The sequence below is a fragment of the Sphingobium sp. SG1 genome, from assembly GCF_057063145.1.
This window is the reverse complement of record NZ_JBVVOJ010000001.1, coordinates 115343-170720: the sequence shown is the minus strand read 5'-3', so window position 1 is coordinate 170720 and position 55378 is coordinate 115343. Positions and strand designations below refer to the sequence as shown.

57 protein-coding genes (2 of these 57 cut by a window edge) are annotated in these 55378 nt (G+C 64.0%); 29 read left to right on the top strand and 28 right to left on the bottom strand.

Features of this window, described 5'->3' with window-relative positions:
• From AC0KVN_RS00750 to AC0KVN_RS00740, 3 genes are all read left to right on the top strand, one after another.
• On the top strand, positions 1–51 hold the final stretch of the coding sequence (locus AC0KVN_RS00750) for a hypothetical protein (protein WP_483655228.1). Its footprint begins 213 nt before the window's first position; the window shows 51 of its 264 coding nt (coding positions 214–264); the start codon falls outside the window, past its left edge; its stop codon occupies positions 49–51.
• A 409-nt stretch (positions 52–460) separates the two neighbouring features.
• The gene (locus AC0KVN_RS00745) at positions 461–739 is read left to right on the top strand and encodes a hypothetical protein (protein WP_483655227.1); all 279 of its coding nucleotides are present in this window, start codon (positions 461–463) and stop codon (positions 737–739) included.
• 83 nt (positions 740–822) lie between these two features.
• The gene (locus AC0KVN_RS00740) at positions 823–1185 is read left to right on the top strand and encodes a hypothetical protein (protein ID WP_483655226.1); all 363 of its coding nucleotides are present in this window, start codon (positions 823–825) and stop codon (positions 1183–1185) included.
• Here AC0KVN_RS00740 and AC0KVN_RS00735 read toward each other — a convergent pair.
• The 3 genes from AC0KVN_RS00735 to AC0KVN_RS00725 form a co-directional block, all read right to left on the bottom strand.
• The gene (locus AC0KVN_RS00735) at positions 1182–1346 is read right to left on the bottom strand and encodes a hypothetical protein (RefSeq protein ID WP_483655225.1); all 165 of its coding nucleotides are present in this window, start codon (positions 1344–1346) and stop codon (positions 1182–1184) included. The genes AC0KVN_RS00740 and AC0KVN_RS00735 overlap by 4 nt on opposite strands.
• A 154-nt stretch (positions 1347–1500) precedes the next feature.
• Positions 1501–1776, bottom strand: a complete 276-nt coding sequence (locus AC0KVN_RS00730) for a hypothetical protein (RefSeq protein WP_483655224.1) — start codon at positions 1774–1776, stop codon at positions 1501–1503.
• Positions 1773–2597: a hypothetical protein gene (locus AC0KVN_RS00725; protein WP_483655223.1), complete on the bottom strand. Its 825-nt coding sequence runs from the start codon at positions 2595–2597 to the stop codon at positions 1773–1775. The genes AC0KVN_RS00730 and AC0KVN_RS00725 overlap by 4 nt, the downstream gene beginning before the upstream one ends.
• 387 nt (positions 2598–2984) lie before the next feature.
• Here AC0KVN_RS00725 and AC0KVN_RS00720 point away from each other — a divergent pair, with 387 nt between their 5' ends.
• Positions 2985–3284, top strand: a complete 300-nt coding sequence (locus AC0KVN_RS00720; RefSeq protein WP_483655222.1) for a hypothetical protein — start codon at positions 2985–2987, stop codon at positions 3282–3284.
• A 403-nt stretch (positions 3285–3687) separates the two neighbouring features.
• Here the strand turns inward: AC0KVN_RS00720 and AC0KVN_RS00715 are convergent, their stop codons facing one another.
• The 10 genes from AC0KVN_RS00715 to AC0KVN_RS00670 form a co-directional block, all read right to left on the bottom strand.
• On the bottom strand, positions 3688–5136 hold the full coding sequence (locus tag AC0KVN_RS00715; RefSeq protein ID WP_483655221.1) for a cobyric acid synthase: 1449 nt from the start codon (positions 5134–5136) through the stop codon (positions 3688–3690).
• A 47-nt stretch (positions 5137–5183) separates the two neighbouring features.
• Positions 5184–6827: a TadG family pilus assembly protein gene (locus AC0KVN_RS00710; protein WP_435567470.1), complete on the bottom strand. Its 1644-nt coding sequence runs from the start codon at positions 6825–6827 to the stop codon at positions 5184–5186.
• Positions 6824–7270 carry a TadE/TadG family type IV pilus assembly protein gene (locus AC0KVN_RS00705; protein ID WP_037506839.1) on the bottom strand — a complete coding sequence of 149 codons (447 nt, stop codon included), beginning with the start codon at positions 7268–7270 and terminating at the stop codon, positions 6824–6826. The genes AC0KVN_RS00710 and AC0KVN_RS00705 overlap by 4 nt, the downstream gene beginning before the upstream one ends.
• A 166-nt stretch (positions 7271–7436) precedes the next feature.
• A complete protein-coding gene (locus tag AC0KVN_RS00700) occupies positions 7437–8345 on the bottom strand; it encodes a histidine kinase (RefSeq protein WP_069336973.1) in 909 nt (302 codons plus the stop codon).
• A gap of 123 nt (positions 8346–8468) precedes the next feature.
• Positions 8469–8690, bottom strand: a complete 222-nt coding sequence (locus AC0KVN_RS00695) for a hypothetical protein (RefSeq protein ID WP_029547748.1) — start codon at positions 8688–8690, stop codon at positions 8469–8471.
• 29 nt (positions 8691–8719) lie between these two features.
• The gene (locus AC0KVN_RS00690; protein WP_435567471.1) at positions 8720–9979 is read right to left on the bottom strand and encodes an N-succinylarginine dihydrolase; all 1260 of its coding nucleotides are present in this window, start codon (positions 9977–9979) and stop codon (positions 8720–8722) included.
• Entirely contained in the window at positions 9976–10995 is a 1020-nt protein-coding gene (locus AC0KVN_RS00685; RefSeq protein WP_037506629.1) for an arginine N-succinyltransferase, read from the bottom strand. Before AC0KVN_RS00685 ends, AC0KVN_RS00690 begins: the two co-directional genes overlap by 4 nt.
• Positions 10996–11011: 16 nt before the next feature.
• Positions 11012–12229: a hydrolase gene (locus AC0KVN_RS00680; protein WP_483655220.1), complete on the bottom strand. Its 1218-nt coding sequence runs from the start codon at positions 12227–12229 to the stop codon at positions 11012–11014.
• Between the two features lie 41 nt (positions 12230–12270).
• Positions 12271–13170, bottom strand: a complete 900-nt coding sequence (locus AC0KVN_RS00675) for a DUF481 domain-containing protein (protein ID WP_010337856.1) — start codon at positions 13168–13170, stop codon at positions 12271–12273.
• Positions 13171–13211: 41 nt separating this feature from the next.
• A complete protein-coding gene (locus AC0KVN_RS00670) occupies positions 13212–13697 on the bottom strand; it encodes an RNA pyrophosphohydrolase (protein ID WP_069337025.1) in 486 nt (161 codons plus the stop codon).
• 189 nt (positions 13698–13886) lie between these two features.
• Here AC0KVN_RS00670 and AC0KVN_RS00665 point away from each other — a divergent pair, with 189 nt between their 5' ends.
• The gene (locus AC0KVN_RS00665) at positions 13887–15263 is read left to right on the top strand and encodes a cryptochrome/photolyase family protein (protein ID WP_435567473.1); all 1377 of its coding nucleotides are present in this window, start codon (positions 13887–13889) and stop codon (positions 15261–15263) included.
• 37 nt (positions 15264–15300) lie between these two features.
• Positions 15301–16569, top strand: a complete 1269-nt coding sequence (locus tag AC0KVN_RS00660) for a class I SAM-dependent methyltransferase (protein WP_483655219.1) — start codon at positions 15301–15303, stop codon at positions 16567–16569.
• Here the strand turns inward: AC0KVN_RS00660 and AC0KVN_RS00655 are convergent.
• Entirely contained in the window at positions 16566–17282 is a 717-nt protein-coding gene (locus AC0KVN_RS00655; protein WP_313394687.1) for an SDR family NAD(P)-dependent oxidoreductase, read from the bottom strand. The two genes, AC0KVN_RS00660 and AC0KVN_RS00655, sit on opposite strands and share 4 nt — an antisense overlap.
• Positions 17283–17378: 96 nt before the next feature.
• Positions 17379–18839, bottom strand: coding sequence for an amidophosphoribosyltransferase (purF, locus tag AC0KVN_RS00650; RefSeq protein WP_017499557.1), 1461 nt, complete (start codon positions 18837–18839; stop codon positions 17379–17381).
• Between the two features lie 202 nt (positions 18840–19041).
• Here purF and ccmC point away from each other — a divergent pair, with 202 nt between their 5' ends.
• The 8 genes from ccmC to AC0KVN_RS00610 all read left to right on the top strand — a co-directional run bounded on the left by ccmC (position 19042) and on the right by AC0KVN_RS00610 (position 25894).
• A complete protein-coding gene (gene ccmC / locus AC0KVN_RS00645; protein ID WP_037519926.1) occupies positions 19042–19764 on the top strand; it encodes a heme ABC transporter permease CcmC in 723 nt (240 codons plus the stop codon).
• Positions 19765–19766: 2 nt separating this feature from the next.
• Entirely contained in the window at positions 19767–19898 is a 132-nt protein-coding gene (gene ccmD, locus AC0KVN_RS00640; protein WP_004207286.1) for a heme exporter protein CcmD, read from the top strand.
• Positions 19895–20341 carry a cytochrome c maturation protein CcmE gene (gene ccmE / locus AC0KVN_RS00635; RefSeq protein WP_037519924.1) on the top strand — a complete coding sequence of 149 codons (447 nt, stop codon included), beginning with the start codon at positions 19895–19897 and terminating at the stop codon, positions 20339–20341. The genes ccmD and ccmE overlap by 4 nt, the downstream gene beginning before the upstream one ends.
• Positions 20338–22266 carry a heme lyase CcmF/NrfE family subunit gene (locus AC0KVN_RS00630; protein WP_278986730.1) on the top strand — a complete coding sequence of 643 codons (1929 nt, stop codon included), beginning with the start codon at positions 20338–20340 and terminating at the stop codon, positions 22264–22266. The genes ccmE and AC0KVN_RS00630 overlap by 4 nt, the downstream gene beginning before the upstream one ends.
• Positions 22263–22790, top strand: coding sequence for a redoxin family protein (locus AC0KVN_RS00625; protein ID WP_235682084.1), 528 nt, complete (start codon positions 22263–22265; stop codon positions 22788–22790). Before AC0KVN_RS00630 ends, AC0KVN_RS00625 begins: the two co-directional genes overlap by 4 nt.
• Positions 22790–23200 carry a cytochrome c-type biogenesis protein gene (locus tag AC0KVN_RS00620; protein ID WP_161730678.1) on the top strand — a complete coding sequence of 137 codons (411 nt, stop codon included), beginning with the start codon at positions 22790–22792 and terminating at the stop codon, positions 23198–23200. The genes AC0KVN_RS00625 and AC0KVN_RS00620 overlap by 1 nt, the downstream gene beginning before the upstream one ends.
• Positions 23197–23838 carry a tetratricopeptide repeat protein gene (locus tag AC0KVN_RS00615; protein WP_483655218.1) on the top strand — a complete coding sequence of 214 codons (642 nt, stop codon included), beginning with the start codon at positions 23197–23199 and terminating at the stop codon, positions 23836–23838. Before AC0KVN_RS00620 ends, AC0KVN_RS00615 begins: the two co-directional genes overlap by 4 nt.
• Before the next feature lie 133 nt (positions 23839–23971).
• A complete protein-coding gene (locus AC0KVN_RS00610; RefSeq protein WP_004207279.1) occupies positions 23972–25894 on the top strand; it encodes a potassium transporter Kup in 1923 nt (640 codons plus the stop codon).
• Positions 25895–25901: 7 nt separating this feature from the next.
• Here AC0KVN_RS00610 and AC0KVN_RS00605 read toward each other — a convergent pair whose 3' ends face one another.
• The gene (locus AC0KVN_RS00605; RefSeq protein ID WP_435567474.1) at positions 25902–26969 is read right to left on the bottom strand and encodes a PA0069 family radical SAM protein; all 1068 of its coding nucleotides are present in this window, start codon (positions 26967–26969) and stop codon (positions 25902–25904) included.
• Positions 26970–27055: 86 nt separating this feature from the next.
• Here AC0KVN_RS00605 and AC0KVN_RS00600 point away from each other — a divergent pair, with 86 nt between their 5' ends.
• Positions 27056–27568 carry a YbjN domain-containing protein gene (locus AC0KVN_RS00600; RefSeq protein ID WP_435567475.1) on the top strand — a complete coding sequence of 171 codons (513 nt, stop codon included), beginning with the start codon at positions 27056–27058 and terminating at the stop codon, positions 27566–27568.
• A 6-nt stretch (positions 27569–27574) separates the two neighbouring features.
• Here AC0KVN_RS00600 and moaB read toward each other — a convergent pair whose 3' ends face one another.
• The 3 genes from moaB to AC0KVN_RS00585 are packed head-to-tail and all read right to left on the bottom strand — an operon-like array spanning position 27575 to position 30668.
• Positions 27575–28102 (bottom strand): molybdenum cofactor biosynthesis protein B, encoded by a 528-nt coding sequence (gene moaB, locus AC0KVN_RS00595; RefSeq protein ID WP_435567476.1) that lies wholly within the window; start codon positions 28100–28102, stop codon positions 27575–27577.
• A complete protein-coding gene (locus tag AC0KVN_RS00590; protein ID WP_483655217.1) occupies positions 28102–29889 on the bottom strand; it encodes a lytic transglycosylase domain-containing protein in 1788 nt (595 codons plus the stop codon). Before AC0KVN_RS00590 ends, moaB begins: the two co-directional genes overlap by 1 nt.
• Positions 29886–30668, bottom strand: a complete 783-nt coding sequence (locus AC0KVN_RS00585) for a uracil-DNA glycosylase family protein (protein WP_097383385.1) — start codon at positions 30666–30668, stop codon at positions 29886–29888. Before AC0KVN_RS00585 ends, AC0KVN_RS00590 begins: the two co-directional genes overlap by 4 nt.
• A gap of 81 nt (positions 30669–30749) precedes the next feature.
• On the opposite strand from AC0KVN_RS00585, the gene AC0KVN_RS00580 reads away from it, so the two are divergent.
• Genes AC0KVN_RS00580 through AC0KVN_RS00550 form a run of 7 tightly spaced genes read left to right on the top strand, consistent with a single transcriptional unit; the run spans position 30750 to position 38636 of the window.
• Positions 30750–32402: an electron transfer flavoprotein-ubiquinone oxidoreductase gene (locus AC0KVN_RS00580; protein ID WP_435567478.1), complete on the top strand. Its 1653-nt coding sequence runs from the start codon at positions 30750–30752 to the stop codon at positions 32400–32402.
• 25 nt (positions 32403–32427) lie between these two features.
• Positions 32428–34044 carry a tetratricopeptide repeat protein gene (locus tag AC0KVN_RS00575; RefSeq protein WP_435567479.1) on the top strand — a complete coding sequence of 539 codons (1617 nt, stop codon included), beginning with the start codon at positions 32428–32430 and terminating at the stop codon, positions 34042–34044.
• A gap of 2 nt (positions 34045–34046) precedes the next feature.
• A complete protein-coding gene (locus AC0KVN_RS00570) occupies positions 34047–34922 on the top strand; it encodes a 4-(cytidine 5'-diphospho)-2-C-methyl-D-erythritol kinase (protein WP_435567480.1) in 876 nt (291 codons plus the stop codon).
• Positions 34919–35635: an N-formylglutamate amidohydrolase gene (locus AC0KVN_RS00565; protein WP_435567481.1), complete on the top strand. Its 717-nt coding sequence runs from the start codon at positions 34919–34921 to the stop codon at positions 35633–35635. The genes AC0KVN_RS00570 and AC0KVN_RS00565 overlap by 4 nt, the downstream gene beginning before the upstream one ends.
• Before the next feature lie 51 nt (positions 35636–35686).
• Positions 35687–36043 (top strand): hypothetical protein, encoded by a 357-nt coding sequence (locus AC0KVN_RS00560; protein WP_375187924.1) that lies wholly within the window; start codon positions 35687–35689, stop codon positions 36041–36043.
• Positions 36043–37434, top strand: a complete 1392-nt coding sequence (locus tag AC0KVN_RS00555; protein WP_435567482.1) for an NAD(P)H-hydrate dehydratase — start codon at positions 36043–36045, stop codon at positions 37432–37434. The genes AC0KVN_RS00560 and AC0KVN_RS00555 overlap by 1 nt, the downstream gene beginning before the upstream one ends.
• Positions 37431–38636, top strand: coding sequence for a class I SAM-dependent RNA methyltransferase (locus AC0KVN_RS00550; RefSeq protein ID WP_483655216.1), 1206 nt, complete (start codon positions 37431–37433; stop codon positions 38634–38636). The genes AC0KVN_RS00555 and AC0KVN_RS00550 overlap by 4 nt, the downstream gene beginning before the upstream one ends.
• A 164-nt stretch (positions 38637–38800) precedes the next feature.
• Here AC0KVN_RS00550 and AC0KVN_RS00545 read toward each other — a convergent pair whose 3' ends face one another.
• From AC0KVN_RS00545 to AC0KVN_RS00515, 7 genes are all read right to left on the bottom strand, one after another.
• Positions 38801–39994 carry a type III PLP-dependent enzyme gene (locus AC0KVN_RS00545; RefSeq protein WP_004207266.1) on the bottom strand — a complete coding sequence of 398 codons (1194 nt, stop codon included), beginning with the start codon at positions 39992–39994 and terminating at the stop codon, positions 38801–38803.
• A 260-nt stretch (positions 39995–40254) separates the two neighbouring features.
• Complete coding sequence (locus tag AC0KVN_RS00540; RefSeq protein WP_435567484.1) at positions 40255–41427, bottom strand: carboxynorspermidine decarboxylase; 1173 nt, start codon at positions 41425–41427, stop codon at positions 40255–40257.
• A 6-nt stretch (positions 41428–41433) separates the two neighbouring features.
• The gene (locus AC0KVN_RS00535; protein ID WP_483655215.1) at positions 41434–42525 is read right to left on the bottom strand and encodes an alpha/beta fold hydrolase; all 1092 of its coding nucleotides are present in this window, start codon (positions 42523–42525) and stop codon (positions 41434–41436) included.
• A 123-nt stretch (positions 42526–42648) separates the two neighbouring features.
• On the bottom strand, positions 42649–43854 hold the full coding sequence (locus AC0KVN_RS00530) for a saccharopine dehydrogenase family protein (RefSeq protein WP_435567486.1): 1206 nt from the start codon (positions 43852–43854) through the stop codon (positions 42649–42651).
• An 82-nt stretch (positions 43855–43936) separates the two neighbouring features.
• Positions 43937–44284 (bottom strand): GFA family protein, encoded by a 348-nt coding sequence (locus AC0KVN_RS00525; RefSeq protein WP_435567487.1) that lies wholly within the window; start codon positions 44282–44284, stop codon positions 43937–43939.
• Between the two features lie 27 nt (positions 44285–44311).
• Positions 44312–45895, bottom strand: a complete 1584-nt coding sequence (locus AC0KVN_RS00520; protein WP_435567488.1) for a cisplatin damage response ATP-dependent DNA ligase — start codon at positions 45893–45895, stop codon at positions 44312–44314.
• A gap of 124 nt (positions 45896–46019) precedes the next feature.
• Complete coding sequence (locus tag AC0KVN_RS00515) at positions 46020–47012, bottom strand: ligase-associated DNA damage response exonuclease (protein WP_435567489.1); 993 nt, start codon at positions 47010–47012, stop codon at positions 46020–46022.
• Between the two features lie 132 nt (positions 47013–47144).
• On the opposite strand from AC0KVN_RS00515, the gene AC0KVN_RS00510 reads away from it, so the two are divergent.
• On the top strand, positions 47145–48368 hold the full coding sequence (locus AC0KVN_RS00510; RefSeq protein WP_037519876.1) for a BtaA family protein: 1224 nt from the start codon (positions 47145–47147) through the stop codon (positions 48366–48368).
• Positions 48365–49009, top strand: coding sequence for a class I SAM-dependent methyltransferase (locus AC0KVN_RS00505; protein WP_435567490.1), 645 nt, complete (start codon positions 48365–48367; stop codon positions 49007–49009). Before AC0KVN_RS00510 ends, AC0KVN_RS00505 begins: the two co-directional genes overlap by 4 nt.
• A gap of 189 nt (positions 49010–49198) precedes the next feature.
• On the opposite strand, the gene hemA is transcribed toward AC0KVN_RS00505, so the two are convergent.
• Together hemA and murI are read right to left on the bottom strand one after the other, a co-directional pair.
• On the bottom strand, positions 49199–50425 hold the full coding sequence (hemA, locus tag AC0KVN_RS00500) for a 5-aminolevulinate synthase (protein ID WP_010337893.1): 1227 nt from the start codon (positions 50423–50425) through the stop codon (positions 49199–49201).
• Between the two features lie 182 nt (positions 50426–50607).
• Positions 50608–51411 (bottom strand): glutamate racemase, encoded by an 804-nt coding sequence (gene murI, locus AC0KVN_RS00495; protein WP_435567553.1) that lies wholly within the window; start codon positions 51409–51411, stop codon positions 50608–50610.
• A 99-nt stretch (positions 51412–51510) separates the two neighbouring features.
• Between murI and AC0KVN_RS00490 the strand changes: the two genes are divergently transcribed.
• From AC0KVN_RS00490 to topA, 5 genes are all read left to right on the top strand, one after another.
• The gene (locus AC0KVN_RS00490) at positions 51511–52053 is read left to right on the top strand and encodes a sugar O-acetyltransferase (RefSeq protein WP_435567491.1); all 543 of its coding nucleotides are present in this window, start codon (positions 51511–51513) and stop codon (positions 52051–52053) included.
• A gap of 168 nt (positions 52054–52221) precedes the next feature.
• On the top strand, positions 52222–52836 hold the full coding sequence (gene plsY / locus AC0KVN_RS00485) for a glycerol-3-phosphate 1-O-acyltransferase PlsY (protein ID WP_435567492.1): 615 nt from the start codon (positions 52222–52224) through the stop codon (positions 52834–52836).
• Positions 52833–53915, top strand: coding sequence for a DNA-processing protein DprA (gene dprA, locus AC0KVN_RS00480; protein WP_435567493.1), 1083 nt, complete (start codon positions 52833–52835; stop codon positions 53913–53915). The genes plsY and dprA overlap by 4 nt, the downstream gene beginning before the upstream one ends.
• Before the next feature lie 16 nt (positions 53916–53931).
• Positions 53932–54576: a YoaK family protein gene (locus AC0KVN_RS00475; protein WP_435567494.1), complete on the top strand. Its 645-nt coding sequence runs from the start codon at positions 53932–53934 to the stop codon at positions 54574–54576.
• Between the two features lie 64 nt (positions 54577–54640).
• Positions 54641–55378: the 5' portion of a type I DNA topoisomerase gene (gene topA / locus AC0KVN_RS00470; protein WP_483655214.1), read on the top strand. Its footprint extends 1845 nt past the window's final position; 738 of the gene's 2583 nt are visible here — the first part of the coding sequence; it begins with the start codon at positions 54641–54643; its stop codon lies beyond the right edge, outside the window.

Below are 55378 nucleotides of genomic sequence, written 5' to 3'. Positions count from 1 at the left end.
TTTGTCGGCAATATCGCCCGCCACTTCAAGTTAGAGAAATTAGGGGATTAAAGGGTCGATCACTACCCAAACCGAACCTCTCAACATCACATTGTCATTCGAGATATCCAGTTCGAAACCAAGCGATGCGACAGCTTTCAGAACGCTTGCGAGTTTCGGTTCGTCGCGTTTGAAATTTTGCGCCGAATTGGCGTGTTCCACCGGCATAGGCACTCGACACAAACCCTGACTGGAACAGCCGGGTCGCCTTGGTGTTTGTCCGCCTGCTCTCCGCATTCGGTCCGATAGCTAGTCGGCAAATGTTTCTCAGAGCAGGCAACTGACATTTTCTACCACCGTTGATGAAATGATCTCAACAACTATTTTTGAAGTGACACGAAGTGAGGAACACTTCGGCCCATAAATAGCTTCTGGTCCGGCCGGAGTTGTGTTATAGCGGCCATTCACTGGAGGACATGAATTGCCCAATCGATACTTTTACAGTGTCAGCCCGGATGAGGAATTCAGTCATGTGATCCGCTGTGAATCGGATCGGGATTACAGCCACGAACGCGGAATAGAGTGGCTTCAGGAAATTCAGGAAGTGATTTCGCTTCTCGGTCTGGTGAAAGATCGAGATTATCAGCAATGGTCGATGACCTTGCTTGCGTTCCCAACGCACGATGCCGCTGAGATATTCTACACCTGCGTGGTCTCTGACATGGGCGCGGTTCATCGGGAACACAAAGCTCTCATGTGACGTTTTGGCTCTCCGTATTGCTCCTATTCATAAAGTGGAGTATATGGAGTTGATTTACCAATAGCGTCATTTGAGGAACCAATATGATCAGCGGAATTGAGCCCCATCTTCGTACCCCGCAGGATGTCGGTGAGCGCTGGCTCAGTTCTGAAGAGGAGGAAATCCTCGCTCTTCTCGATCAGTGGTATCTCTCTCCTGAGGCTCAGGCCATCATTCAGATGGCCATCAAGATCGAGGACACAATCGCCGCACTATCGTCGAGTGACGATAAAGTGGCGCAACTGGTCCGTGGAACGTCGATCGAGTTCCTGAATGGCATCAAGGGTGATTTAGAGGATTTCCGTCAGTCCGCTGAACGGGAGATCGACTTTGAGGTCTTCCCGGCGCTGACGGAATTGTTGACGGTTGACCGGGCGATAGAACTGTCCCGACCAACCGTCCGCTAGTTGCCCCAGATGGGAACGATATCCTTGGTGTTGCGGATGTCGTAATATTCGCCATCATCGCCGCACACAATATAGCCGCATGCTCCGCTCGGTCTGGGGATCACCAAGTCGATGACCCCTTCGACTGCATAGCCTATCCAGCGATCGCGATCGCGTTTCACCAACACCCTAATACCTTTAGGGTGGGGCGCACGCACGCGGCCGGAGCCAACGTTTACTAGACGGTGTTCTCTGGATGCCATGATTCGATGCTACGTAAATTTACGCAGCGTAAAAATCAACCCTGAGGCAAATATCTAGGGAAGGAAACGCAGATCAGTCGTAGGACCGAGGACCATCGACCAAGACGATGTCGACGCTCGCATCGGATTCCTCACGCAATATCTTGGCGCGCCAGTCGATCGCATCCTGAAGAGCCGCGCCCATGCGCCGAAGCTCACGGTCATACGCTGCCATCGCGTCCGTTTTCGGCCCATGCGCAGTGGAAATCATGTCTTGCATCGAGAGTTTCATTCCCCCGGTTCCAGTGAACTCACTGGTCCGATCCCACTGCACGCCGTCCTTTTTGACGAGAAAATGCATGGCGCTCATGTTGCGGCTTCTTTCAATTCGTTCTTCTTGGCGTCGATGGCGCGGAATATACCACGCATTTCGGTTGGGCCGAATACAGCCAATTCGAAACGGCATTCTCGGCGGACAGCATTAAGCTGTTCACGGTCGGGTGCCCCATCGATGCTGATTTTTAATGCCTGAATGCGTCGCGACATTTCGTCACCGAAGCGATCAGCCATGCGTTTTCGGTAGGGGTCAGCTTTGAGCAGCAAGTCATCCTGCATCCCATAGGCGGACCTGAAATCCAGAAGGGCTGTGCGCGCCTCGTCATATGTGCCATTTTCAGACACATCATTCAGCCGGGCTAGCCAGTCTTGGAATTTCCTTCGATATTCCCGTCTCGACCTCTGCATCTCGTAATACAGGCTGAGTTCGCGGTTGACGCTCTCAACGACGTCTGCGGCCCGTCTCTGGGCATAGAGAAGCCGTTCGAGTTTGGCCTCGTCCTCTGCTACCGCCGCGTCATCATCCAGTTCGGGTTCCGTTCCCTGCTGGTTGCGGTCTTTGTGCAAAGGTCCGTATGGAACGATAATCGCTTCCATACGCGCCTCTCGGCGGTTCACCATGGCGATTTCCACGGTCTGGTCACCATCGGGATCGCGCTCGAATTTGAGGTCCACGATCTCCTGAACGATCTCGCGGGTCTCTTCGATGTGCTCTCTCTCGACTTTGGCCCAGCCGCCGTCGCCTTCGACGAATTCATCGAAGAATTTCGACAACCGGTCGAGCAGCAATTCCTGTCGTTGCTTCCGAGCTTCGGTATCCGGCCAAACCTCAGAAGTGCGATCTTGATAACTCATCGATCTATACTCCGTCTGGTGACTACATACCCCAGAATAGTGCCCCCTTGTCAAATTGCAGTTCTTCGCAAGCGCAAATCCACGGAAAACCGGGACTTTCAATGTTGAAGTGAACACTTCAACACCGAAATTGTGCGCCACTTTAACTTTTGCGATGGCGCAGAAGTGATTTCAGGGAGGGTGGCAGCGCCCCGACGGCCGGACGGTATTTGACCGAAAAACCGATTCAAAGCACTGTCCGACGCCAATCACGGTAAGATGCGAAACTTCCACGCAAATGCGGGACGCTGCCGCGTGCGCCCATGAAACACGGCGAAGTGATTCGCAAGCGCGATCTTATTCGTTATAGGGGGCGGTTCATTCTGACAGGGACAATTCGACCGGACAATGGATTACCACAATCAGGCATACGAACTCCTGCTCCAATATCGCGAAACCCCGCGCTTTGACGCCATGGTGAAGCGGGTCGGGGATGCGCTTCACGCGGCGGCCAATCCCGTGTGGAAACCACTCGCTGACGCCAAGCATGACACCACCCCCATCTTGGTGTGGAAGGAGGGGATGGTCCCTCAGCCGATGTTCTGGGACGCCGTATGGAAGCCGGTCGGCCGGGCTTATGCTCCGACCCCGGATGAGGACGAAAACGGCTGGTATTGGATCGATTTGCCCGTCCCGCGCCCGGCCTGATCTTTCCATACATTGTTGATGAAAAAGGCCGGAAATCCGGCCTTTTTTGTGCCTGTATGGGGCGTATGAAGGCGTATGGAGATTGGCATACGCCCATTGGGAGGAAAAATTTCTGTCAGGGGATTGACCCGAGCAATTTTATCGAAATGGGTCTGTTGCCATTCGGGAGGTCAAATCCTATAACCTTCATACGGCTGGCATACGGTTGACCTCTATTCAGGGTAATCGCAGGTAACAGTCGGTAACGGTAAACGGCGTAAAATCTGGAGTTTTTGGGTCTTTGGTAATACCCGGTAACATCAGGAAATCCACGAAATCAGACTACGAATCTGAGGGTCGGACGTTCGAATCGTTCCGGGTGCACCATTTTTTCACAGGAATAAAATGGGCCGGAACTGGGCGCTTAGCCCAGCGCCAAGGCGACGATCGCGTCGATGTCCAGATGCTCTTCCAGCCGGGCGGCGATCGCATCCAGCGCCATGTCGACCGACTTATCATAATCCGCCACGCCGCCATCGATGCCCAGCCGGGCAAGCAGGGCCGCGCGCAGCGGGCTGCTGGCGAGCAGGCCATGGACATAGGTGCCCATCACCCGGCCGTCGGCGCTGATCGCGCCATCTGCATCGCCGCCAAGGTGTGCGAAGGGCCGCTCACTGTCGGGGCCGGTCGTTTCACCGATATGCATCTCATAGCCGCCAAAGGCCGCGCCCAGCGCCACGCCATCGACCCGTTCCAGCCGCTTGCCGGCCGACAGTCGCGTTTCGACGTCGAGCAGCCCCAGGCCGTCGACCGTGCCCGCCGGTCCCTCGATGCCATCAGGATCGGCGATATGGCGCCCCAGCATCTGATATCCGCCGCAAATGCCCAGAATCGCGCCGCCGCGGCGATGATGCGCCAATATGTCGATGTCCCACCCCTGCGCGCGCATGGCCGCCATGTCGGCGATCGTCGCCTTGGAGCCGGGCAGGACGATCAGCGCGGCCTCGGCCGGTATCGGCTGACCGGGCGGCACCATGCGCAATTCCACGCCGGGATCGAGCTTGAACGGGTCGAGATCGTCGAAATTGGAGATGCGCGGCAGAATGGGGCAGGCGATGATGGTGCGCGCGGTTCTGGGCTGTGCTGTCCGCTCCAGCACCACCGCATCCTCGCTGGGCAGACGGGCGGTCGCCTCCAGCCAGGGGACGACGCCAAAGCCGCGCCACCCCGACAGCGCTTCGATCTGGCGATAGCCATCCTCGAACAGCGCGGGGTCGCCGCGGAACTTGTTGATCAGGAAGCCGCGGATCATCGCGGCATCGTCCGGGTCGATGACGGCCCTGGTGCCGACGATCGCCGCGATTACGCCGCCCCGGTCGATATCGCCGACCAGCAGCACCGGTACATCGGCGGCGCGGGCAAAGCCCATGTTCGCAATGTCGCCGGCGCGCAGGTTGATCTCGGCCGGTGATCCGGCGCCTTCGACGACGACGATGTCGCATTGCGCCTTCAGCCGCTCATAGCTTTCCAGCACGGCGCCCAGCAACTGCCCGCGTGCACTGCGGAAATTGCCGCTGCCCAATGTGCCGCGCACCTGGCCATGGACGATCAACTGGGACGTCCGGTCGGCCTGGGGCTTCATCAGTACCGGGTTCATGTCCGTATGCGCCTCGACCCCGCAAGCGATCGCCTGCAGCGCCTGTGCGCGGCCGATCTCGCCGCCGTCCACGGTGACGGCGGCATTGTTCGACATATTCTGTGGCTTGAATGGCCGGACGCGATAACCCCGGCGGAGCAGGGCGCGGCATAGCCCCGCCACCAGCACCGATTTGCCGACGTCCGATCCGGTTCCCTGCAGCATGATTGCGCCCATGGCCTGTTCCTGCAAGCCGGCGGCAATGATGGCAAGCGCTTAGCGCATCAGGCGACCAAGGTGGGCATCCCGCACCGCATCTGGTGGACCTTGACCGTCGCGGTGCCCAACTTCACGCCAAGGATGGCGGTGAGGTTGCTCAGCAAGCCGTCGAGAGTCGGCGCCGTTTCACCCAGAAGGCTCATGACGGGCGACAGCAGCGGGCTAAGCGGCAGTTGCAGGCCGGCGAGCGTCACCGTGACCTTGGTCTGGTTGGCCAGGCTGGAGGCGACGCCTTGGGTCAGATCCTGGGTGCTGACCGTCTTGCTCTGCTGCCCGGAAATGTCGCTGGGCGTGAACAGCACATTCTGCTGGGTCACGCCGCCCAGTGCGATATTGGCATAGGCATGGACCTGGGTCAGCGATCCGAGGACCGACGCCAGAGTCGCGGTACGCGGATTGGCGGGCGTCGAGAAATTGGTGAGCGCGGCTTCATCGACGTCACCGATCACCGCCGTCCCGATCGACGGCTTGACCGCCAGCGTCACGCCATTGTTGATGGCACCCTGATCGCAGACGATATTCGACAATTGCGCTTCGGCCGATGCCAGTTCGACATAGAGCGGGATTCGGATCGTCGCGATCCCGGTCAGCAGGGTGGCGACCCGGCTTTCCAGGAAGATACGGGTCTGCGCCGTGCGCAAAATGAAATTCTTGTCGTTGGTGATGCTGATCAGGGGTGTGCTGGCCTGGCCGGTGCCGGTGACGAGCTTCAGCCGCGTGGTGGTCAGGCCCGGAACGTTCAGGGTCAGGTCCAGTGGCACCGCGATCGAGGATGGCGGGCTCAGCACCATGCGCAGCATCGAGAAGGAGTCTAGCAGCAGGCTGGGCTGGCCGGTCGAACTGCCGGTCCCCTTCATCGGCCCCAGGTCGATGACATCGCTGAGGCGGACGCTCTTGCCCGGCAGCTTGCCGCCGATATTGCGGAGCAGGGCAGCCGTGCCGCTATTGTCCGCAGTGTCGGCAATAGCGCCGATGACGTCGGACAGCGGAATATTGGCGCCGAACAACTCGCCATAGGCGGCATCATTGCGGCCGGTGCGGACCTTGAGCGCATCGGCGAAATGGAGCAGGTCGACGTTCAGGTTGGCCAGCCCCTGATAGTCCATGACCGACAGATTAAGTTCCGTCCCGGCCAGGGCGGACAGGAGCATGTTGGGAAGGCCGCCGCTGAGCGAGGCAAGGCCGGTGCCGATGGAGAAGGCTGCCGCGTCGGAGCGTGCGGCGGTGGCATGGGCGCGCACATCGACGCCATCCTTGCCGACCAGCAAGCGGCCGAAGAACAGGGGGGTACGGCGCTGGACCTGGACCTGGATCGCGCTGGCGCGCGGGTCGCCCGATACGAAGCGATTGCCGACCGCAACTGCGCTATTCTGGTCATAATAGCCGGTCTGGACCGCCACCAGGGACACGCCGGGCACGCCGCTCTTGGTCAGTAAGGCTTCGGCGGCCGATCGCCCGCCACTGCTGGCCGCCAGCGCAGCCGCATCGGCCACGCCCTGCAACTGGCGCTTGGCGAGATAGACCGATCCCAGGTCGACGGCGACCGTGGCGGCGCCGGCGAGCATGAATAGCGATCCCGCCAGCAGGACACTGATGCCGCCGCGCTTGTCGACGAGCAGGTTGCGCAAGCGCTTGTCCGGCTGGTTCATGATGCGATCCGCACGACGGCGCTCCGCTGGATCTGGGCAGCGGGCATCGGGAAGATGGCGGCGGAAAAGAAGGGCGCGTTGCTGAGATTATAGGTCAGGGTGACGGTATAATAGCCGCTATTGGAATTGGCGGCGACGCCGATTGTCTGCGCGCCCGGCAGCGGAAAGGATGGGCGGCTGGCATTGACGCTTTCGTCGACCAGCGCCCGGCGTTCGGTCGCGGTCATGCCGGCCACGGCCGCGCGTGCCGCGTCATTGGCTGCCTGCTGCAGGCTATGGGCGGTCATCAACCAGCCGCCATAGAGCAGGATGCCGAGCAACAGGACGATCATCAGGGGGAGGGCGAAGGCGGCTTCGACAAGCACGCTGCCACGCTCATGACGGGACATGGCCTGGCCCAGTCGGGCGAGGCGAAGCACCGCATGGAGAGGAGGGTTCCGCATGTCACTCCAATAAAGGCGCAACATTCAAAAAGCGGTATGCGAAATTCGCGCACATTTTGTGCGAATTGTGTAAATCCGAAGCCGCGTGTTCGGGGCTTTTCGGACATTTTGGGGTGATACTGAACGGTCGACACGGACAAATCCGCTATGACCGCTGGATTTTACATCATTGGGGTCCGGCTTGGTCGTTTTCGCTCAAGCAGGGCGGGGTCATTACTAGCACGACACCCTCCGTTCCGTAGGTGCCGCGCAGTTGAACGAGGGCGCCCTCCATGGGAAGCAAGGCGCCGCCATTGGTGAGCAGATGGGCCTGGACCCGGCGGTCGCCCTCGCCGCGCAATACCGCTTCCAGCTCCTGACGGAAATGCGGCCGCTGTGGCAGGGCGATGAGGTCGGTCATATAGGCGTTGATCAGGCGGGCTTCGGGGAGCCCGACCAGGGTGCAGATGGTGGCATCGACATATTCGATGAAACCCCGGTTGGAGAGACGGGCATAACCGACGCCGCCATGGATGCCCATCGCCTTGAGAATGGCCGATTTGACGTCGGCCAGCCGATGGCGCTGCACGTCGGACGTGATGTCGCGCAGCAACAGGCCGATCCCGTCTGCGAAGGGAAAGGTTTCGACGTGGAGCCAGCTATCGTCGCGGAAGGGGGAGGGAATATCCGCAGCGCTGATTTCGCCGGACACCTGGCTATGCCGGGCATGCGCCTCGGTCAGCGTGCCGACCAGTTCGGGCAGCGCATCCCACAGCATCTGCCCTTCAAGCCGACGGTCCCAACGCCGTGCCATGGCCAGTGCGACCGGATTGATCAGGTCGATGCGAAAATCGGCGCGGCACAGGATCAGGCCTTGGGCCATGCGCACGGCCAGTTCGCGCAATCGATCCGGATTCTGGTCGAACTCGTCCTGGCTGGCGAGCGCCTTGAACCGGTCCAGCCCCATGAAGACATGGGTTTCGCGGCCATGATGGGTTATCAGCAGGGGGTGTCGCGCGCCGATCTCACGCCAATGGGCGAAGTTGCGGACCAGTTCCGCAGCGGTGACACTCCTGTCGCTTATGTCGTCCGGCATGGTTGACCCTCTCCCAAATCTGGGTGCAGGCACAAAGACCCTCACCAACGGGTGGCGGCTACGTAATATCCCTTATGTGCGGCGAACTGGTGTTGCTTTGCGAGCAATGGTGTTCAGACAGTATCAAGAGCCGTAACTGCGCTGGAGTTCCAGGGCATCGAGCATTTTTCCGCCCGCCATGAAGACGGCACCGGAGCAGGCGAGGGCGAGCAACTGGCCGCCGACGCCGGGATATTGATGCATATAGACGACGCCGCGCTCGCTGGCGCCCAGCGCGAGCGCGTAGATCACGAGGAAAGCCTCGAACTTGGTCTTGATCGTGAAGAGGCGTTTGATCCGTTCCATCAGACTCATCCGAGGCTCTCGTCCATCTTCTAAGGCATTAAGTCGCCCGAAAGTTGCAAATGGTCAACAAGGCTTAACCATGATTGTTCGATCCGGGCAATAAGGCGCGTGTCGGACAGGTCGTCGGGCGCAATGGTTTCGGGCCAATAGTCCGAAACGATGCGGGCGATTTCATCCAGGCGCGGCTCATCGACCAGGAAACGCGGGTCGATATCCTTTGGATCCGCGACCACGCGCAGGCGCAGGCAGGCGGGACCGCCACCATTGGCCATGGACTGACGGACATCGACGGGAATGAGGCGACGGATCGGGCCATTGCCGGCAACCATCTGTTCCAGCCAGGACCATACGGCCGGGACCGCCTGCGCCTCGCTTGGCAGGATCAACGCCATGGTGCCGTCAGGAAGCGTGACGAGCTGCGCGTTGAACAAATAGCTCTTGATCGCATCGGCCAGGCTGACGGCGCTGGCGGGCACTTCGACGATCTCCACCGACGGCAACAGCGTGCGCAGCGAGGCGTAGAAGGCCTGCTTGTCGGCGAAAGCCTGTTCATGGGTGAAGAGAACGCGCTCATTGGCGACGGCGATGACGTCATTGTGGAAGGCGCCGGCAGCGATCGCCTCCTGCGACTGCTGCACGAACAGGGTGCGGGCCGGATCGAGGCCGTGAATACGGGCGACGGCCTTGCTGGCCTCGACATGCTGGCGGGCGGGGAAGGGGCCACCCGACTGGCCATAGACGAAAACCTCGACGCCCGGTGCGCCATGGCTGTCGCACAGGCGCATATGATTGGCCGCGCCTTCGTCGCCAAAGGGCGCGGGGATGGGCCCATGCACGGCAAAGGCGCGGGTGTCGGAAAAGGCGAGGCGCAGTTGCGCCAGGGTCTGGGGCCATTCATGGCTGCGATGCGCCATGGTGACGAGATTGGCGACGGTCAGGTGGGTGCGTCCGTCGGCTGTGTCGGCGGCCGGCGAGACGGTCGCGGCGTTGGCGGCCCACATCGACGAGGCCGACATGGCGGCGGCGCGGATATGCGGATCGGCATTGCTGATGTCGGTACCCAAGGTCGCGAGCCAGGTGCCGTCAGGACGCCATTGCGGCAGGAAAATACCCTGGGCAAGGCCGAGGCGCAGATTGCCGCGCATCTTTTCTATCCCCTGCAGGGCTGCGGCGCGGGGGTGCGACACCGCGCCGGCATTGCGGGATGAGGCCAGATTGCCAAGGCTGAGGCCGGCATAATTATGGCTTGGCCCTACCAGCCCGTCGAAATTGATCTCGCGCACGCTCATGCTCGCCCCGCCATGGTGAATGCCTGTCCGACGTCCAGTTGCAGCAGCGCGGCGCTGGCCGCGTCGAGCGAGATGCTGCCATCCTCGCCCTCCTGCACATAGCCATAGGTGCAGCGATAATCGGCGAGCAGGCCGGTCGACACCAGCATCTTGTCGCCGCCCTTGTCATGGGTCGCCGCCAGCGTCACGTCGCGTGCCTGGGCCACGGTGCGGAGTTGGTCGATCTGACCCACCATGGTCGGGCCGCCGTCGAAAATGTCGACATAGCCGGCGTTCGTGAAGCCCTCGGTCTCCAGCATCCGCATAGCCGCGCGACCATTGGGATGGGGCAGGCCGATGACGGCGCGGGCGCTGTCGGTCAGCATTGCGGTGTAGATCGGCGTCTTGGGCATCAGGTCGGCGATGAACTGGTTGCCGTTGACGGCGTTGAACTCGTCGGCCTCCTGGAAATTCATGCCGAAGAAGCGGCCGGCAAGGCCGTCCCAGAAGGGCGAGCCGCCCGCTTCGTCGATCACGCCGCGCAATTCGGCAATCACCCGGTCGCCGAAGCGATCGCGATGGTTGCGGATATAGAGATAGCGGCTGCGCGCGAGCAGCAGGCCAAGCCCCTCTGCCCGTTCGCGCGGGTGGAGGAAGAGGCCGCCAACCTCGGTCGATCCTTCCAGATCGGTCGTGAGCGAGAGCATTTGTGCGCGGAAGGTGCGGGCCAGTTCGCGGCTGTGCTGGGTCAGCACGCCCAGACGATAGGAATAGAAGGGCCAGCTCTGTCCCACCGTGCTGAAGATCTGACAGGTGCCGCGCACCTGGCCGGTCTGCGCATTGACCAGCACCAGGACGATCAGATCATCCTTGATCCCGCCATCCTGCCGGCTGAGCGCCTGTTCGGTGCGCTCCAGCTTGGCGGTCAGCGCGGCGCGATCGGGCGGCAGGTTGGTGAAGCCACCACCGGTCAGCTTCGCCATTTCATACAGGGTCTGCAGGTCGTCCGCTCGCGCGGTGCGCATGTAGAAACTCAAAAGGCGGTCCTCTCTCTCAATATTGTCCTTGGGCGATCCGCAGCAGCGCCAGCGCGGACAGTTGCGCGCGCTCGGCCAGGCTGTCGCTGATCAGAAATTCGGCGTCGCTGTGGATGCTGCCGCCGCGCACGCCCATGGTGTCGACCACCGGGACGCCGCAGGCCGCGATATTGTTGCCGTCGCACACGCCGCCGGTGTCGCGCCAGCCAATGTCGAGGCCGAGGTCCGCGCCGCAACGTCGGACCAGGCCGAACAGGCGCTCGGCCTTGGCATCCATGGGCTTGGGCGGGCGACCGAAGCCACCATGGAGATGCAGGCTGACGCCATGGTCGCGGGCGACATCGGCCATGGCCCGATCCAGCAGGGCGCGGGCCGCGATTTCATCGTCCGGCGTGCGCGGGCGGAAATTGACTCGCAGCACGGCATGGTCGGGCACGACATTATTGGGACTGCCGCCGTCGATCTTGGCGGGATTGCAGGAAAAGCCGCTGCCGCTGCCGGCCTTCAGGCGCAGCGCGAGATCGGCGGCCGCGAGCAGCGCGTTGCGGCCATCGTCGGGATTGCGGCCGGCATGGGCGCTGAGGCCGGTGACGATGATCGAGAAATTGCCGCTGCCTGCGCGCGCGCCGGCCAGCGTGCCATCGGGCAGGGCTGGTTCATAGGTGAAGGCGGCGCGCTTGCCGGCTGCGGCTTGGCGGAGCAGCGCGGCGGAAGAGGGGCTGCCGACTTCTTCGTCGCTGTTGATCACCACCTGATAGCCAAGCGTCCGGGTCGCCTCGCTATGCTCGATTGCCGTCAGGGCGGCGAGCATGACGGCGATGCCGCCCTTCATGTCGGCGACGCCGGGGCCGTTGAGAATGCCGGGTTCCAGCCAGCGAAGCGTCTGAAACGGGTGGTCGACGGGAAATACCGTGTCCATATGCCCTGTCAGCAGCAACTGGACCGGCGCATCGGGGCGGACGGTCAGGCGAAGATGCTGGCCATGGCGGATCACCGATATGCGGCCGTCGGGCGCCACGGTTTCGACCGGATCGGGTTCGATCAGGTCGATCGCGCCCGGCAGCACCGAAAAGGCATCGGCGAGCGTGGTGGCCATGGCAGCGAGCCCGGTCAGGTTGCGCGATCCGCTGTTGATGCTGGCCCATGCCTCGACCTGTGCCAGCATCGGCGCGGCGGCGGCCTGTTCCAGCAGGGCGGTTTCAGGGGCTGTTACGGGCGGGTGGGTGCCGTTCATCCCGGAGGTCTATCAGAGCGCGGGCGCCTGCTCCACCCCGATCAGAAATCGTAGCTGAGGGTCAGGCGGCTGAGCGTGTCGAAGTCGCGCGCGGACAGCAGGGTCTCCGACTCATACTGCACCGTATAGGACAGGCCAGCGGACAGGCGGGTGCTCACCTTGGTTTGCAACTGTGTCAGAGAATTGACGGAAAATACGTCAGTTTCTGCGTAACCTGCAGCGGTCTGCTTGAAGGTGACATTGGGCGCCAGACGCCAGGCCAGGTCCATAGATGCACGCGCGCCGAGCTTGGTTTCGCGCGGCCCGATCACATATTTGGCATGACGGACGGACGGGCCCAAGTCTAGCGACAGGTCGATCGGCTTGCTGACGATCACCTTGTAACCGATACCGGCCGAGGCGGTGTAGCGCTCGTCATAGCCGATCGAGGGATCGCGTTCGAACTGGGTCAGGCCATAGGCGAAACCGCGCGGGTCGAACTGATAGCGCGGTTCATAGCTGGCGGTGTAGCGTTCGCGCGAGGTGACGCCATTGGCACGGCGATAATCGACCGTGGCGCTGAGCTTATGGCTCCATTCCAGCCCTTCGCGCTTGACCTGCGCCGCGGCGCTGATGCCGATTTCGCTGGTCGAACCGGTCGAGCGGAAGCCGCCGGCTTCCAGCTTGCCGGTCCATAATTCGGTGAAGCGCGCCTCGCGAATCACCGTGTCATGGGTCGCCTTGGTCCGTTCCTTCCAGCTGTTGACCATCTGCTGGATCTGGTCAGCCGATTGCGGATTGGTCTGCTTGGCGATCTTGGCGACGGTCGCAATTTCGGTCTCATTGCCATTGGCAATCGCCGCCTCCAGCATCTCGCGGACGGACGGCGGCAGCAGCGCAGGCGCGTTGGCCCAGGCCTGGGTGGCAAAGAGAAAGGGCAGGATAGCCAGACAGTGACGCATGCCGCTGTCATAGCGAACCGAACGGGGATTTTAAGCCCCCATCAGATCAAGTCGTGGAATTCCTGCAATATGTCCCGGTAAAGCTTGCGCTTGAACGGCACGATCAGTTCCGGCAGCGTTTCGGGCGCAGCCCATTTCCATTCCCGGAATTCGGGATGCTTGGTCTGGATATCGATATGGCTGTCCTTGCCCAGGAAGCGGGCGAGGAACCAGATCTGGCGCTGGCCGCGATATTTGCCGCCCCACAGCTTGCCGATCAGTTCAGGCGGCAGATCATAGAAATGCTCGTCGCGGCTCTTGGCGATGATTTCGACATGTTCGGGCGTGATCCCGGTCTCTTCGCCCAGTTCGCGCAGCGCTGCCGTCTTGGCGTCTTCGCCTTCGTCGATCCCGCCCTGTGGCATCTGCCAGGCTTCCACGACATTATCGAGGCGCTGACCGACGAAGACCTTGCCCGCCATGTTGACCAGCATGATCCCGACGCACGGCCGGTAATTCAGTTCTGCATTATCTGGCATCGACGCCATGTTTTCCCCTGCATCGCTGCAGCCATGGCCGGTTGGCGGCGCATGGCTAGTGTATTGGGTTTCAGAATAGGCGGCGGTGATGCGCGCGTCCATTGGCCGAATCGACATTCATCGGATTTGCAGGTCATCTCCCGGAAGGGCGCGGAAAATTCATTTGGAACCGGGGGGCTAGGCAAGCATTGGGCGGTCATGCCATCCCCCACCATCATCTGGTTCCGCCAGGATCTGCGCCTCTCGGATCAGGCGGCGCTCGCCGCCGCCGCGCAGGCCGGCCCGGTCATTCCACTTTATATCCTTGATGATGAAAGCCCGCGCCAATGGGCGATGGGTGGTGCGTCGCGCTGGTGGCTGCATCACAGCCTTGCCAGCCTGGACGAGCGACTGAGGGGTAAGGGATCGCGATTGATCCTGCGGCGCGGACGCTGCGCCGATGTGCTGGCGCAGGTGGCCAAGGAAAGCGGCGCGAAGATCGTGCATGCGATCCGCCATCATGAGCCCTGGTGGCGTAACGCCGAGAAGGCGGTGGCGAGGCAGATTGAGCTGCGACTTCATGACGGCGGACTGCTATTGCCGGTGGAGGCGGTGCGGACGGGCGGCGGGACGCCCTATCGCATCTACACGCCCTTTTCCCGTGCGGTGATGCTGCACATGCCGCCCGCGCCACCACAGCCCGCGCCGCAGCAGATCGAGGCGCCATCGCACTGGCCGGTCAGCGACAGGCTGGAAGGCTGGAACTTGTTGCCGCGCGACCCGGACTGGGCGAGCGGCTTCCCTGCCGACTGGTCGCCGGGCGAAGAGGGGGCAAAGCGCTATCTCGACAGTTTTCTGGGCGAGGTGGGCGACTATGCGGTCGCGCGCGATCTGCCGTCGCAGGAAGGAACGTCCCGCCTGTCCCCGCATCTCCATTTCGGGGAGATTTCGCCGGCCAAGGTCTGGCATCGGGTGGCGCAGGCGCCGGGGGACGTGACCGTCTATCTCAAGGAACTGATCTGGCGCGACTATGCCCATAATCAGATCTGGGCCCTGCCGACCTATGGATCGGAAAATGCCCAGCCGGCATTCGACGCCATGCGCTGGCGCGATCTGCGCGAGGCGCGGGGCGACTGGACGGCGTGGAAACGGGGGCAAACCGGCTATCCGATCGTCGATGCCGGCATGCGCCAGCTCTGGCAGACCGGCTGGATGCACAATCGGGTGCGAATGATCGCGGCCAGTTTCCTCATCAAGCATCTGCTGATCGACTGGCGCCATGGCGCGCGCTGGTTCTGGGACACGCTGGTCGACGCGGATTACGCCAATAACAGCGTCAACTGGCAGTGGGTGGCGGGCAGCGGCGTCGATGCCAATCTCTTCACCCGGATCATGGCGCCGCTGACCCAGTCGGATAAATTCGATGCTGCCGATTATATCCGCCAATGGGTGCCGGAATTGGCGCATCTCGACGATTGCGTCATCCATGATCCGGATTTTCATGGGGTTAGGCCATCATCCTATCCCGAAAAGCGGATCGGCCATCGCGAGGGGCGTGAGCGTGCGCTGACGGCCTATCGCCAGATGAAGGGGTGATTGCAGCGACGCGCGGCATGGGGCAGAAAGAGGCCCGATGAATGCAGTCGACCCCCGTCGCGGCAAGGCCGCATTGTCGATCCGGCGCCCGCCGGCAGAGCGGACGCCGGGATGGCGGGCGCGCCTGCTCGCGCCACTTTTCCATCGCATGCTCGATCGCATCGACCAGGGACTGGAGCAGGGCTCGCTGGATGCGACTTTGCCGGACGGCACGCGCCGGCTATTGGGCGGGCGAGGGCCGGGGTTCGACTGTGTCGTGGACCTGGTCGACTGGCGCGCCTTGGTGCGACTGGCGATGGGTGGCTCGGCGGGCTGGTATCGCGCCTGGGCGGCGGGCGAGTGGCGCAGTGCCGATCCGGTGCCGCTCTTCGCGCTGTTCATGGCCAACGCCGTATCGCTGGGGCGCGTTGCTCGGCCCCATGGACCGGCCCGTTGGGCAGGACGATTGTTGCACTGGGCGCGGCGGAACAACCGTAACGGCTCGCGCCGAAACATCGCCTTCCATTATGATCTGGGCAATGATTTCTACAGCCTATGGCTGGACAGGAATATGCATTATTCCAGTGCCTTGTTCATCAACCCTGAGGATCGGATCGAAAGCTTGGAGCGGGCGCAGCAGCGCAAGGTGGACGCCCTGCTGGAACGGCTGGACCTGCGTGACGGGCAGGCGCTGCTGGAAATCGGATGCGGCTGGGGCGGCCTCGCGGAACAGGCGATGGAACGCTGCGCCATCCGATATGACGGGCTGACCCTATCGGTGGAGCAGGCTGATTATGCGCGCGACCGGCTGGGGTCCGGCGCGCAGATCCACCTGACCGATTATCGCGACGCACAGGGGCAATATGACGCCATCGCCAGCGTGGAGATGGTGGAGGCGGTGGGCCAGCATTATTGGCCCGACTATCTGGATGCGGTCGCACGCCTGCTGAAACCCGGCGGGCGCGCCGCGATCCAATATATTTTGATCGACGATGCGATCTTCGATCATTATGCGCGCGGCGCCGACTTCATCCAGACCTACATCTTCCCCGGCGGCATGCTGATATCCGAAAGTCGCTTTCGAACGTTGGCGCAGGAACGCGGGCTGGAATGGCGCGACGTGCGCCACTTTGGCGACCATTATGCCGAAACGCTGCGCCGCTGGCGCGAGCGGTTCGATCGGGCGATCGACGAAGGGCGATTGCCGGCCAGTTTCGACCAGCATTTCGTCGGCTTGTGGCGCTATTATCTGATGTATTGCGAAGGTGGTTTCCGGGGCGGCACCATTGATGTCGCCCAGGTCACGCTGATGAAGTCGGCCGCTTAACCCACGACGCGCAGGCGATGGCCGTTCGGGGCATCGCTCAGCACCAGATCATGGATGGCCCTGGCGACCGTTTCCGGTCCCTTGAGCGTTGCGGGGTCTTCGCCGGGGAAGGCGCGGGCGCGCATCGCGGTGCGGGTGGCGCCGGGATCGACGATATGGGTGCGGATGGCGGAGATGTTCTTCATCTCCTCGCCATAGGCGCCGACCAGCGTTTCGAGTGCGGCCTTGGACGCGCCATAGGCGCCCCAATAGGCGCGCGGGGTGGCGCCGACCGAGGATGTCAGGGCAATTACCCGCGCGTCGGCGCTGGCCCGCAGCATCGGGTCGAAGGCTGCGATCAGCGCCTGGGGCGCAGCGATGTTGAGCATCAGCAGCCGGGCAAATTCCTTGGCATCGATCGCCGGAACCGATGCCAGCGACCCGAGCGTCGCCGCGTTGAGGACGAGGATGTCGAGTGCCTTCCAGCGGCCAGAAATGGCCTGGGCCAGGCGGCCGATACTTTCGCCGTCGATCAGGTCGAGCGGCGCGATGGTGGCGCTGCCGCCGGCCTGGTGAATGCGATCTTCCACCTCTTCCAGCCCGCCGCTGGTGCGCGCGGTCAGGATCACATGGGCGCCGGCTGCGGCCAGTGCCTCCGCCGTCGCGGCGCCGATGCCCCGGCTGGCGCCGGTGACGAGCGCAAGTTTTCCGAACAGCGGCAAGGTATCAGACATCGGCTCTCCGTTCGCCCCGACCGATGCCGGGTGTCGTCGTGGGAAAAGGAAAGGGCGGGGTCGTGCGACCCCGCCCGGTCGGGCCTTGCCCGTGGGTCAGGAGACCCGTTCTGCCAGCAGCTCGAACTGGTTTTCGACCACGGCTTCATCCTGGTCGGTGAGCTTGGTCGGATAGTCGCCAGTGAAACAGGCGTCGCAATATTGCGGACGGATGTCGGCGCGCTTCGCCTCGCCCAGCGCCTTGTACAGGCCGTCAATCGAGATGAAGGCCAGGCTGTCGGCGTGGATGAAGTCCTGCATGCCGCCAATGTCCAGCTTGTGCGCCAGCAGCTTGGTGCGCTCGGGCGTGTCGACGCCATAGAAGCAGCTATGCTTGGTCGGCGGCGAGGCGATGCGCATATGCACTTCGGCGGCGCCCGCTTCGCGCATCATCTGCACGATCTTCAGCGAGGTGGTGCCGCGCACGATCGAGTCGTCGATCAGCACGATGCGCTTGCCCTGGATGAGGGCACGGTTGGCATTATGCTTCAGCTTGACGCCCAGGTGGCGGACCTTGTCGCCCGGCTGGATGAAGGTGCGGCCGATATAGTGCGACCGGATGATGCCCAGTTCGAACGGGATGCCCGATTCCTGCGCATAGCCGATGGCGGCCGGCACACCGCTGTCGGGCACCGGGATGACATAGTCGGCCTCGACCGGATTTTCGATCGCCAGCTGCGCGCCGATCGCCTTGCGGACCGAATAGACGCTGGAATTGTCGATGATCGAATCGGGGCGGCTGAAATAGACATGCTCGAAGATGCAGGGGCGCGGATGCACTTCGCCGAACGGGCGGATCGAGCGCATTTCGCCATCCTTGGTGACGATGACGAGTTCGCCCGGATCGATCGAGCGGACATAGTCGGCGCCGACCACGTCGAGCGCGACGGTTTCCGAAGCGAAGATGGTCGAATCACCCAGCTTGCCCATCACCAGCGGGCGGATGCCCAGCGGATCGCGGCAGGCGATCATGCCCTCGGGGGTCATGACGATCAGCGAATAGGCGCCTTCGATCTGCTTGAGCGCATCGATGAACTTGTCGAGCAGGGTGCGATAATTGGACGTCGCGACCAGATGGATGATGACTTCGGTGTCCGAGGTCGACTGGAAAATGGAGCCGCGGCGGATCAGTTCGCGGCGGACCTTCATCGCGTTGGAGATATTGCCGTTATGGGCAACCGCGAAACCGCCGGAATTGAGTTCGGCATAGAGCGGCTGGACATTGCGCAGCGAGGTTTCGCCGGTGGTCGAGTAACGGACATGGCCGCAGGCCGTGTCGCCAGGGAGGCCCCGAATCACCTCGTCGCGGTCGAAATTGCCGGCGACATGCCCCATGGCGCGATGGGTATGGAAATCATGCCCGTCCCAGCTGGTGATGCCTGCCGCTTCCTGGCCGCGATGCTGCAGGGCGTGAAGGCCGAGCGCTACCATCGCGGACGCGGTTTCTGCGCCGGATACGCCAAAAATGCCGCATTCTTCGCGCAACTTGTCGTCGTCGAAAGGATTCGTCGTAATCATGGGTGTGAGCGGGTCCATTGCCGTTCCTGACCACCCCTCTGGGGCGACCTTTCGCGCGCATATAGTCCTTCCCGGTCGATTTGTCGCCTGCCTGTAACAAAAAAGCGTGGCCAATCGTGGCAACGCTGCGTTTTGCTGGCTTTTCCATGGGCTAAACGGCCACTGGCGTTGGCGTTCGGGTGTCGCTAAGAAACCTGTACTCATGCACCGTTTTGCCAATCCCGCCCGCTTCCTGAAGATCGCCCGTCCGATGACGGGCTGGCTGTTCTGGCCCGGCCTCGTGCTGCTGCTGGCCGGCTGCGCTTCGGGTCTGTTCCTGACGCCGGCGGATTATCTGCAGGGCGATACGGTGCGCATACTCTATATACATGTGCCGGCCGCGTGGCTCGGCATGGCGGGCTGGACCGGCATCGCCGTGTCCGGGCTGATGCAACTGGTGTGGCGCCATCCGCTGGCTTCCGTGGCCGGACGCGCGATTGCGGCGCCGGGTGCGTTGTTCACCGCCATCTGCCTGATGACCGGTTCGATCTGGGGGCGGCCGACCTGGGGCACCTGGTGGGAATGGGACGGGCGCATGACATCGATGCTGGTGCTGCTCTTCCTTTATCTGGGCTATATCGCCCTGGCCAATGCATCGGCGCGGCAGGGGCAGGGCGGTGTCAGCCCGGTGACCGCCATCTTCGGCCTGGTCGGCGCGATCAACATCCCGATCATCAATCGGTCGGTGGTCTGGTGGAACAGCCTGCACCAAGGGCCGAGCATCACGATGCGCGGATCGAGCATCGACGGATCGATGCTCTGGCCGCTCGGCCTGACGCTGTTCGGCTTCACCTTGTTGTTCGCCGCGATCGTGCTGATGCGGATGCGGGCAATATTGGCACAAAATAAGGTCGAGGCGCGGATGCAGCGCCTGACGAGAGGGTAGAGATGAACCAATGGGCTTTCGTGATCGCCGCCTATGCCGTGACGGCCGTAGGCACGGCGATCGTCACCATCGCCAGCTGGCGCGCGATGCGATCGGCGGAACGTCAGGCCGAACGACTGTCTGACCGGACATGAAGGCCAAGCATCAACGGCTTATCCTGGCGCTCGCAGCGCTGGTGGCGATCATCGGTGCCGGGTTGCTCGCCGTATCGGCGCTGAAGGACGAAGCGGCCTATTTCTACGCGCCCAACGACGTGAAGACCAAGGGTGTGGAGCCCGGCAAGGCGATCCGTCTGGGCGGCATGGTGGTGAAGGGCAGCCTCGAGCGTGCGGCCGATGGCGTGACGATCAATTTCGACGTGACCGACGGCAAGGCAACCGTGCCGGCAACCTTCAGCGGCATCGCGCCTGACCTGTTCAAGGAAGGCAGCGGCGTGGTCGCGGAGGGCGCTTTTGATCGGCAGGGGCGGTTCGTCGCCACCAATTTGCTGGCCAAGCATGACGAGCGCTACATGCCGCGCGAACTGGACGGCATGACCTATAATGAAACCACGCATGAGATGAAGGCCGCGCCATGATTGCCGAAGCCGGTCTCGCCGCCCTGTGGTTTGCCGCGGTCCTCGCGCTGCTCCAGCTGTTTCTGGTCGGCATGGGGCTGGCGGGCGGCAAGGGCGAGGTGCTGGGCGCCGTCCGACCTGTCGCTGTTTTGCAAGGCGTGCTGACGGCAGCCGCCTTTGTCGCGCTGATCAGCCTGTTCCTGCGGTCCGACATGTCGGTGCTGCTGGTGGCGACCAACAGCCATTCGGCCAAGCCATGGCTCTACAAGTTCGCCGGAACCTGGGGCAATCATGAAGGGTCGATGCTGCTCTGGGTCACGGTAATGGGCGTCGCTGGAGCCGCAGTGGCCCTGTTCGAGCGCGCGTTGAAGCGCGACGCGCATATGGCGACGCTGGGGGCGCAGGCGGCGATCAGCCTCGGTTTCTATGCCTTCTTGCTCTTCTCCTCCAATCCCTTCGCTCGCATTTCCCCGGCACCGGCGGACGGGCAGGGGCTCAACCCGCTGCTGCAGGATCCCGGCCTCGCCTTCCATCCGCCGACGCTCTATCTCGGCTATGTTGGCCTGTCGGTCGCCTTTTCCTTCGCAGTCGGCGCCTTGCTGACGCGGCAGGTAGATGCCGCGTTCGCCCGCGCCATGCGGCCCTGGGTGCTGGCCGCCTGGGTGATGCTGACGCTTGGCATCACCGCGGGCAGCTATTGGGCCTATTATGAGCTGGGCTGGGGCGGCTGGTGGTTCTGGGATCCGGTCGAAAATGCGTCGCTTATGCCCTGGTTGGCGGCAACCGCGCTGCTGCATAGCGTGACCGTGCTGGCGACCCGCGACGCGCTGCGCGCCTGGACGGTGATGCTGGCCGTCGTCGCCTTCTCCATGTCGATGGTCGGCACCTTCCTGGTCCGGTCGGGCATATTGACCAGCGTCCATGCCTTCGCCGTCGATCCGGAGCGGGGTAGCTTCATCCTGGCCTTGCTGGCGCTCTATATCGGCGGCGCTTTGGCTCTGTTCGGCTGGCGGATCGGCACGGTGCGCGAGGGCGCGCCGTTCGAACTGGTAAGCCGCGAAACCTTCCTGGTGGTCAACAACCTGTTGCTTTCGGTGATCCTCGGGCTGGTGCTGATCGGCACGCTTTACCCGCTGATGACCGAAGCATTCGGACACAAGGTGTCGGTCGGCGCGCCCTATTTCGATCGCATTGCCGGGCCGATCGCGCTCGCCCTGCTGATCGTCATGGCGGCGGGGCCGCTTACCCGCTGGCGCCGGGATCAGGTGCGCGCCGTGGCCGGGCGCATGCTTGTTCCGACTGCGGTCGCACTGGCGGCCGTGGTGCTGGTTGGTGCGCTCGCCTGGGGCCGGATCGGGCTGTTGCCCTATTGCGGGCTGGTGGTGGCGCTGGCCGTCGGCGTGGGATCGCTGGCACCGCTGTGGAAGCGCAACCTGCGCCGCACGCCGCTCTTCACCTATGGTATGGTGATCGCCCATCTGGGCTGTGCCGTCAGCCTGGCGGGCATGGCCTGCGATTCGGCGTTCACGGTCGAGAAGCTGGTGGCAGTCCGACCGGGCGACAGCATCGAGACGGCTGGCTGGACGCTGCGCTTCCAGCGCATCCTGCCGCTTGCTGGCGACAATTGGACGGCGTTGCAGGCGGACGTCATTGCGGAGGGCAGCGGCCGCGCGGTCGTGATCCATCCGCAGTCACGCTTCTTCGCCTCGCCGCCGACGACCACGACCGAGGCGGCCCTGCTGACCCGGTGGAATGGCCAGCTCTATGTCGTGCTGGGGCAGGAAGCCGATGCCGGCCGCTGGCAGATGCGGATCTGGTGGAAGCCGTTCGTGACGCTGATCTGGCTGGGCGGCATCATGATCGCGCTGGGCGGCCTGCTGGCGCTGGTCGGGCGGGAACGGCGCGGCTGGCTAATGAAATGGCGGGCGCGGAAGGCAATGGCATGAGGAAGCTGCTGATCTGGCTACCGCTTGTCCTGTTCCTCGGCTTCTTCGCGCTGTTCGCAAGCGGCCTGTTCAAGCCGGATGACCGCGTCATCACCTCCAAGCTGATTGGCCAGGCTTTGCCGGCCTTCACCCTGCCGGCTGCTGCCAGCGATCGTCCCGCGCTCGCCAGCACGCAATTGGCGGATGGCAAGCCGCGCCTGCTCAACATCTTTGCCAGTTGGTGCATTCCCTGCGCGGCGGAGGCGCCGCAACTGATGGCGCTCAAGCAGGCTGGGGTGGCGATAGACGCGATCGCGATCCGCGATGCCCGGCCCGATGTCGACGCCTTCCTGGCGCGCAACGGCAATCCCTATAGCCGGATTGGCCTGGATGCGCGCAGTGGCGTGCAGATCGCGCTGGGCTCGTCAGGCGTGCCGGAAACCTTCGTGATCGATGGCAGGGGCAGGATCGCCTATCAGCATATTGGTGACATCCGCGCCGATGACGTGCCGATGTTGCTGCAACGGCTGAAGGACGCACAATGATGAGGGGGCTGCTTTCTCTTCTCCTGTTGATGCTGGCAGCGCCGGTTCAGGCGCAGACCGCCCTGCCGCCCGCGCCCTATGCCGACCGGCAGCTTGATGACCCGGCGCTGGAGCGCAAGGCGAAGGCGCTGATGGAAACCATCCGCTGCCTGACCTGCCAGAGCCAGTCGATCGCCGATTCGAACGCCAGCATGGCTGGCGACATGCGCTCCGAGATACGCGAGCGGATCCGGTCGGGGGAGGAGCCTGAGCATATCAGGCGCTGGCTGATCGAGCGCTATGGCGACTGGGTCAGCTATGAGCCGACGGCCGCGCCGATCCTCTGGCCGTTATGGGCGGCGCCGATAATCCTGCTGTCATTGGGGCTGTTGTTGATGCGCGGACGGATCAAGCGGAGGCCGCGGGCATGACGGGCTGGATCATTGCTTTCGGCCTCGCCATCATGGCCATGGCGGTGCTCTGCTTCATCGGGCGTATCCCGCGCGTGACGCGGGAGATCGTTGCGGCGACTTTGTTGGTCGGCCTCGCGGGCTATGCCTGGCAGGGGCATCCCGGCCTTGCCGGCGCACCGCGACAGGTCGCGGCCGAGAAGGAAGCGCAGTTCGACGAGAAGCTGGCGGAGCGACGCCGCAGCCTGGCGGAGCGCTATGGCCCGGCCGGCCAATGGTTGATCATGTCGGATTCCTACGGGCGGCGCGGCCTGACCAAGGAGGCCGCCAATGTCCTGCTGTCCGGCCTCAAGCAGACGCCGGAAGACGCCAATCTGTGGCTGGGCATGGGGAATGCGCTGGTCGCGCATGCCGATGGCGTGGTCGCGCCGGCGGCGGACTATGCCTATCGCCAGGCGCTGCGGCTGGACCCGGAAGGACCGGCGCCGCGCTATTTCTATGGCCTTGCTTTGGCCCAGGCGGGGCAATTGGACGCCGCGCGCAAACAATGGTTGCCGCTGGCGCAATCGGCGGCCGAAGGCAGCAAGATCAAAGCGGAACTGCAGGCCAATATCGCGCGTATCGATGCCATGCTGGCGATGGATGCGGCTTCGCGATGATCCGCATCGGGGCGATCATTGCGTGAACCCTGTGCCCATGGTAGGGGCCGGCGGTTTGCTGGGCTCCGTCCTTGGAATGAGAATTGCCCTGGCAAGGGTTGCGACATGATATTGATGATCGAGCATTTCCTTCATGGCTGATGACAGCGCGGTCGCCGTCCCCGAAGACGGCGAGCAGGAAGGGCATGGCCATGCCCGCCAGAAAGCCACGGCCAAGCTGGTCGTCGGCGCGATCGGCATCGTCTTCGGCGATATCGGCACCAGCCCGCTCTACGCCTTCCGCGAAACCTTTGCGGGCCACCATCATCTCGACCTCGATCCCGACCATATATTGGGCGTCATCAGCCTGATGTTCTGGTCGATGATGCTGGTCGTGACGCTTAAATATGTCAGCATCATCATGCGCGCCGACAATAAGGGCGAAGGCGGCAGCCTGGCCCTGCTGGCGCTGATCAACGGGCAGACCAAGACGCAGCGCTGGTCGCGCGGCATCGTGCTGCTGGGCGTGTTCGCCACCGCCCTCTTCTACGGCGATTCGATGATCACGCCGGCGGTTTCCGTGCTGTCGGCGGTGGAAGGTCTGGCGGTCTATAACGCCAACCTCGCGCCGGCGATCCTGCCGGTTGCGGTGCTGATCCTGCTCGGCCTGTTCTGGATCCAGGGTCTGGGGACCAACAAAGTCGCGACCCTGTTCGGCCCGATCATGCTGATCTATTTCGTGACGATCGCGTCGCTCGGCGTGCTCAGCATCGTCAAGACGCCGGGCATTCTCTACGCCTTCAATCCCTATTGGGCGGTGATGTTCTTTGCCACCGATCCGCTGCCCGCCTTCCTGGCGCTGGGCTCGGTCGTGCTGGCGGTGACGGGCGCCGAAGCGCTCTATGCCGATATGGGCCATTTCGGCCGCAGCCCGATCCGCGTGTCCTGGCTGATCTTCGTGCTGCCGGCGCTGATGCTCAACTATATGGGGCAGGGCGCGCTGCTCTTCCGGGAGGGCGCCGCGGCGCTGCACAGCCCCTTCTACAATCTCGCGCCGCAATGGATGCAGTTGCCGCTGATCGGCCTTGCCACGCTGGCGGCGATCATCGCCTCGCAGGCGGTGATATCCGGCGCTTTCTCGGTCACGCAGCAGGCGATCCAACTCGGCTTCATGCCGCGTTTGCGGATCGAGCATACCAGCGCCTCGACGGCCGGCCAGATCTACATTCCCCTGATCAACTGGGGCCTGATGGTGATGGTCATCCTGCTGGTGCTGGTGTTCAAGACCTCGTCCAACCTGACCGCAGCCTATGGCATTGCCGTCACCGGTGCGATGTTCATCGACAATGTGCTGCTGACCGTGGTGCTCTATCGGCTGTGGCACTGGAAATGGTATTATGCCGCGCCGCTGCTTGCCGTCTTCTACCTGGTCGATGGCGCCTATCTGGCGGCCAATCTGACCAAGGTGCCCGACGGCGGCTGGTTCCCGTTGCTGATCGGCTTCGTCGTCTTCACCTTGCTGACCACCTGGTCGCGCGGGCGCCGGCTGGTGCAGGAACGGCTGCGTGAGGCAGCGATGCCGATCCCGGTATTCGTGGCTTCGGCCGCCAACAGCGCCGTGCGCGTGCCGGGCACCGCTGTCTTCATGACCTCGACACCTGATGGCGTGCCGCATGCGCTGCTGCATAATCTCAAGCACAACAAGGTGCTGCATGAGCGGGTGATCCTGCTGACCGTCAAGATCAAGGATGTGCCGGTGGTCGAGGATGACGGCCGGTGCAAGCTGGAGGATCTGGGGCGCGGCTTCTTCCGGCTGGTGCTGCAATATGGCTTCATGCAGGAGCCGGATGTTCCGGCCGCGCTCAAGAATGTGACCGGCTGCGGCCAGGCGTTCAAGATGATGGACACCAGCTTCTTCCTGGCACGCCAGACGCTGCTGCCTTCGGCCAATCCCGGTATGCCGCTGTGGCGCGAGAAGATCTTCGCCTGGATGCTCCGCAACGCGGAAAGCGCGATGGAGTTCTTCCGCCTGCCGACCAACCGCGTGGTCGAACTGGGCAGCCAGGTCGAGATTTGATCGACCTCTAGAAGAGCCGCATCTGCGCGCCCTCGGGCGGTCGGAACAGGTCGGTGCGGACGCTGATCCGCGCCTGCCCCAGATTGGCCTTGCGTCGTGCCTTGATGAAGCGGGTGCGGGTCAGGTCGGCCCAGACGCCCTGACCGCGCATCCGGCTACCGAAATCGGGATCATTGTCGCGGCCGCCGCGAATGTCGCGGATCATCGCCATCACCTTGGCGGCCCGATCGGGATAATGGGTTTCCAGCCAGGCGCGGAACAGTGACGCGACCTCATGCGGCAGGCGGACGAGGATGTAGTTGACGTCCTGCGCGCCGGCCATGGCAAGCCGCGCCACCACCTGTTCGATCTCATGATCGTTGATCGCCGGGATGATCGGGGACATGTTGGCCGATACCGGCACGCCGGCTTCGGCCAGGCGAGCAATCGCGGCGATCCGTCGTTCGGGATGGGGCGCGCGCGGCTCCAGCGTGCGCGCGACCTTGGGATCGAGCGAGGTTACCGAAATCATCACCGCGACCAGATTGTCGCGCGCCAGATCGGCCAGCAGGTCGATGTCGCGCAGGATGCGGTCGGACTTGGTGGTGATGAACGCCGGATGGCGGCATTCCACCATCACCTCCAGCAATTGGCGGGTGATCCCCCAATCCTTCTCGATCGGCTGATAGGGATCGGTATTCGTGCCCATGGCGATCGGCGAGACGCTATAGTTCCGGTGCGACAATTCCTTGCGCAGCAATGTCGCTGCATCCGGCTTGGCGAACAGCCGCGTCTCGAAATCCAGGCCTGGCGACAGGTCATGATAGGCATGGGTCGGCCGGGCAAAGCAATAGATGCAGCCATGCTCGCAGCCGGCATAGGCGTTGATCGACTGGGAGAAGGCGATGTCGGGCGACGCGTTGCGCGAGATGATCGTGCGCGGCGTAATCAGCGACACGCTAGTGCGCAGTTTCTGGGCCGGTCCGTCGATCGCCTCCACCGCGTCGAGCCAGTCGCCGTCCGCCTCGCGCGCGGCCAGGTTGAACCGGCTGCTGGCCTGGTTGTGCGTTGCGCCGCGTCCGGTGATGTTTGCCATTTTGAAATAAGAACATATCAGGAACTTATTGACAAGGTCGCTTCCGACGCGTCATGGCTGTCCCCTTGAAAGCAGGGGGAAATATCATGCGTGCCTGGTGGCTTGTTCCGGCTCTGATGATGATGGCAGGCGCGGCCGATGCCGCGACGCCGACGACGGATTGTGCCGCAAATATGGTCTGCGCCAGCCGGCCCCAGTCGGTGGTCGAAGCGTTGCAGGCGGCAGGTTACAAGGCGGCGCTGACGAAGAGCAAGTCGACCGGCAATCCGATGATCGAGAGCGCTGCTAGCGGCTATAATTTCACCATCTATTTCTATGGCTGCGAAGAGATGAAGGACTGCAACTCGTTGCAGTTCGGTATCAATTTCGCGGATGATGGCGGCAACACGGTCGAACTGGCGAACAAGTGGAACCAGTCCAAGCGCTTCATCCAGATGTCGCTGGCCGACGACAAGACGCTGGACGTGTCCTATGACGTCAGCACGATCGGCGGTCTCAACCAGGAGAATTTCGCCGACGTGGTCGACTGGTGGTCAGTGATGCTCGGCGAACTCAGCAAATTCTTCAAGGAGAACCCGGCGCCCACGCTCAAGAAGTGAGAGCGTTTAGCGCTCGATAAGACGCGGCATCAGCTCGACGAAATTGCAGGGGCGAAACCGGCTGTCGAGTTGGCTGGCGAGAATGCCGTCCCATGCATCCCGCACGGCGCCGGTCGAGCCGGGCAGCGCGAAGATATAGGTGCCGCGCGCGACGCAGGCGGTGGCGCGAGACTGGATGGTCGAGGTGCCGATCGACTGATAGCTGAGCCACCGAAACAGTTCGCCGAAACCGGGAATTTCCTTGTCCTGCACCTGGGCCAGTGCCTCGGGCGTGACGTCGCGGCCGGTGACGCCGGTACCGCCAGTGGTCAGGATCACATCGACTTGTGGATCGTCGATCCAGGCGTGAAGGCGTGCGATGATGGCACTGCGATCATCGGTGACGATCAGTCGGTCGGCCAGGATATGGCCCGCGCCGGTCAGGCGATCGACCAGCGTGTCGCCGGACCGGTCATCGGCCAAGGTGCGGGTGTCGGAAACGGTCAGGACGGCGATGCGGACGGGCAGGAAGGTCCGGCCCTCATCGATCGGCATCAGTCCGATCCGCCGGCGATCATCGCCCGGCCATCGGCCTTGCTGAGGCGCACCAGCTTGACGCCCTTGGCATTGGGGAAGGTTGGCCACATGCCCTGCGCCATACCGGTCAGGCAATCCGCCTCGCCCTTTGCCTGGATCTGGTACATCCAATAGTTGCGCATGACGATGTTCACATAGGCGCGGGTTTCATAATAGGGCAGGGACTCGATGAACAGCAGCGGATCGCCCTTGTCCTTCACCTCGCTGTTCCAGCGTTCGACCGGCAGCGGGCCGGCATTATAGGCGGCCATCACCTTGGGCAGCAGGCCGCCGGTCGCGCTCATGTCGCGCAGCGATTCCAGATAGCGCTGGCCATATTCCATGTTGGTGGACGGCACGAACAATTGCGATGCGTTCGACAGGCCGACATCGCCGGCGGTTCCGGGGCGCACCTGCATCAGGCCGCGGGCGCCGGCGCTGGAGACGACGTCCGAACGGAAGCCGGATTCCTGCAGCGTATGGGCGTAGATCAGCGACGGGTCGACGCGCCAGCCGCCGTCCGGTCGCCAGGCCGGCGCCGGGAAGCGGGCGAAACTGTCGGGTTGCTTGCCGGCCGGGCCATTATGGGCGAGCCAGAGCTGAGTTGCGGGCAGGTTGAGCGCGCTGGCGAGCCGCAGCAGCGCATCATATTGGGCGGTGCCGCCCAGCTTCGCCTGATAGCGCAAAATCTCGTCGGCGCGGCCATTCTCGCCAATATCGGCCAGCGCGATCGCGCTGCGGACATTGGGGCTGTCCTTGAGCTGGCGCCAGTCATTGTCGCTGAAACGCGCGTTCATGGTCGCGCCGCCCAGCGGCATGCCCAGGCTTTCGCGGGCGAGCAGGCCATAGAAGGTCTCGTCGGACCGGGCCGCGAGCTTCAGCATATTCTCGACCTTCTCGGCCTCGCCGCAGACCATATAGGCGCGCGATGCCCAATAGGCGCCGGCTGCCCGCATGTCCGCGTCGCCCGCCAGCGCGGCGACATTGGCGAAGGCTGGAGCGGCAGCGCGGCAGTCACTCTGGCGCCAGGCGGCAAGGCCCGTCGTCCAGTGGGCCTGCACGGTCCAGTCCCCACCGGTACGGGTTTCGAGCGCGCGAGCGGCCATGCGGCGCGCGTTGAGATCGTCGCTTTCGATATAATAGGCCCAGGCAACACGCTGGCGCACCTCGGTCAGGCCTTCGGGCGTCAGCCCCGCTTCGCCGGCGGCAAGCAGCCCTTCCGCGCCGGCCGGATCGTCATTCTTGATGAAGGTCAGGATCTGGGCCGACAGGCTCTGGGCCAGCACGTCCGTCTTGCTGCCGCTGACATATTGGCGGCGGGGTGCCGAGCCGAGCCATACCAGCTTCTGGACCTGCGGCAGATCGGGCAGGATGGTCGCGCCGCGCTTCTGCGCCAAACGGGAAAGCTGGTCGGCCTTGGGCAGCCAGGCTGCCTTGTTGACGAGGTCGAGCAGATCGAACAGCTCGACGCGCGGCGATCCCTTGGCAAGATAAAGTTCCGACAGGGCGAGCGGGCGGACCGCATCCTGCGGGTCAAGTGCCAGGATCATCGCCTTGGCATCCGACCATTTCTGGTCGCGCAGGGCAGCGAAGATGGCGTTGTAGCGCGCCTTGTCGCCATCGGATAGCTGCAGCGGCGTTCCGGCGGTGGAACTGGTCGGCAAGGTGGGGAGGGTTTCGGCCGCCTTGGCGCCGGCCGGGATCGCCAGCGCCGCGCTCATGCTGAGCAGGGCAAGGCTGGAAATGCGGGTTGCAACGCGAATCACGGGCGATCTTCCTCAATCAGGCTTTGCAGGGCGCGCCAGCATTCCGCCTTGGCCGCGGGCTGGCTGAGCAGCAGGCGCGGATGGAATGTGGCAATGGCGGGCACAGTGCCGCCATCATGGTTAAAGGGGCGTAAACCGGCGGGCCGGTCGGCGCCATCGGTCGGAAGCAGCGCACGGGCCGTCCGATCGCCCAGCAGGAGCAGGCGGCGCGGCGCAGCGAGATGGACATGGAGCCTGATGCGATCGGCGACATGGGCCAGATCGCTGGCCTCCACCATGCCGCCGGCGGGGCGGACGGTGAACAGCGAGGCCAGGCAGATATCGTCACGGCGCAGGCCAATGGCCCGCATCATGGCATCGAACAGAGCGCCCGCGCGATCGGCGAACAAATGGCCCGCGCCGGCATCTGCCATGTCAGGCATGTCGGTGATGACCATCAGCGATGCTTCGGCCGGGCCGGTCGGCAGGATCGGGGTGCCGGGCCATTTGCGTTCGGGCTGGGCCGAATCACTGGCAAGCCATTCGAGATAGGCGTCGAGCGTCTTGGGTTTTTCGGGCGGCGGCGGAGCAAAGGCCTTCGCAGCCTGCTCGGCCAGCTGGGCGCGCGTCGGCTGCGGCCGCAACCAGTTGACTGGTGCTTCCGCTACGGCGCCGTCCACCCCCGCCAGCGACCACCACGCCAGATAGGCGTCAGGCGCTGCGGCTCCAAAGTCCCGCTCTAATCCCCGCATCACGATGCCCTTGGGCCAGAGGTTGACGCGAGGGTCAAGAATCTTCATCGCGTGGAATGTCAAAACGTTGGAGTAATAAGGCGACCGGATGGCCGGACATGTGCTGGCGGGCGCCTTTATGGAGGGATTATGAGCGAACGGGATTCGATGCCCTATGACATCGTCATCGTCGGTGGGGGACCGGCTGGCCTGTCTGCAGCGATCCGGCTGAAGCAATTGGCCAATGCCGCCGGGCAGGAACTGGCCGTCTGCGTGCTGGAAAAGGGGTCGGAAATCGGCGCCCATATCCTGTCGGGCGCGGTGGTCGATCCCAGGGCGCTGGATGAACTGATCCCCGACTGGAAGGAGCAGGGCTGCCCGATGGCCGACGTTCCGGTGACCGACAATCAGCACTGGATGCTGACCAAGGCCGGCAAGATGGCGATACCGCACATCATGACGCCGGGCTGGATGCACAATAAGGGCACCTATACCGGATCGCTGGGCAATTTGTGCCGGTGGCTTGCGGAGCAGGCCGAAGGTCTTGGCGTCGAAATCTTCCCCGGCTTCGCCGCTGCCGAAATCCTCTACAATGAGGATGGCAGCGTGAAGGGCGTCGCGACCGGCGACATGGGCATTGCCCGTGATGGCGAGCGCAAGGCGGACTATCAGCCGGGCCTGGAACTGCACGCCAAATATACTTTCTTTGCGGAGGGCGCGCGCGGCCACCTGACCAAGATCCTCAAGCGCCAGTTCGACCTGGAGGCCGATTGCGAGCCGCAGGTCTATGGTCTGGGGATGAAGGAATTGTGGGACATCGATCCCGCCAAGCATCAGCCGGGCCTTGTCATCCATACGCAGGGATGGCCGCTAACTGACGCATATGGCGGCGGTTTTCTATACCATCAGGCCAATGGCCAGGTTGCGCTCGGCTTCGTCGTGGGCCTGGGCTATCGCAACCCGCATCTCTATCCGTTCGAGGAATTCCAGCGCTGGAAGCAGCATCCGGAAATCCGCAAGTTCCTGGAGGGCGGTCGCCGCGTTTCCTATGGCGCGCGCGCGATCAACGAGGGCGGCTGGCAGTCGATCCCCAAGCTGGTCTTCCCCGGCGGTGCTCTGATCGGTTGCTCGGCCGGATTCGTCAATGTGCCGCGCATCAAGGGCAGCCATACCGCCATGAAGTCGGGCATGCTGGCGGCCGAGGCCGCGTTCGAGGCGATCCAGGGCGAGCGGGCGCGCGACGTGCTGCACGATTATGAGGATCGCCTGCGTTCCAGCTGGATCGCGGACGAACTGAAGCTGGTGAAGAATGCCGAGCCGCTGCTGGCCAAGTTCGGCAACACCATCGGCACGCTGCTGGCGGGCATCGACATGTGGATGCGCACGCTCAAGATCGGCCTGCCTTTCACCATGAAGCACAAGCCCGATTGCGAGAAATTGTGGCGCAAGGACCAGTGCGAGAAGATCGCCTATCCCAAGCCCGATGGCGTTATCAGCTTCGACCGTCTGTCCTCGGTTTTCCTGTCGAACACCAATCATGAGGAGGACCAGCCGGTCCATCTGCAGTTGAAGGATCCGTCGGTCCCGATTTCCTACAATCTGCCCCTTTATGACGAGCCGGCTCAGCGTTATTGTCCTGCCGGTGTCTATGAGGTGGTCGGTCTGGATGAAGGGGAGCCTCGCTTCCAGATCAACGCGCAGAATTGCGTCCACTGCAAGACATGCGACATCAAGGACCCGACCCAGAATATCAACTGGGTCGTGCCCGAGGGCGGTGGAGGACCGAATTATCCGAACATGTAAGGGCCTGATTCCAGGACTGTTGCTGATGCTGCCGGCTGCGGCCGGCGCATCGGTTGATCCCGATATGGCCTTGCATGCCTATGCCCGCGCGCGCCTTGCCGATGGCGAAGGTGCACTGGGCGTTGCGGTCGACAGCTATCGTGTCGCCCTCGCCGGCGATCCGACCAGCCTTGCCATTGCCCGCCGTTCCTATGTCCAGGCATTGGAAAGCGGCGACATGCCGCTGGCGCTGCAATCGGCCGCGTTGCTGGACGAGGGCGGCATGCTGCCGCGCGACGGCACCTTGCTGCGGATTTGCGACGCATTGGGGCGCAAGGATTGGGCGGCGGCGCAGACCTTCACCGACCGACTGGTGGAGGAGGGCAATTTCTCCTTCCTCGCCCCGATCGTGCAGAGCTGGATATCGCTGGGCCAGCGCCGCTATGTGGCGCCCGTCATCGACGGCAAGGACAAGTTCGGGGCGCTGGGCGCCCGCTATCTTGACGAACATCTGGCGTTGCAGGCCATGGCGCGGGGCGACAAGGAAGAGGCGATTGGCGCGATGCGCCGTGCCTTGGCCTTACGCGTGACGGATGACGAAGCGCTGCGCCTGACCTTCGCCGCGCAACTGGCCGGGCGCCGGGCGAAGGCGGATGCCCTGGCCTTGCTGCCCGCCGATGAGGCGAGCTTCGCCAAGGCCCGTGCGGACGTTGGCCGCGGCAAGGTGCCGGGAGCGATTGCCGCGCCCTTCACGCCCAGGCAGGGCTTTGCCCAATTGTTGGCCCGCCTCGCGGTCGACATCGCGTCCGATGAAACAGGCACGGCGCTGGGTATTCGCCTGGCGCGGATCGCGACCTTTGCCGATCCGGCCGCTGCCGAGCCGCATCTGGTGGCGGCGAAACTGCTGGTGGCGGGTGATCTCGCCAATTATGCGGCGGCGGAAGCGCGCAAGCTGCCAGTCACTGGCTGGTATGGCGCGCTCGCCCAGGCGGAACTGGTCGAGGCACTGGCGGCCTCGGGGGATCGCGATGGCGCGATTGCACTGGCACAAAGCCTGGCTTCGGCTCCCAATGCCGAGCCGGAACGTCTTGTAAGACTTGGACGATTGTTGGCGGATTCGGGAGATTTTGACGGCGCTGCGTCGGCTTTCCATCGTGCGCAGGCAGGCTATTCGGCTGACAGCCTGCCTTGGGCATTGCTGCTGTTTGAAGGTAGCGCGCTGGAGCAGGGTAAACGGTGGGGCGAAGCCCGCGCGGTGCTGGAAAAGGCGGCCATCATGGCCCCGAATGAACCGGTCATCCTCAATTATCTCGGCTATGCCCAGATCGAACGGCGGCAGAATGTCGATGCTGCACTGGATTTGCTGAAAAAGGCGAGTGCGCTCAAGCCGCAGGATGCGTCGATCACGGACTCGCTCGGCTGGGCCAAGTTCGTGACCGGGGACGTCAAGGGCGCAGTCCCGGTGCTGGAACGCGCCGCAGCCGGGGCGCCCGGCGATGCCACGATCAACGAACATCTGGGCGACGCACTGTGGACCGCTGGCCGTCGCTACGAAGCCCGCTACGCCTGGCGCGCAGCGGCGGTCTTCGCGGAGGGGGATGTCGCCAATCGGCTTGACGCCAAGGCCCGCGAAGGGTTGAAACCCGAATATGCAGCGCCCTGAGATTGCATCGAAATCCTGTGAATATATCTGAACAACTAACTGAAACTGCATATGCAAAGGTCAATCTGGCCTTGCATGTGCGCGAGCGCCGCGCGGATGGCTATCATGCGCTGGAAAGCCTGTTCGTCTTTGCCGAGGATGGGGATATTCTCCATGCCCGGCAGCGCGACGACGGCGTCATCACGCTCGCCGTGGAAGGCCCTTGTGGTGCCGGCCTGAGCGGCGACGATGACAATCTGGTGATGCGCGCGGCGAGAAGTCTTCAGGCGACCACCGGTATAACGGCCGGCGCCGATATTCGGCTCGACAAGCGACTGCCGGTTGCGTCGGGCATCGGTGGCGGCTCGGCGGATGCGGCTGCGACGCTGCGCCTGCTGATGCGTCTCTGGAATATCACCTTGGAAGACGTTGTATCACAACAATTATCCCTGTTGCTCGGTTCGGACGTGCCGGCCTGCTTAGCCAGTACGACGCAACTGGTGCGCGGCCGTGGCGAGCTGCTGGAGGCGCAGGCGCTGGACGACCTGTCGGGCCGGCCGATGCTGCTGGTCAATCCGCGGGTTGGCGTGTCGACGGCATCGGTCTTTGCCGGCTGGGACAGGATCGATCGCGGCCCGCTCGACGCGCTGGATATTGACGGGCTTGCGCGTTCCGGCCGCAATGATCTGGAGGCGCCGGCCCGGCTGTTGGCGCCGGTGATCGGTGATGTGCTGGAGGCGTTGCAGGCGCAAAGGCCCCGGCTGGTGCGTATGTCCGGATCGGGCGCGACCTGTTTTGCGCTGTTCGATGACGGGCAGGCCATGGTGCAGGCCGCGACGGCCCTCCGCCGCGATCGTCCGGATTGGTGGGTGATGGAAACGAGGATCAGGACATCATGAGCGAAGCCTTCATCACCGTGCGCGAGGGCGATCTCGACCTGCTGATCATCGTCGATCATGCCTCGGCCCATGTCCCCGACGATATCGACCTGGGCATCGATCCGGCGCTGCTTCGCGAACATATCGCGATCGATATCGGCGTGGCGGAGGTCAGCCAGTTGCTCGCGGCGCAACTGAACTGCTCGGCGATCCTGGCCGGCATCTCCCGCCTGGTCATCGACCTCAATCGCGAAGAGGATGCGCCCGGCCTGCTGCCGGTGATGAGTGACGGCCATGCCATTCCGGGCAACCGCGACGCCGATCTGGCCGAACGGATGCGCCGCTTCCATCATCCCTATCATCAGCAGGTGGCGGCCATGCTCGACGGCATGACGTCACCCTTCATCCTGTCCGTACATAGCTTCACGCCGCGCCTGACGAGCGATCCGGCGCAGCAGCGGCCTTGGGATATCGGCATTCTCTATAATCAGGATGATCGGGCGGCGCGGATCGCCATTCCGATGCTGGAGGCGGCGGGGCTGAATGTCGGTGACCAACTGCCCTATTCGGGGCAATTGCTCAACGCGACCATGAACCGCCATGCGGAAGCCAATGGCATTCCCTATCTGGGGATCGAGATGCGGCAGGATCTGGTTGACGATGCTGCGGGGCAGCGCCGCTTTGCCGATCTGCTCGGACCGATCGTGCTGGAGTGCCGTAACCGACTGAGTTGATGGTCGGGCCTGGCGCGCCGGGTTATAGGGATGTCGAAAGGGGATATTCTGATGGGGCTGCGATTGTCTGGCGCATTATTGCTGGCGGGGCTGGCCTTGGCGGGATGTGACGGCAAGGGCGGCGGGAGCGGGGCGATCGCCGCTGACGACAGCCTGATCGACTGCGCGATCGGCAAGGGCGATTGGTCGCGGGCGTGCGGCGTCGAACGCGACGGCGACATGCTGACCCTGCGTCATCCCGACGGCGGGTTTCGGCGGCTAAGGATCGTGCGGGACGGGCGTGGCCTGGTTTCGGCCGATGGCGCCGAGGACGCAAAGCTCACCATCATCGACAAGGGGGTGGTCGAAGTAACGATCGGTGAGGACCACTATCGGCTGCCCGCTACCGTCGCAGCCAAGCCGAATTGATGGCGCCCGACCCGATATTGACGGCAGCAGCCATGCGTGCGGCCGAGCAGGCGGCGTTTGATGCTGGCGTCGATCCCTATGAACTGATGGAACGAGCCGGTGCGGCGGCGGCGCAGATCATCTGGCGTGCCGGGCATCGACGGGACGCGCTGATCCTCTGTGGTCCTGGCAATAATGGCGGTGATGGCTTTGTTATTGCGCATATATTGCGCGAACTGGGTGTGCCGGTGCGGGTTGCCTCCCTGGGTGACAGTCGCACTGCATCCGCCCTGCGGGCCAGGGCATTGTGGGACGGCCCGGTAGAGTCGCTGGCCGATGCAGCGCCGGCGGCACAACTGGTCGACGCGCTGTTCGGCACGGGGCTGACGCGTGGCCTGGATGCGGCGGTAGCGGAACGCTTGGGCGCATTGGTGGCGCATGCCAATCACAGCTATGCGATAGACCTGCCGAGCGGCGTGGGGACGGATGACGGCCAGCTATTGTCGGCAGTGCCGAAGTTCGACGTGACGATCGCATTGGGCGCGTTCAAGCCCGCGCATCTGTTGCAGCCGGCGGCCAGCCTCATGGGGAAGCTGGTGAGGGCGGACATCGGCCTGACCATGCCGCAGGACATGCATGTGCTTGCACCGCCGCGGCTTCGCGCGCCTGTTGCCGCTGCGCATAAATATAGCCGAGGTCTGGTCGGCGTTGTCGGCGGTATTATGCCGGGTGCGGCGGCGCTGGCGGCAGCCGCAGCGGCCCATTCCGGTGCAGGCATGGTGAGGCGCTATGACGCTTCGCCTCGTGAGGCCGGGCCACATGCCATCGTTCATCAGCAGATTGAGGATGAAACTGTCCTCAGCGATGCTCTTTCCGACGCTCGGCTGGCGTCCGTGCTGGTCGGTCCGGGATTGGGCCGGGAGGATGGGGCACAGGTGCGGCTTGATGCAGCGCTGGCATGCGGACGGCCGCTGGTGCTGGACGCCGACGCGCTCACCTTGCTCGCAGGAAGGGCGGCTACCCATGTCCCGACCGGATCGATCCTGACCCCGCATGAGGGCGAGTTCGTCCGGCTTTTCGGCGATCTGCCGGGCAGCAAGATCGATCGGGCCCTGGCCGGCGCGCGCATGGCGAGGTCGGTCATGGTCTACAAGGGTGCGGACAGCGTGATCACCGCGCCGGATGGCCGGGTAGCCGTGGCGCGGAGTGCTTCGACCTGGTTGTCGACCGCCGGAACGGGCGATGTGCTGGCTGGCCTTGCCGCCGGGCGACTGGCCGTGACCGGCGATCCATTTCGCGCAGCGTGCGAGGCGGTGTGGTTGCATGGGGAGGCTGCGCGCCGGGCTGGCCCGGCTTTTGTCGCGGATGATTTGCTTGCCGCGCTTCCAGCCGCTATCGGCTCGCGGCTGTGACCCAAGATAATGATCTCATCCTCCGCATCGCCGCCAAGGGCGATGGCGTCACCGCCGATGGGCGGCATTTCGCACTGGTAGCACCGGGCGACCGGATCGCTGCCGACGGCAGCATCATCGCCGGCCCGCACCATGTCGACGCGCCCTGCATCCATTTTCCCGGATGCGGTGGCTGCGAACTGCAGCAGATCGACGAGCCGAGCCTGGCTGATTTCGTCAGTGCCCGCGTGACCGGCGCGCTGGCCGGGCAGGGCGTGGTGCCGCAGACGGTGCTGCCGGCCCATGTCTCGCCGCCGCGCACGCGTCGCCGTGCCTCGCTGCGTGCCGCGCGGCAGGGCAAGCGGATCACCATCGGCTTTGCCGAGCAGGGCAGCCATGTTCTGGTCGACCTGACGATGTGCGAGATACTGGATCCGCGCCTGCTTGCACTGATCGCGCCGCTGCGGACGATGCTGTTGACCTGCCTACCCGACAAGCGCGCCGCGCATGTGCGCATGTCGCTGACCGACCAGGGCGTCGACATGCTGCTGGAAGGCGTGAAGGTCGAGGGGCTGGCGGCGGACGAGGCCATCGGCGATTTCGCGCGCGCGCACGCTCTGGCACGGCTGACGATCGATCAGGGTGATGGCCCGGAAACCCGTTGGGAGCCGGAACCGGTGACCGTTAGCTTTGGTGGCGTGGCGGTGGGCTTCCCGCCCTATTCCTTCCTGCAGGCGACGCCCGATGGCGAGGCGGTGCTGGTCAAGGCAGTGCAGGATGTGTTGCCCGCGACCGGCGCTGTCGCCGACCTGTTCTGCGGCCTTGGCACCTTTGCACTGGCGATCGGCGCCAATCGGCCGGTCTATGCGGCGGAGGGTGCGCGCGATCTGGTGCTGTCGCTCAAGCTCGCCGGCCATCGCGCGCAGCGGCGCATGGTGGCGGATCATCGCGACCTTTTCCGCCGGCCATTGACGCCCGAAGAGCTGAACCGCTTCGCCGCCGTGGTGATCGATCCGCCGCGGGCGGGCGCGCGCGAACAGGCGATGCAACTGGCGCAGTCGACCGTGCCGCTGATCGCCTATGTCTCGTGCAATCCGGGCAGCTTCGCCCGCGATGCCGCGCATCTGGTGGCGGGTGGCTATGTGCTCGACAGCGTCATGCCGGTCGGCCAGTTCCGCTGGTCGACCCATGTCGAGCTGGTCGGGATTTTCCGGCGCCCCTGAGCGATTTTCTGCGAAGTTCACACCGTCGTGGAGGGGCACAAATGCCCCAAAGAAAATCCCTCGCTGCGAGGGGGCGGCAGCGAGGGATATAGTCTTTCGTTCGATCCTCGGCCTATGCGGGCCGTTGGACGGGCATCCTCTCCTAAAGGGGAGCGGTACCCGTCTTAACCGAGCTTGATGACAGTTGCGCGACGACGGGCCGGCAGCGTTTCGGCATAGAGGCTAGCCATCGGCTCGTCCGACACTTCGATCGTCGATTCCGACGTAAAGCCGTTGAAGCCGGTGCGCATTGCCGCGCCATAGGCGCCAAGCATGCCGATCTCGATATAGTCGCCGACCTTCACATCCGCCGGGAGCATGAACGGGCCGACCATATGGTCCATGTCGTCGCAGGTCGGGCCGTAGAAGGAGAAGCCTTCCAGTTCTTCCTCGCTCTCATCCTCGCGCAGCAGGGCGACGGGGAAGCGCCAGCCGATATGCGCGGCATCGAACAGCGCGCCATAGGCGCCGTCGTTGATGTAGAGTTCCTGACCGCGGCGGCGTTCGACGCGCACGATGATCGAGCTATATTCCGCCGACAGCGCGCGGCCGGGTTCGCACCACAGTTCCGACGAGTAGCTCACCGGCAGGCTTTCAAAGCCGCGATGAATGGCTTCGAAATAATTTTCGAGCGCGACCGGCTCCATGCCCGGATAGATGGACGGGAAGCCGCCGCCGACATCGATGATGTCGACCGTGACGGCCGCGTCGACGATCGCGGCGCGCACGCGCTCTATCGCATCGCTATAGGCCTGGGGGCTCATCGCCTGGCTGCCGACATGGAAGCAGATGCCCAGCGCATCGGCGGCCTGACGGGTTGCCATCAGCAGCTCGCGGGTCTCGCCCAGCTCCGCGCCGAACTTCGACGCCAGGCTGAGTTCCGAATGTTCGGACGAAACGCGCAGGCGCACGCACAGCTCCAGATCGGTCGCATCACCGGTGGCGCGCATGATCTTTTCCAACTCGTCGATCGTGTCGAGCGAGAAGGTGCGCACGCCATGGACATGGTACGCTTCCGCGATCGCTTCCTCGGCCTTGACCGGGTGCATGAAGCAGAGCTTGGCCTTGCCTTCGAGCGTTTCGGCAACGAGACGCACTTCGGCAATCGAGGCCACGTCGAAATGCGTGATGCCCGAATCGAAAAGCGTACGGATCAGATCAGGAGACGGATTCGCCTTGACTGCATAGAGCGAGCGACCCGGAAACTTCTCAGTGAAGAAACGGGCGGCCCGAGCTGCGGCTTCGGGACGGATCAGCGTTACCGGTGCTGCCGGTGTGAGGGCGGTCGCTACCCCCAGCGCGCTATGATGCTTGTGCAACTCAAGGGACCTCCAGTGTAGTTCAGGGCGAAAAAGCTGCCTTGCGGTGGAAGTCCCATGGGGCAGCGAGCGGCCGATATATGCGGTGGGGTCCCCCCTGTAAAGCGCATATGAAAATTTTGTTGCGTGGTCCGCTATGAAACGTGCGTCATGCTGGATGGGTCGTTGAAAAGACAAGATATTTCGGCCGGACGAAAGATAGTTTCCACGGAATTAACGTGGAAATTCACACGCCCGGCCGGGCAAAATCAGGAATGGAATCAGGACAGGCGGCTCTTGAAATCCGCATAGGAAAAGCTGCGGATTTCCCGGAGTTCATTGCTCTCGGAATTCCACAGCCAGATGGCAGGCAGCGGCACACCGTTGAAGGTGTTGGTCTTCACCATCGAATAATGGGCCTGGTCCAGGAAGGCGATGCGCGCACCCGGTTCTGCGCCGCCGGGCACCCGATAATCGCCGATGATATCGCCCGCCAGGCAGGATGGACCGCCCAGGCGCGTGACCGGGCCTTCGTCCTGCTCATGCAGCATGGCGGGGCGATAGGGTGCCTCGATCACGTCGGGCATGTGGCAGGTGGCGCTGATGTCGGTGATCGCGACGGGCATGCCATTGTCGATCACGTCCAGGATCTCGCCGACCAGGATGCCGGCATCGAGCGCCATCGCCTCGCCCGGCTCGATATAGAGTTCAAGGCCCGTCTGCGCCTTGATCGCCTGAAGGAAGGCGATGAGGTCGTCGATCTGGTAGTCGGCGCGGGTGACATGGTGGCCACCGCCGAAGTTCAGCCATTTGAGGCCGGCCACATGGGGCATGACGAACGGCTCGATCGCCGCCCAGGTGCGCTGGAGCGGCAGGAAATCCTGTTCGCACAGATTATGGACGTGGAGGCCGTCCACCCCGTCCAGATGCTCTGCGCGCAACTGATTGACCGGGAAGCCCAGGCGGCTGTGCGGCTGCGAGGGGTCATATTTGGGCACCTCGCCCTCCGGGTGGAGGGGGTTGATGCGCAGACCGATGTCGAAGATGCGGCCTCCCGCGCGGGCGGCGTCAATCACCGGCTTCATCCGGGCGAACTGGCCGGGGCTGTTGAAGATCACATGGTCGGAAATCTTGAGGATTTCGGCGAGATCGTCGGGCTTGTAGGCAGCGCAATAGGTTGCGACCTCGCCCTGATATTCCTCGCGGCCAAGGCGAGCCTCATAGATGCCCGAGGCGCAGACGCCGTCGAGATATTCGCCCAGCACGCCGCCCAGCGACCACATGGAGAAGGCCTTGAGCGCGCCCAGCACCTTGATGCCGGCGCGGTCACCGATATCGCGCAGCACCGACAGGTTGCGCCGCACAGCAGCCTCATCGACGACGAAGGCGGGCGAGGGGACGCGGTACAGGTCGAAATGGGCGAAAGCGGCGGGATCGCCGGCCTTGGTTTCCATGAAATATTACTCCTGATCCGCCAGCGGGCGGACATCGTTGATCAGGGCCTTGAGGACCAGGCCGGGTTCCTCGACCATCGGCATATGGGCCGAATGCTCGAACCAGATGGTCTTCTTGGCGGGGGCTTTCAACCGGTCCATCCACTGCGCGGCGAGCGGCGAAGGCACGGTATAGTCGATGCGGCCGAGCAGCATGATGACCGGTAGCTTCATCTCGTGGACCTTGGCGAAGCTGACATCGGCAACCCGCGGCCACAGGGTCGTGGTCGAAAATTCGCTGCCTGCGCCCCAGGCCTTGCGGTCTTCGGGCGTATAGTCGGGCGACAGGCGCGGCGTCTGGAAATATAGCGTCGGGTCGGGCCGGTCGGCCATCAGCGAGCCATAGGGAATGGCGTAGCGGCGCCAGCCATCCGCCTTGTCGATCGTGAACGGCCCGCTGTCGGGATAGGGGGCGAGCGCCTCTATCGCCTTCACGGCATCGGTGTTGCCGGCCTTCCTTGCCTGCGCGATGGTCCAGTCCATGCCCATGCGTTCGCCGGCGCGGAAGTCGATCGCCTGGCCCATGCCGATATAGGCATAGAGCAGGTCGGGCCGCTTGATCGCGACCGATAGGCCCACCGCCGAGCCCCAGCTATGGCCGAGCAGGAAGACCTTGCGCTTGCCATAGCGGGCCTTGAGATAGTCGATCAGTTCGATCGCATCGTCACGATAGCGATCCAGCGTCATGGTCGGCGCGATCGCCTTGGGATCGTTCAGCGCATAGCTTTTGCCCGCGCCGCGCTGATCCCACTGGACGACCGTGAAGAAATCCTCCCATGGCCGCTGGAACGACCAGGCGAAAGGCATTTCCACCGCGCCGGGGCCGCCATGGACGTAGAGGAGGATCGGGTTGGCCCGATCGGCGCCGCGCACATTGATCGCCTGCCGCGCGCCACCCAAGGTCACGACGAGACTTTCCTGCACGCCGTTCGGCGTCACAATGCGGTTGACGTCGGCGACGATGGCCTTGGCCGGGGCATAGGGATCGGGGGGCTGCTGCGCCGATGCCGCAGGAACCAATAGAGAAAGGGCCAGAACGGCCCACATGGGGTTTCGCATTCCAGCCCACTCCGTCATCCCCGCGCAGGCGGGGATCCATCTCCCACCCCATCTCCAGACGCCAAGTCCGGAGATGGGTTCCCGCTTTCGCGGGAATGACCAGGTTTCTGCTACAACCGAAGCTTAGAAGGCCAGCGGCGCGTCCAGTTCCTTCACCTGCCAGGGCAGGCCATGCTTGTTCAGCATGTCCATGAAGGGATCGGGATCGAACTGCTCGATGTTGAACACGCCTTCGCCCTTCCAGGCGCCGGTCAGCATCATGGCGGCGCCGATCATCGCGGGCACGCCGGTGGTGTAGCTGACCGCCTGGTTGCCGGTTTCGGCATAGGCGTCCTCATGGTCGCAGACCTGATAGATATAGACGGTCTTTTCCTGACCATCCTTCTGGCCGGTCGCGATGTCGCCGATATTGGTCTTGCCCTTGGTGGTCGAACCCAGGCTCGACGGTTCGGGCAGAACGGCCTTCAGGAACTGCAGCGGAATGATTTCCTGGCCATTATAGATGACCGGATCGATCCGGGTCATGCCGACATTCTGCAGCACTTCGAGATGCTTGAGATAAGCGTCGCCGAAGGTCATCCAGAAGCGGATGCGCTTGATTTCGGGATAGTGGGTGGCGAGGCTTTCCAGTTCCTCATGATACATGAGGTACATGTTCTTTTCGCCGACCTGGTCGAAGTCGAACACCTGCTTGTGGCTCAATGCCGGACCTTCGACCCATTCGCCGTTCAGCCAGTGGCGCGACGGGGCGGTCACTTCGCGGATGTTGATTTCCGGATTGAAGTTGGTGGCGAAATGCTGGCCATGATCGCCGCCATTGCAGTCGAGAATGTCGAGCGTGTCGATCGTGTCGAGCAGATGCTTCTTGATGTAGCTGGCGAAGACGCTGGTGACGCCGGGGTCGAAGCCCGAACCCAGCAGCGCCATGATGCCGGCTTCCTTGAAGCGTTCCTGATAGGCCCACTGCCAGCTATATTCGAACTTGGCGGTGTCGCGCGGTTCGTAATTGGCGGTGTCGAGATAGTCGGTCTTGGTCGCGAGGCACGCGTCCATGATCGCCAGATCCTGATAGGGCAGCGCCAGGTTCACGACCAGCTTGGGCTGGACCTTCTGGATCAGGGCGATGGTCTCTTCGACATTGTCGGCATCCACCTGGGCCACGTCGATATCGATGCCGACCAGCTTCTTGACCGATTCGGCGACCTTCTCGCAACTGACGATGCGGCGGCTGGCCAGCGTGATGTGGCTGAAAATATCAGGGTTCATCGCCATCTTGTGGACCGCGACAGACCCGACGCCGCCTGCGCCGATGACCAGAACCTTGCTCAATTCAACTGCTCCATAACTGTGGTCGCGCCGGACGCGCGAAAGCGCCCATATAGGGGCGTCGCGTGACAGAGCAAAGTCAGAGTTAGAAGCGCGCTCCGTCAACCTTCTGGATGGTCAGTGTTCCAATATCGATCGCAGGCACGCAGCGCAGGTTGATCGCGCGCATTTCACCCTGGGGCGACTTGCCGAGCGCAAAGGCTTCCGTCCCGCAGGTCTTGCAGAATTGATGCGTGATGGCGTGCTTGTAGAAGAGATAGTCGGTCAGTTGCTCTGCGCCGCTGTCGAGGTGGAACTGATCGACGGGAACGAAGGTCAGGACGAAGCCCTTGCGGCTGCAATGGGAACAGTTGCAGCTCATCGCTTCGCTGGGCGGATCGGCATCAACCGTGAAGGTGACGGCGCCGCAATGGCAGCTTCCGCTGTAGGTCATCCTCGTTCTCCTTTTGATCCTTATGGATCAACTCACCAGCCGCTTCAATCCCTCGACCGTATCTGCCTCCGCTGCTGGCTTGTCCTTGCGGATGCGGGCGATGCGGGGGAAGCGCATGGCGAGGCCGGACTTGTGGCGCCTGCTGTCATGGATGGAGTCGAACGCGACCTCCAGCACCAGTGTCTTTTCGACTTCGCGGACCGGGCCGAAGCGGTTCACTGTATTCCCCCGGACAAAGCGGTCGAGCCATTTCAGTTCCTCGTCGGTGAACCCGCTATAGGCCTTGCCGACCGGCAGCAATTCGCCCTCCGCGGTCCAGCAGCCGAATGTGTAATCCGAATAGAAGGAGGAGCGTTTGCCATGGCCGCGCTGGGCATACATCATGACGCAGTCGGCGGTCAGCGGATCGCGCTTCCATTTGTACCAGAGCGCAGCCTTGCGCCCGGCGACATAGGGGCTGTCGCGGCGCTTGAGCATGACGCCCTCGATCGCGGCATCGCGGGCGCCGGCGCGGATGTCGGCCAGCGCTTCGAAATCGGGCGCGTCGATCACGGCAGACAGGTCGAAACGGTCGGGCGATAGCTGCGCCATATAGGCTTCGAGGCGCGCGCGGCGGTCGGTCCAGGGCAGGGCGCGCAGATCGTCGTCGCCTTCGATCAGCAGATCATAGAGGCGGACGAAGGCGGGATAGTCGGCCATCATCTTCGCGCTCACCGCCTTGCGGCCGAGACGCTGTTGGAGGGCGTTGAAGCTCGCTGCCTCGCCGCCCTGAAACTCCCCCTTCACCAGCAATTCGCCGTCCAGCACGGCATGGCCGGTGAAGGCCTGCGCGATTTCGGGGAAGCTGCCCGTGATGTCGTCGCCCGCGCGGCTGTAAAGGCGCGTTTCGCGGCCAGTGCCGACGGTCTGGATACGGATGCCGTCCCATTTCCATTCGGCCGCATAATCGGCGAGGTCGACGCTATCGGCTTCCAGCGGATGGGCGAGCATGAAGGGACGGAAATAGGGCGTGCCCTCTGGGTCGGGGCGGGCGCTGCGGCCTTCGGCCCAGTCGAACAGGGCGGTGTAGGGCGAGGCGAGGGCGTGCCACACCTGTTCGACATCGTCGACGTCGAGCCCGAAAGCCTGGGCGAAGCCGGTCTTGGCGAGACGGGCGGAGATGCCGACGCGGAGGCCCCCGGTGGCGAGTTTCAGCAGGGCGAAGCGGCCCGATGCGTCGAGATGGTCCATCATCTGCGCCAGCGCATCCGGTGCGGCGGCGCGGCTGATATTGTGCAGCCGGTCGATGACGCCCGACAGGCTGAGCGAGCCGTCGTCCAGTTCGGCCGGTTCATTGCCAGGGCGGGGCCAGAGCAGGGCAACGGTCTCGGCCAGGTCGCCGACATAGTCGCGGCTCATCTCGAAGAGGACGGGATCGGTGCGGGCGCGGATCATCTCGCCGATGGCCGATGCCTTCACCGCCTTGAGGTCGAGATTGCCGGTCAGCGCGGCCAGCGCCCAACCTCGGTCGGGATCGGGGGCTTCGCGCATATAGGCGGCGATCAGCGCCAGCTTGCCGTTGCGCGAGCGGGTATAGACGAGACCGTCGAGCAATTGGGAAAATTGCCTCATGGATCAATCCCAATGACCGTTCGGGCTGAGCGAAGTCGAAGCCCAGCACAGAGCGAAGCGAAGTGGCTTCGACTTCGCTCAGCCAGGCCCTTCGACAGGCTCAGGGCGAACGGGTTAGACAGCATCACCCTTCCTCCTCATCCTCGCGGCCCACCAGCGCAAGCGCGCGGGCGCGAAATTGGTGGGTCATGCACCAGTGGAGCAGGGCTTCCTCGCGGCCGTGGGTGATCCAGGTTTCGCTGGGCGCGACTTCGCGGATGGTGTCGGTCAGTTCGTCCCAGTCGGCATGGTCGGAAATGACCAAAGGCAGTTCGACGTTACGCTGCCGGGCGCGCTGGCGCACCCGCATCCAGCCTGACGCCATGGCGGCAATCGGGTCGGGCAGGCGGCGGCTCCAGCGATCGTTGAGCGCGGAGGGCGGCGCCAGCACGATGGCGCCGCGCATATCCTTGGCCGGCACGCCAGTCGCGCCGCGCAACTTCCCCATGTCGACGCCGAAATCCTGGTAGAGAGCGCACATGCGTTCGAGCGCGCCATGGATATAGATGGGGTCATGATGGCCGCGCGCCCGCAACTCGCAGATCACCCGCTGTGCCTTGCCGAGCGCATAGGCGCCGACCAGCACGCAGCGATCGGGATTGGCGTGAAGCGCATGGAGCAGCCGGTCCATTTCGCTGCCGGTGTCGGGGTGGCGGAAGACCGGCAAGCCAAAGGTCGCCTCGGTCACGAAGATGTCGCAAGGGACCGGTTCGAACGGCAGACAGGTGGGGTCGGGGCGGCGCTTGTAGTCGCCGGTCACTACCACGCGCTCGCCGGCATGATCCAGGATGATCTGCGCCGATCCCAGCACATGGCCGGCGGGGACATAGCGGATGGTGACGCCGCCCAGCCTGATCTCCTCGCCATAACCGACCGCCGTGCCGCTGGCCGTGCCATAGCGCAACGCCATGATCGCCAGCGTTTCCCGCGTGGCCCAGACATGGCCATGGCCGCCGCGGGCATGGTCGGCATGGCCATGGGTGACGAGCGCCCGTTCCTGGGGTTGCGACGGATCGATCCACGCATCGGCGGGGCGGACATAGATGCCGGTGGGGTGGGGTTCGATCCAGTGCGCCATCAGATGCAGAAGATGGGAAGGGCGGTCCCGGTTCCGCAAGGGCCGTCATCGTCGCGTCATCGGGCGGTCATGCGCACGACATGCGCTTGCCCTATCGGCCGACCGAACGACCCGGCAGCGAGGAGTGCGCCCATGGCCGCATCGGCCCACAAGAAAGTCACCAATGCGGTGCATCGTCACCGCCATCTGTCGAAGCAGGGGCTGCTGGAACGCGCCTTCACCTTCGCCTTCCGTGGCCTGGTCTATGCCCAGATCTGGGAAGACCCGGCGGTCGACATGGAAGCGCTGGCGATCACGCCCGACAGCCATGTGGTGACGATCGCGTCGGGCGGCTGCAATGTCCTGTCCTATCTCACCGCCGATCCGGCGAAGATCACGGCCGTCGACCTCAACACCGCCCATATCGCGCTCAACCGGCTGAAGTTGATGGCGGCGCAGACGCTGCCCGATCATGCCGCCTTCCACCGCTTCTTCGCGCGGGCGGACGACAAGGCGAATATCGCTGCCTATCGCGAGATCGTGGCGCCGCATCTGGATGAGGCGACCCGTCGTTATTGGGAGGGGCGCGACATGACCGGTCGCCGCCGCATCGGTGGCTTTGCGCGGGGCATCTACAGGCATGGCCTGCTTGGCCGCTTCATCGGCGCAGCCCATCTGCTCGCCCGGCTGCATGGCGTGAACCCCAAGCGGATGCTGGACGCGCAGAGCCGCGAGGAGCAACTGGCGATCTTCGAGCGCGAGCTGGCGCCGATCTTCGACAAGGGCTTCGTCCGCTGGCTGACCAGCCAGCCGGCCTCGCTGTTCGGCCTCGGCATCCCGCCCGCGCAGTTCGAGGCGCTGGCGGGCGACGACCGGATGGACAATGTGCTGAAGGCGCGGCTCAAGAAACTGGCCTGCGACTTCGATCTTCAGGACAATTATTTCGCCGTGCAGGCTTTCGGCCGTGGCTATGCAGGCGGCGAAGGGCCGCTGCCGCCCTATCTGCAGGCGGCCAATCATCGCGCGGTGCGCGACAGGGCAGAGCGGGTCGATGTCCGGCATATCAACTTCACCGACTTCCTGGCCAGTCAGCCGGCGGCATCGTGCGACCGCTATATCCTGCTCGATGCGCAGGACTGGATGGATGACGAGCAGTTGAACGCGCTCTGGGCGCAGATCACGCGGACGGCCAAGCCCGGCGCCCGCGTGCTGTTCCGCACCGCCGGCGAACCGAGCATCCTGCCCGGCCGGGTCGCCGACGATGTGCTGGCCCATTGGGACTATCGCGCCGAAGCCTCGCGCGACTATACCGCGCGCGACCGCTCGGCCATCTATGGCGGCGTGCATCTCTATGTGCTGAAGGGCACCGACGCATGAGTGGCCATGGGCAGTTGATGGACGGGGTCTATCGCTACCAGCGGCACATTTATGACCTGACCCGCAAATATTATCTGCTGGGCCGCGACGGACTGATCGCCGATCTTGATCCGCCCGCCGGCGGTGCTGTGCTGGAGATTGGCTGCGGCACCGGCCGCAACCTGATTGCGGTGGGCAAGGCCTGGCCCAAGGCGCGGCTCTATGGCGTCGATATCAGCGATGCGATGCTGGATACGGCGCGCGTCTCGGTCGCCAGGGCGGGCATGGCGGATCGGGTGACGCTGGCGCAGGGCGATGCCTGCGGGTTCGATCCGCAGGCGCTGTTCGGCCGGGCGAGCTTCGAGCGCGTGTTCATCAGCTATGCGCTGTCGATGATCCCCGAATGGGAAATGGCGCTGGTCCAGGCGGCGCGCTGCGTGGCACCCGGCGGTAAGCTGGAGATCGTCGATTTCGGCCAGCAGGATGAACTGCCAGCGCTCTGGAAACGGGCGCTGTTCGGCTGGCTGGAGCGGTTCCACGTCTCGCCCCGGCGCGAACTCAACGGCGCGATCAACCGACTGGCTCAGGATATGGGCGGCTTTCCCCATGTCCGGATGCTCTATCGCGGCTATGCGGTCAGGGGTGGGCTGATCCGGGTGTGATGTTGGATTTGTAGGAAAGGGCGCGCTTAACTTCGCACATTTCCTGCACATTGTGACATTTGATATCCAATGTAGGAAATCTTGTTGCGGACGGGGGCAGGGCGGATGGCTCCGACCCGGTTCATCATAGCGGCTTTTGCGCGGATAGGACAGGGCGGCGCTGCGATCGGCCGCCCCGTTCCTGTCCGGTCAGGCTGCCTGGCGTTCCAGCAGTTCCAGTTCCAGCCGGTCCCAGATTTCGACCAGTGCCGACACCAGGTCGCGCATCATCTCTTCATTATGGGCCGGGCCCGGCGTGAAGCGCAGACGTTCGGTGCCGCGCGGCACGGTGGGATAGTTGATCGGCTGCACATAGGCGCCATATTCGGCGAGAAGGATGTCGCTGATCCGCTTGGCCTTGACCGGATCGCCCACCATCAGCGGCACGATATGGGTGACCGAGTTCATCACCGGCAGGCCGGCGTCGCGCATCAGCTGCTTGAGCTTGGCGGCGGAGGCCTGCTGGCCTTCGCGCTCGGCGCTGGAGCCCTTCAGGTGTCGCACGCTCGCCAGCACGCCGGCGACCAGCACGGGCGAGAGCGAGGTGGTGAAGATGAAGCCGGGCGCATAGCTGCGGATCACGTCGACGATCATCTGGTCGGCGGCGATATAGCCGCCCATCACGCCGAACGCCTTGCCCAGCGTGCCTTCGATGATGGTCAGGCGATGGGCGACATCGTCGCGCTCCGAAATGCCGCCACCACGTGCGCCATACATGCCTACGGCATGGACTTCGTCGAGATAGGTGAGCGCGTTGAACTCGTCGGCCAGGTCGCAGATTTCCGCGATCGGCGCGACGTCGCCGTCCATCGAATAGACGCTTTCGAAGGCGATCAGCTTGGGCGCCTCGGGATCCTCGGCGGCGAGAAGTTCCCGCAGATGATCGAGATCATTGTGACGGAAGACGCGCTTTTCGCAGCCCGAATTGCGGATGCCCGCGATCATCGAGGCGTGGTTCAGCTCGTCCGAAAAGATGATGCAGCCCGGCAGGATCTTGGCGAGGGTCGAGAGCGTCGCTTCGTTCGAGACATAGCCCGAGGTGAAGAGCAGAGCCGCCTCCTTGCCATGCAGATCGGCGAGTTCCGCCTCCAGATCGACATGATAATGGGTGTTTCCGCCGATATTGCGGGTGCCGCCCGATCCGGCGCCGACATCATGGAGCGCTTCCTCCATGGCGGCGACCACCTTGGGATGCTGGCCCATGGCGAGATAGTCGTTCGAGCACCAGACGGTGATCGGCTTCGGGCCGTTATGGCCGTGGAAGCAGCGGGCGTTGGGGAACGCGCCCTTGTTGCGCAGGATGTCGATGAACACGCGGTAGCGGCCCTCGCTGTGGAGCCGGTCGATCGCCTGCGAAAAGATATGCTTGTAATTCACTACGCCGTTCTTCCCGTTGCTCGCGCGCCGGTTCTTCTATGGTCGCGCCATCCTCTGCCTGAGGAGTGCATTTACCTGCGCGCGCCTGCCATTGCCAGCGATAACCGCTCGCAACGATACGCAGATTCCCTATCAGTGTGATCGAAACGCTTTGCCATTGGACAAATGGCCTACCCCTGGGGTCAGAGCGCGTCGATGCGATCGAGGCCATAGCCGGCAAGCGCGTCACGCAGCGCCTCGACCTGGTCATCGACGCGGGTGAAGACGGCGATGCCGGGCGAGGGCGTGTCCGGCCAGGGTTGGCCATCGGTCAGGAAGGCGATGCGCCGGGCGATCCCTTCGCCGCCATGGACGAAGCCCATCGGATGCGGCGCGGCGGCGGCAAGCTCCTGTTCCACCAATGGAAAATGGGTGCAGGCGAGGACGACCATGTCCATCCGGTCGCCGCCCGGCTGGTCGAGAAGCCCCGCCAGAGCGTCGCGGGCGATGGCGGGATCGAGCGTTTCGCCGCGCAGCTTCGCCTCGGCCAGTTGCACCAGCGCGGCGCTGCCATGGCGCAGCACGGTGCAGTCGGCGCCATGTTCGGCGGCAAGCCGGTCGACATAGGGCTGGCGCACGGTGGCATTGGTGCCCAGAACGCCGAACACCCGGCTTTTGGACAATAGTGCCGCCGGCTTGATCGCCGGGACGGTGCCGACCACCGGAATGTCGAGCGCGGCGCGGACATGCGGCAGGGCGATGGTCGAGGCGGTGTTGCAGGCGATGACGGCAAGGCGCGGGCGATAGCGCTCCACCAGCCGACCGAGCAGGGCGGGCACGCGCGCCGCGATCTCCGCCTCGCTCTTGGTGCCGTAAGGGAAGCCGGCGCTGTCGGCCGCATAGACGACCGGGGCGTTCGGCAAGGCGGCGCGGGCCGGGGCGAGGATGGACAGCCCCCCCACGCCGGAATCGAAGAAAAGGATGGGAGCGTCTGGTGCGACCGTCATGCGCGCCTGTGTCGCGACATGGGGCGTGAGTGTCAACGTCCGGTGCTTGCAAAGCGGGCCGGTCGCTGCCACCTCGCGGGCCGATCGAAGGAGAACAGGATGACCCAGCCCAGCATGAAGCAGAAGATGATCGCGGGTGAGCCCTATCATGCGAGCGACCCGGAAATCATCGCGGACCAGCTGGCCGCAGCGGCGTGGATGCAGCGTTTCAACGCGACCCTGCCGCCCGAGCGCGAGGCGTTGCTGCGCGAGCGGCTGGGCGCGCTGGGGGCGGGATCGACAATCCGGCCGCCCTTCCACTGCGACTATGGTTTCAACATCTTCCTGGGCGCGGGCGTGTTCCTGAACTTCAACTGCGTCATCCTGGACGTGGTGCCGGTGACGATCGGCGACGGCACGCAGATCGGCACCGGGGTGCAGATATTGACCGCCGATCATCCGCGCGATCCGGCCGAGCGCGCCACCGGCATCGAATGGGGCGTGCCGATCAATATCGGCCGCAATGTGTGGATCGGCGGCGGCGCGATCATCCTGCCCGGCGTCACGATCGGCGACGATGCGCTGATCGGTGCGGGCAGCGTGGTGACGCGCAACGTGCCGGCCGGTGCAACCGTGGTCGGCAATCCCGCGCGGGTGCGGTAAACCGATACTGCCCATTGCCCCGCGCGCCTGTCACGCTATGGTCGCGCGCAACAATCAGAACAGGCCGGCCGATTGCATCGGCTGTCCTGTTCTGGTCTTTTGATGCACCGCGTTTTCGGAGCCAGCAGTTGTTCCACGTGCTTTGAAAACGCTTTATCGGCGAATTTCATGACACCTCCCTGGCTGCTTCCCGCTTTTGTCCTGGTGCTGGGCTATCTGCTCGGCTCGATCCCCTTTGGCCTGCTGCTGACGCGCTTCACCGGCGCTGGCGACCTGCGCCAGATCGGGTCGGGCAATATCGGCGCGACCAATGTGCTGCGCACCGGGCGCAAGGGGCTGGCGGCGGCGACCCTGCTGCTCGACCTGCTCAAGGGGGCGGCGGCGGTGCTGATCGGCGCGGCGCTGGTGGATGGTGGCGGGCCGATGGTGGGTGCCATGGCCTTTATCGGCCATTGCTACCCGGTCTGGCTGCGCTTTGCCGGTGGCAAGGGCGTGGCGACGATGATGGGCGTGGTGACGGCGATGTACTGGCCGGCCGGCATCGTCTTTGCGGTCGTGTGGCTGGGCGCGCTGTTCGGCACCAAATGGTCGTCGGTTGGCGGTATGTCGGCGGCGGTCAGCGCGCCGATCGCCATGTTCGCCTTTGGCCGGATCGATCTGGTGCCGGTCAGCCTGGCGCTCGCGCTGATCGTGCTGTGGCGGCACCGCGCCAATATCGCCCGGCTGATGAAGGGCGAGGAGCCCAAGGTCGGTAGTTCCAAGCAGAAAGCCGCCACCGAGTGAGCGGGCAGGAGCGGTTCGACCGTCTCCGCCTGATCCGATCCCCGCGGATCGGCCCCGTCAGCTACCGCCAGTTGCTCGCACGCTTCGGCAGCGCGGCCGAGGCGCTGCGCGCCATTCCCATGCTCGCCGCGCGCGGCGGGGGCGAGGCGCGGGTGGCCGATGCCGCCGCGATCGAGCGGGAGATTGCCGCCACCCGCACGATCGGCGCCCGCTATCTGCTGATGGGCGATGCCGACTATCCCGCGCTGCTGGCCGAGATGGAGGGCGCGCCGCCGGCGTTGATCGTGCGCGGTGATGCCGCCATCGCGGCGCGGCCCTGCATCGCCATGGTCGGCGCGCGTAACGCCTCGGCGGCGGCCTGCCGCTTTGCCCGGATATTGGCGCAGCAACTGGGCGATCGCGGCGCGGTGGTCGTGTCCGGCCTGGCCCGCGGTATCGATACCGAAGCGCATCGCGGGTCGATCGACAGCGGCACGATCGGCGTGATCGCGAGCGGCATCGACATCGGCTTCCCGCCCGAAAATGCCGCCTTGCAGGAAGATGTGGCGAAACGTGGCCTGCTGGTGACCGAGCATCCGCCCGGCACCCAGCCGCTCGCCCGGCATTTTCCGGCGCGAAACCGGATCATCGCCGGCCTCGCGCTGGGCACGGTGGTGGTGGAGGCGGCGCCCAAGTCCGGGTCGCTGATCACCGCAAGGCTCGCGACCGAGGCGGGGCGCGAGGTGATGGCGGTGCCCGGATCGCCGCTCGACCCGCGCGCGCAGGGCTGCAACCTGCTGATCCGCGAGGGCGCGACATTGGTGCAGAATGCCGACGACATTTTGGAGGCGGTCGGCGGGCTTGATCCCCGCATGGTGCGGCAGGGCAGTTTCGACTTTATCGGCCAGCCGGTGTCGAGCGATGTCGCCGATGCCGATCGCGTGGCAGTGATCGCGCTGCTGGGGCCGGTCGCGGTGGCGGTGGACGAGATCATCCGCCTGTCCGGCCTGTCGCCCGCTATCGTGCAGACGGTGCTGCTGGAACTGGAGCTGGCGGGCGGGCTGGAACGGCAGGCGGGTGGCCGGGTCAGCCTGATATGAGGGGGCGGCGCGCGCGATGATCCGGTTCGATCGGCCGATGCAGGGCTTCGCCATCGCCCTGGCCTTTCTGGCAGGCTATGTCGATGCGCTCGGCTTCCTGACGACATCGGGTTTCTTCGTCTCGTTCATGAGCGGCAATTCGACGCGGCTGGCCGTCGGCATTGCGAGCGACAGAAGTGATGCGACGGCGGCGGCAATCCTGATCCTGTGCTTTGTCTCGGGTGTTGGCGGTGGCGCGATCGTCGGCGCGATTGCGGGGCGGTGGCAAAGCAGCGCCATATTGATCCTCGTCGCGATGCTGCTGGCTGTGGCGGCGCTCATGGTAGGGCAGTCGGCACTTGGGGCTGCAGGCCTGCTGGCGCTGGCGATGGGCGCAGAAAATACCGTGTTAGAGCGCGAAGGGGAAGCGCCGCTCGGGCTGACCTATATGACCGGCAGTCTGGTGCGCATCGGCTTTGGCCTGGCCGGACTAGTCACGGGGCGGCGCTATCCCGGCTGGGGCAGCTATGCGCTGCTCTGGCTGGGGCTCGTCGTGGGCGCGGTGACCGGCGCATGGCTGTTTCCGATGCTCCAGCAGGATGCGATATGGCTGGGGAGCGGGGCGGCGCTGGCCATGGCCTTGCTGGTCGCGGTCATGAGACGAGATGCGCAGGGCGCTTGACGCCCTCCACCACTACCCTACAGACTCGCGCGTATACGTGAGAGACTTCCAAACCGGGGCCTGAATGCAACTTGTCATTGTCGAATCGCCGGCCAAGGCGAAGACCATCGAGAAATATCTGGGCGGGGATTTCCATGTCCTGGCCAGCTACGGCCATATCCGCGACCTGCCGCCCAAGGACGGGTCGGTCGATCCCGACAATGGCTTTGCCATGTCCTGGGAAAATTATGGCGACAAGGGCAAGCAGCTCAAGGCCATCGCCGATGAGGCGAAGAAGGCCACGCGACTGATCCTGGCGACTGACCCTGATCGCGAAGGGGAAGCGATCAGCTGGCATGTGCAGGAAGTGCTGCGCGCTAAGAAGGCGCTGCCGCAGACGGTCGACCGGGTGACGTTCAACGCCATCACCAAGGCGGCGGTACTGGACGCGATGGCCAAGCCGCGCGCGCTGGACGAGGATCTGATCGACGCCTATCGGGCGCGCCGTGCGCTCGACTATCTGGTGGGCTTCACCCTGTCGCCGGTGCTGTGGCGCAAGCTGCCCGGCGCCAAGTCGGCCGGCCGCGTCCAGTCGGTCGCGCTGCGCCTGGTGGTGGAGCGCGAGCGCGAGATCGAAAGCTTCGTGCCGCAAGAATATTGGTCGATCTCGGCCGAGATGGAGCAGGGCGGGCAGGGCTTCACCGCGCGCCTGGTCCGCTGGAAGGGCGAGAAGATCGACCGCCTGACCATCGGCAAGGAAGGCGATGCCATGGCCGCCAAGGCGGACGTGGAGGCCGGCCGCTTCACCGTCGACAAGGTCGAG

Excerpts from the sequence above, each read along its gene's own strand:
- AC0KVN_RS00740 (WP_483655226.1), top strand. The coding sequence starts at position 823 with ATGATCAGCGGAATTGAGCCCCATCTTCGTACCCCGCAGGATGTCGGT.
- AC0KVN_RS00730 (WP_483655224.1), bottom strand. The coding sequence starts at position 1,776 with ATGAGCGCCATGCATTTTCTCGTCAAAAAGGACGGCGTGCAGTGGGAT.
- AC0KVN_RS00725 (WP_483655223.1), bottom strand. The coding sequence starts at position 2,597 with ATGAGTTATCAAGATCGCACTTCTGAGGTTTGGCCGGATACCGAAGCT.
- AC0KVN_RS00720 (WP_483655222.1), top strand. The coding sequence starts at position 2,985 with ATGGATTACCACAATCAGGCATACGAACTCCTGCTCCAATATCGCGAA.
- AC0KVN_RS00715 (WP_483655221.1), bottom strand. The coding sequence starts at position 5,136 with ATGGGCGCAATCATGCTGCAGGGAACCGGATCGGACGTCGGCAAATCG.
- AC0KVN_RS00710 (WP_435567470.1), bottom strand. The coding sequence starts at position 6,827 with ATGAACCAGCCGGACAAGCGCTTGCGCAACCTGCTCGTCGACAAGCGC.
- AC0KVN_RS00705 (WP_037506839.1), bottom strand. The coding sequence starts at position 7,270 with ATGCGGAACCCTCCTCTCCATGCGGTGCTTCGCCTCGCCCGACTGGGC.
- AC0KVN_RS00700 (WP_069336973.1), bottom strand. The coding sequence starts at position 8,345 with ATGCCGGACGACATAAGCGACAGGAGTGTCACCGCTGCGGAACTGGTC.
- AC0KVN_RS00695 (WP_029547748.1), bottom strand. The coding sequence starts at position 8,690 with ATGGAACGGATCAAACGCCTCTTCACGATCAAGACCAAGTTCGAGGCT.
- AC0KVN_RS00690 (WP_435567471.1), bottom strand. The coding sequence starts at position 9,979 with ATGAGCGTGCGCGAGATCAATTTCGACGGGCTGGTAGGGCCAAGCCAT.
- AC0KVN_RS00680 (WP_483655220.1), bottom strand. The coding sequence starts at position 12,229 with ATGAACGGCACCCACCCGCCCGTAACAGCCCCTGAAACCGCCCTGCTG.
- AC0KVN_RS00675 (WP_010337856.1), bottom strand. The coding sequence starts at position 13,170 with ATGCGTCACTGTCTGGCTATCCTGCCCTTTCTCTTTGCCACCCAGGCC.
- AC0KVN_RS00670 (WP_069337025.1), bottom strand. The coding sequence starts at position 13,697 with ATGGCGTCGATGCCAGATAATGCAGAACTGAATTACCGGCCGTGCGTC.
- AC0KVN_RS00665 (WP_435567473.1), top strand. The coding sequence starts at position 13,887 with ATGCCATCCCCCACCATCATCTGGTTCCGCCAGGATCTGCGCCTCTCG.
- AC0KVN_RS00660 (WP_483655219.1), top strand. The coding sequence starts at position 15,301 with ATGAATGCAGTCGACCCCCGTCGCGGCAAGGCCGCATTGTCGATCCGG.
- AC0KVN_RS00655 (WP_313394687.1), bottom strand. The coding sequence starts at position 17,282 with ATGTCTGATACCTTGCCGCTGTTCGGAAAACTTGCGCTCGTCACCGGC.
- purF (WP_017499557.1), bottom strand. The coding sequence starts at position 18,839 with ATGATTACGACGAATCCTTTCGACGACGACAAGTTGCGCGAAGAATGC.
- ccmC (WP_037519926.1), top strand. The coding sequence starts at position 19,042 with ATGCACCGTTTTGCCAATCCCGCCCGCTTCCTGAAGATCGCCCGTCCG.
- ccmD (WP_004207286.1), top strand. The coding sequence starts at position 19,767 with ATGAACCAATGGGCTTTCGTGATCGCCGCCTATGCCGTGACGGCCGTA.
- ccmE (WP_037519924.1), top strand. The coding sequence starts at position 19,895 with ATGAAGGCCAAGCATCAACGGCTTATCCTGGCGCTCGCAGCGCTGGTG.
- AC0KVN_RS00630 (WP_278986730.1), top strand. The coding sequence starts at position 20,338 with ATGATTGCCGAAGCCGGTCTCGCCGCCCTGTGGTTTGCCGCGGTCCTC.
- AC0KVN_RS00625 (WP_235682084.1), top strand. The coding sequence starts at position 22,263 with ATGAGGAAGCTGCTGATCTGGCTACCGCTTGTCCTGTTCCTCGGCTTC.
- AC0KVN_RS00620 (WP_161730678.1), top strand. The coding sequence starts at position 22,790 with ATGAGGGGGCTGCTTTCTCTTCTCCTGTTGATGCTGGCAGCGCCGGTT.
- AC0KVN_RS00615 (WP_483655218.1), top strand. The coding sequence starts at position 23,197 with ATGACGGGCTGGATCATTGCTTTCGGCCTCGCCATCATGGCCATGGCG.
- AC0KVN_RS00610 (WP_004207279.1), top strand. The coding sequence starts at position 23,972 with ATGGCTGATGACAGCGCGGTCGCCGTCCCCGAAGACGGCGAGCAGGAA.
- AC0KVN_RS00605 (WP_435567474.1), bottom strand. The coding sequence starts at position 26,969 with ATGGCAAACATCACCGGACGCGGCGCAACGCACAACCAGGCCAGCAGC.
- AC0KVN_RS00600 (WP_435567475.1), top strand. The coding sequence starts at position 27,056 with ATGCGTGCCTGGTGGCTTGTTCCGGCTCTGATGATGATGGCAGGCGCG.
- moaB (WP_435567476.1), bottom strand. The coding sequence starts at position 28,102 with ATGCCGATCGATGAGGGCCGGACCTTCCTGCCCGTCCGCATCGCCGTC.
- AC0KVN_RS00585 (WP_097383385.1), bottom strand. The coding sequence starts at position 30,668 with ATGAAGATTCTTGACCCTCGCGTCAACCTCTGGCCCAAGGGCATCGTG.
- AC0KVN_RS00580 (WP_435567478.1), top strand. The coding sequence starts at position 30,750 with ATGAGCGAACGGGATTCGATGCCCTATGACATCGTCATCGTCGGTGGG.
- AC0KVN_RS00575 (WP_435567479.1), top strand. The coding sequence starts at position 32,428 with ATGCTGCCGGCTGCGGCCGGCGCATCGGTTGATCCCGATATGGCCTTG.
- AC0KVN_RS00565 (WP_435567481.1), top strand. The coding sequence starts at position 34,919 with ATGAGCGAAGCCTTCATCACCGTGCGCGAGGGCGATCTCGACCTGCTG.
- AC0KVN_RS00560 (WP_375187924.1), top strand. The coding sequence starts at position 35,687 with ATGGGGCTGCGATTGTCTGGCGCATTATTGCTGGCGGGGCTGGCCTTG.
- AC0KVN_RS00555 (WP_435567482.1), top strand. The coding sequence starts at position 36,043 with ATGGCGCCCGACCCGATATTGACGGCAGCAGCCATGCGTGCGGCCGAG.
- AC0KVN_RS00540 (WP_435567484.1), bottom strand. The coding sequence starts at position 41,427 with ATGGAAACCAAGGCCGGCGATCCCGCCGCTTTCGCCCATTTCGACCTG.
- AC0KVN_RS00535 (WP_483655215.1), bottom strand. The coding sequence starts at position 42,525 with ATGCGAAACCCCATGTGGGCCGTTCTGGCCCTTTCTCTATTGGTTCCT.
- AC0KVN_RS00525 (WP_435567487.1), bottom strand. The coding sequence starts at position 44,284 with ATGACCTACAGCGGAAGCTGCCATTGCGGCGCCGTCACCTTCACGGTT.
- AC0KVN_RS00520 (WP_435567488.1), bottom strand. The coding sequence starts at position 45,895 with ATGAGGCAATTTTCCCAATTGCTCGACGGTCTCGTCTATACCCGCTCG.
- AC0KVN_RS00515 (WP_435567489.1), bottom strand. The coding sequence starts at position 47,012 with ATGGCGCACTGGATCGAACCCCACCCCACCGGCATCTATGTCCGCCCC.
- AC0KVN_RS00510 (WP_037519876.1), top strand. The coding sequence starts at position 47,145 with ATGGCCGCATCGGCCCACAAGAAAGTCACCAATGCGGTGCATCGTCAC.
- AC0KVN_RS00505 (WP_435567490.1), top strand. The coding sequence starts at position 48,365 with ATGAGTGGCCATGGGCAGTTGATGGACGGGGTCTATCGCTACCAGCGG.
- murI (WP_435567553.1), bottom strand. The coding sequence starts at position 51,411 with ATGACGGTCGCACCAGACGCTCCCATCCTTTTCTTCGATTCCGGCGTG.
- AC0KVN_RS00490 (WP_435567491.1), top strand. The coding sequence starts at position 51,511 with ATGACCCAGCCCAGCATGAAGCAGAAGATGATCGCGGGTGAGCCCTAT.
- plsY (WP_435567492.1), top strand. The coding sequence starts at position 52,222 with ATGACACCTCCCTGGCTGCTTCCCGCTTTTGTCCTGGTGCTGGGCTAT.
- AC0KVN_RS00475 (WP_435567494.1), top strand. The coding sequence starts at position 53,932 with ATGATCCGGTTCGATCGGCCGATGCAGGGCTTCGCCATCGCCCTGGCC.